This is a genomic window from Streptomyces sp. I05A-00742, from assembly GCF_013055795.1.
In the GTDB taxonomy this organism is placed as follows: domain Bacteria; phylum Actinomycetota; class Actinomycetes; order Streptomycetales; family Streptomycetaceae; genus Streptomyces.
This window is the reverse complement of record NZ_JABETO010000026.1, coordinates 1-57,069: the sequence shown is the minus strand read 5'-3', so window position 1 is coordinate 57,069 and position 57,069 is coordinate 1. Positions and strand designations below refer to the sequence as shown.

Annotated in this window: 49 protein-coding genes and 3 pseudogenes (1 of these 52 only partly in view); 22 read left to right on the top strand and 30 right to left on the bottom strand. The window is 73.2% G+C overall.

Features of this window, described 5'->3' with window-relative positions; all coding sequences use genetic code 11:
• Window positions 1-329, bottom strand: the 5' portion of a protein-coding gene (locus HN013_RS22630; RefSeq protein WP_171169097.1) for a superoxide dismutase family protein. 232 nt of this gene lie to the left of the window's left edge; only the first 329 of its 561 coding nucleotides appear in the window; the start codon lies at window positions 327-329; its stop codon lies beyond the left edge, outside the window.
• A gap of 431 nt (window positions 330-760) precedes the next feature.
• Here HN013_RS22630 and HN013_RS22625 point away from each other — a divergent pair, with 431 nt between their 5' ends.
• On the top strand, window positions 761-1,201 hold the full coding sequence (locus HN013_RS22625; RefSeq protein ID WP_171169095.1) for a hypothetical protein: 441 nt from the start codon (window positions 761-763) through the stop codon (window positions 1,199-1,201).
• Between the two features lie 178 nt (window positions 1,202-1,379).
• On the opposite strand, the gene HN013_RS22620 is transcribed toward HN013_RS22625, so the two are convergent.
• Both HN013_RS22620 and HN013_RS22615 read right to left on the bottom strand, forming a co-directional pair.
• Entirely contained in the window at window positions 1,380-1,661 is a 282-nt protein-coding gene (locus HN013_RS22620; protein WP_171169093.1) for a hypothetical protein, read from the bottom strand.
• 270 nt (window positions 1,662-1,931) lie between these two features.
• A complete protein-coding gene (locus HN013_RS22615) occupies window positions 1,932-3,278 on the bottom strand; it encodes an FAD-binding oxidoreductase (RefSeq protein WP_171169091.1) in 1,347 nt (448 codons plus the stop codon).
• A gap of 186 nt (window positions 3,279-3,464) precedes the next feature.
• Between HN013_RS22615 and HN013_RS22610 the strand changes: the two genes are divergently transcribed.
• The 5 genes and pseudogenes from HN013_RS22610 (at window position 3,465) to HN013_RS22585 (ending at window position 9,649) form a co-directional block, all read left to right on the top strand.
• On the top strand, window positions 3,465-4,484 hold the full coding sequence (locus HN013_RS22610; RefSeq protein WP_171169090.1) for a LacI family DNA-binding transcriptional regulator: 1,020 nt from the start codon (window positions 3,465-3,467) through the stop codon (window positions 4,482-4,484).
• A gap of 48 nt (window positions 4,485-4,532) precedes the next feature.
• Entirely contained in the window at window positions 4,533-6,143 is a 1,611-nt protein-coding gene (locus HN013_RS22605) for a sugar ABC transporter ATP-binding protein (protein WP_171169088.1), read from the top strand.
• A pseudogene (locus tag HN013_RS33190) lies at window positions 6,133-8,024 on the top strand (substrate-binding domain-containing protein). Before HN013_RS22605 ends, HN013_RS33190 begins: the two are co-directional and overlap by 11 nt.
• 133 nt (window positions 8,025-8,157) lie before the next feature.
• Window positions 8,158-9,099, top strand: coding sequence for a ribokinase (locus tag HN013_RS22590; protein ID WP_398980521.1), 942 nt, complete (start codon window positions 8,158-8,160; stop codon window positions 9,097-9,099).
• A 181-nt stretch (window positions 9,100-9,280) separates the two neighbouring features.
• Window positions 9,281-9,649: a Tn3 family transposase gene (locus tag HN013_RS22585; protein WP_312018686.1), complete on the top strand. Its 369-nt coding sequence runs from the start codon at window positions 9,281-9,283 to the stop codon at window positions 9,647-9,649.
• Window positions 9,650-9,856: 207 nt separating this feature from the next.
• Here HN013_RS22585 and HN013_RS22580 read toward each other — a convergent pair whose 3' ends face one another.
• From HN013_RS22580 to HN013_RS33990, 3 genes are all read right to left on the bottom strand, one after another.
• Complete coding sequence (locus HN013_RS22580) at window positions 9,857-10,906, bottom strand: RNA ligase family protein (protein ID WP_212764680.1); 1,050 nt, start codon at window positions 10,904-10,906, stop codon at window positions 9,857-9,859.
• A gap of 454 nt (window positions 10,907-11,360) precedes the next feature.
• Window positions 11,361-11,537, bottom strand: a complete 177-nt coding sequence (locus HN013_RS34210) for a tetratricopeptide repeat protein (protein WP_398980518.1) — start codon at window positions 11,535-11,537, stop codon at window positions 11,361-11,363.
• A 35-nt stretch (window positions 11,538-11,572) separates the two neighbouring features.
• On the bottom strand, window positions 11,573-13,879 hold the full coding sequence (locus HN013_RS33990; protein WP_171169072.1) for a tetratricopeptide repeat protein: 2,307 nt from the start codon (window positions 13,877-13,879) through the stop codon (window positions 11,573-11,575).
• Between the two features lie 298 nt (window positions 13,880-14,177).
• Here HN013_RS33990 and HN013_RS34205 point away from each other — a divergent pair.
• Window positions 14,178-14,387 (top strand): annotated as a pseudogene (locus HN013_RS34205) (DUF6188 family protein); the annotation flags it as partial.
• Window positions 14,388-14,395: 8 nt separating this feature from the next.
• Here the strand turns inward: HN013_RS34205 and HN013_RS22565 are convergent.
• Window positions 14,396-14,998 carry an IS5 family transposase gene (locus HN013_RS22565; RefSeq protein WP_283247660.1) on the bottom strand — a complete coding sequence of 201 codons (603 nt, stop codon included), beginning with the start codon at window positions 14,996-14,998 and terminating at the stop codon, window positions 14,396-14,398.
• Window positions 14,999-15,272: 274 nt separating this feature from the next.
• On the opposite strand from HN013_RS22565, the gene HN013_RS22560 reads away from it, so the two are divergent.
• Together HN013_RS22560 and HN013_RS22555 are read left to right on the top strand one after the other, a co-directional pair.
• Window positions 15,273-16,082 (top strand): GH25 family lysozyme, encoded by an 810-nt coding sequence (locus HN013_RS22560; protein WP_171169070.1) that lies wholly within the window; start codon window positions 15,273-15,275, stop codon window positions 16,080-16,082.
• 596 nt (window positions 16,083-16,678) lie between these two features.
• Complete coding sequence (locus tag HN013_RS22555; RefSeq protein WP_312018685.1) at window positions 16,679-18,193, top strand: amidase; 1,515 nt, start codon at window positions 16,679-16,681, stop codon at window positions 18,191-18,193.
• A 7-nt stretch (window positions 18,194-18,200) separates the two neighbouring features.
• Here the strand turns inward: HN013_RS22555 and HN013_RS22550 are convergent, their stop codons facing one another.
• Complete coding sequence (locus HN013_RS22550; protein ID WP_171169134.1) at window positions 18,201-18,929, bottom strand: SDR family oxidoreductase; 729 nt, start codon at window positions 18,927-18,929, stop codon at window positions 18,201-18,203.
• 178 nt (window positions 18,930-19,107) lie between these two features.
• Window positions 19,108-19,815, bottom strand: coding sequence for an RraA family protein (locus HN013_RS22545; RefSeq protein ID WP_171169068.1), 708 nt, complete (start codon window positions 19,813-19,815; stop codon window positions 19,108-19,110).
• 88 nt (window positions 19,816-19,903) lie between these two features.
• Here HN013_RS22545 and HN013_RS22540 point away from each other — a divergent pair, with 88 nt between their 5' ends.
• Window positions 19,904-20,470 carry an XRE family transcriptional regulator gene (locus HN013_RS22540; RefSeq protein ID WP_312018684.1) on the top strand — a complete coding sequence of 189 codons (567 nt, stop codon included), beginning with the start codon at window positions 19,904-19,906 and terminating at the stop codon, window positions 20,468-20,470.
• A 73-nt stretch (window positions 20,471-20,543) separates the two neighbouring features.
• Window positions 20,544-21,236, top strand: a complete 693-nt coding sequence (locus HN013_RS22535; protein WP_312018683.1) for a flavin reductase family protein — start codon at window positions 20,544-20,546, stop codon at window positions 21,234-21,236.
• A gap of 34 nt (window positions 21,237-21,270) precedes the next feature.
• Here the strand turns inward: HN013_RS22535 and HN013_RS22530 are convergent, their stop codons facing one another.
• On the bottom strand, window positions 21,271-21,714 hold the full coding sequence (locus tag HN013_RS22530; protein ID WP_171169062.1) for an ester cyclase: 444 nt from the start codon (window positions 21,712-21,714) through the stop codon (window positions 21,271-21,273).
• 125 nt (window positions 21,715-21,839) lie between these two features.
• Here HN013_RS22530 and HN013_RS22525 point away from each other — a divergent pair, with 125 nt between their 5' ends.
• Entirely contained in the window at window positions 21,840-22,511 is a 672-nt protein-coding gene (locus HN013_RS22525) for a TetR/AcrR family transcriptional regulator C-terminal domain-containing protein (RefSeq protein ID WP_171169060.1), read from the top strand.
• Window positions 22,512-22,569: 58 nt separating this feature from the next.
• On the opposite strand, the gene HN013_RS22520 is transcribed toward HN013_RS22525, so the two are convergent.
• Window positions 22,570-22,932, bottom strand: coding sequence for a MerR family transcriptional regulator (locus HN013_RS22520; RefSeq protein ID WP_171169058.1), 363 nt, complete (start codon window positions 22,930-22,932; stop codon window positions 22,570-22,572).
• A gap of 81 nt (window positions 22,933-23,013) precedes the next feature.
• Here HN013_RS22520 and HN013_RS22515 point away from each other — a divergent pair, with 81 nt between their 5' ends.
• Entirely contained in the window at window positions 23,014-24,117 is a 1,104-nt protein-coding gene (locus tag HN013_RS22515) for an alkene reductase (RefSeq protein WP_171169057.1), read from the top strand.
• A 66-nt stretch (window positions 24,118-24,183) separates the two neighbouring features.
• Window positions 24,184-24,948 carry a helix-turn-helix transcriptional regulator gene (locus tag HN013_RS22510; RefSeq protein ID WP_171169055.1) on the top strand — a complete coding sequence of 255 codons (765 nt, stop codon included), beginning with the start codon at window positions 24,184-24,186 and terminating at the stop codon, window positions 24,946-24,948.
• 15 nt (window positions 24,949-24,963) lie between these two features.
• Here HN013_RS22510 and HN013_RS22505 read toward each other — a convergent pair whose 3' ends face one another.
• From HN013_RS22505 to HN013_RS22480, 6 genes are all read right to left on the bottom strand, one after another.
• Window positions 24,964-25,404, bottom strand: a complete 441-nt coding sequence (locus tag HN013_RS22505; protein WP_171169053.1) for an RICIN domain-containing protein — start codon at window positions 25,402-25,404, stop codon at window positions 24,964-24,966.
• A 134-nt stretch (window positions 25,405-25,538) separates the two neighbouring features.
• The gene (locus tag HN013_RS22500; RefSeq protein WP_171169051.1) at window positions 25,539-25,913 is read right to left on the bottom strand and encodes a hypothetical protein; all 375 of its coding nucleotides are present in this window, start codon (window positions 25,911-25,913) and stop codon (window positions 25,539-25,541) included.
• Between the two features lie 343 nt (window positions 25,914-26,256).
• On the bottom strand, window positions 26,257-26,796 hold the full coding sequence (locus HN013_RS22495; RefSeq protein WP_171169049.1) for a GNAT family N-acetyltransferase: 540 nt from the start codon (window positions 26,794-26,796) through the stop codon (window positions 26,257-26,259).
• A 92-nt stretch (window positions 26,797-26,888) separates the two neighbouring features.
• Entirely contained in the window at window positions 26,889-27,704 is an 816-nt protein-coding gene (locus HN013_RS22490) for a M15 family metallopeptidase (protein ID WP_171169047.1), read from the bottom strand.
• A gap of 264 nt (window positions 27,705-27,968) precedes the next feature.
• Window positions 27,969-28,829 (bottom strand): cyclopropane-fatty-acyl-phospholipid synthase family protein, encoded by an 861-nt coding sequence (locus tag HN013_RS22485; RefSeq protein ID WP_171169046.1) that lies wholly within the window; start codon window positions 28,827-28,829, stop codon window positions 27,969-27,971.
• A gap of 180 nt (window positions 28,830-29,009) precedes the next feature.
• The gene (locus HN013_RS22480) at window positions 29,010-29,273 is read right to left on the bottom strand and encodes a hypothetical protein (protein ID WP_171169044.1); all 264 of its coding nucleotides are present in this window, start codon (window positions 29,271-29,273) and stop codon (window positions 29,010-29,012) included.
• A 440-nt stretch (window positions 29,274-29,713) separates the two neighbouring features.
• On the opposite strand from HN013_RS22480, the gene HN013_RS22475 reads away from it, so the two are divergent.
• Together HN013_RS22475 and HN013_RS22470 are read left to right on the top strand one after the other, a co-directional pair.
• Window positions 29,714-30,175, top strand: coding sequence for a hypothetical protein (locus tag HN013_RS22475; protein WP_171169042.1), 462 nt, complete (start codon window positions 29,714-29,716; stop codon window positions 30,173-30,175).
• Between the two features lie 8 nt (window positions 30,176-30,183).
• Window positions 30,184-30,318: pseudogene (locus HN013_RS22470) on the top strand (zinc-binding dehydrogenase); the annotation flags it as partial.
• A 99-nt stretch (window positions 30,319-30,417) separates the two neighbouring features.
• On the opposite strand, the gene HN013_RS22465 reads toward HN013_RS22470, so the two are convergent.
• Window positions 30,418-30,765 carry a hypothetical protein gene (locus tag HN013_RS22465; protein ID WP_171169040.1) on the bottom strand — a complete coding sequence of 116 codons (348 nt, stop codon included), beginning with the start codon at window positions 30,763-30,765 and terminating at the stop codon, window positions 30,418-30,420.
• Between the two features lie 108 nt (window positions 30,766-30,873).
• Window positions 30,874-32,172, bottom strand: a complete 1,299-nt coding sequence (locus tag HN013_RS22460; RefSeq protein WP_171169038.1) for a serine hydrolase — start codon at window positions 32,170-32,172, stop codon at window positions 30,874-30,876.
• Window positions 32,173-32,430: 258 nt separating this feature from the next.
• Here HN013_RS22460 and HN013_RS22455 point away from each other — a divergent pair, with 258 nt between their 5' ends.
• Window positions 32,431-33,051 (top strand): DsbA family protein, encoded by a 621-nt coding sequence (locus tag HN013_RS22455; RefSeq protein ID WP_171169035.1) that lies wholly within the window; start codon window positions 32,431-32,433, stop codon window positions 33,049-33,051.
• Window positions 33,052-33,384: 333 nt separating this feature from the next.
• Entirely contained in the window at window positions 33,385-33,666 is a 282-nt protein-coding gene (locus tag HN013_RS33180; RefSeq protein ID WP_249375255.1) for a hypothetical protein, read from the top strand.
• 44 nt (window positions 33,667-33,710) lie between these two features.
• Here the strand turns inward: HN013_RS33180 and HN013_RS33175 are convergent, their stop codons facing one another.
• Both HN013_RS33175 and HN013_RS33985 read right to left on the bottom strand, forming a co-directional pair.
• The gene (locus tag HN013_RS33175) at window positions 33,711-33,863 is read right to left on the bottom strand and encodes a hypothetical protein (protein WP_249375253.1); all 153 of its coding nucleotides are present in this window, start codon (window positions 33,861-33,863) and stop codon (window positions 33,711-33,713) included.
• A 110-nt stretch (window positions 33,864-33,973) separates the two neighbouring features.
• Window positions 33,974-36,379 (bottom strand): lantibiotic dehydratase, encoded by a 2,406-nt coding sequence (locus HN013_RS33985; protein ID WP_171169028.1) that lies wholly within the window; start codon window positions 36,377-36,379, stop codon window positions 33,974-33,976.
• A 236-nt stretch (window positions 36,380-36,615) separates the two neighbouring features.
• Here HN013_RS33985 and HN013_RS22440 point away from each other — a divergent pair, with 236 nt between their 5' ends.
• Window positions 36,616-37,707, top strand: a complete 1,092-nt coding sequence (locus tag HN013_RS22440; RefSeq protein WP_171169019.1) for a lipopolysaccharide assembly protein LapB — start codon at window positions 36,616-36,618, stop codon at window positions 37,705-37,707.
• Between the two features lie 459 nt (window positions 37,708-38,166).
• Here the strand turns inward: HN013_RS22440 and HN013_RS22435 are convergent, their stop codons facing one another.
• The 3 genes from HN013_RS22435 to HN013_RS22425 are packed head-to-tail and all read right to left on the bottom strand — an operon-like array spanning window position 38,167 to window position 40,692.
• The gene (locus HN013_RS22435; RefSeq protein ID WP_171169017.1) at window positions 38,167-38,985 is read right to left on the bottom strand and encodes a class I SAM-dependent methyltransferase; all 819 of its coding nucleotides are present in this window, start codon (window positions 38,983-38,985) and stop codon (window positions 38,167-38,169) included.
• A 13-nt stretch (window positions 38,986-38,998) separates the two neighbouring features.
• Window positions 38,999-39,274, bottom strand: coding sequence for a 2Fe-2S iron-sulfur cluster-binding protein (locus tag HN013_RS22430; RefSeq protein ID WP_171169015.1), 276 nt, complete (start codon window positions 39,272-39,274; stop codon window positions 38,999-39,001).
• On the bottom strand, window positions 39,271-40,692 hold the full coding sequence (locus HN013_RS22425; protein ID WP_171169014.1) for a hypothetical protein: 1,422 nt from the start codon (window positions 40,690-40,692) through the stop codon (window positions 39,271-39,273). Before HN013_RS22425 ends, HN013_RS22430 begins: the two co-directional genes overlap by 4 nt.
• 223 nt (window positions 40,693-40,915) lie before the next feature.
• Here HN013_RS22425 and HN013_RS22420 point away from each other — a divergent pair, with 223 nt between their 5' ends.
• Window positions 40,916-41,482, top strand: coding sequence for a hypothetical protein (locus HN013_RS22420; RefSeq protein ID WP_171169012.1), 567 nt, complete (start codon window positions 40,916-40,918; stop codon window positions 41,480-41,482).
• A gap of 61 nt (window positions 41,483-41,543) precedes the next feature.
• On the opposite strand, the gene HN013_RS22415 is transcribed toward HN013_RS22420, so the two are convergent.
• The 6 genes from HN013_RS22415 to HN013_RS22390 form a co-directional block, all read right to left on the bottom strand.
• Window positions 41,544-43,940 (bottom strand): hypothetical protein, encoded by a 2,397-nt coding sequence (locus HN013_RS22415; protein WP_171169010.1) that lies wholly within the window; start codon window positions 43,938-43,940, stop codon window positions 41,544-41,546.
• Between the two features lie 506 nt (window positions 43,941-44,446).
• Window positions 44,447-45,754 (bottom strand): TldD/PmbA family protein, encoded by a 1,308-nt coding sequence (locus HN013_RS22410; protein ID WP_171169008.1) that lies wholly within the window; start codon window positions 45,752-45,754, stop codon window positions 44,447-44,449.
• A complete protein-coding gene (locus HN013_RS22405) occupies window positions 45,751-47,130 on the bottom strand; it encodes a TldD/PmbA family protein (protein WP_171169006.1) in 1,380 nt (459 codons plus the stop codon). The genes HN013_RS22410 and HN013_RS22405 overlap by 4 nt, the downstream gene beginning before the upstream one ends.
• Window positions 47,127-50,021, bottom strand: coding sequence for a lantibiotic dehydratase (locus tag HN013_RS22400; protein WP_171169004.1), 2,895 nt, complete (start codon window positions 50,019-50,021; stop codon window positions 47,127-47,129). The genes HN013_RS22405 and HN013_RS22400 overlap by 4 nt, the downstream gene beginning before the upstream one ends.
• Window positions 50,018-51,304: an FAD-binding oxidoreductase gene (locus tag HN013_RS22395; RefSeq protein WP_171168998.1), complete on the bottom strand. Its 1,287-nt coding sequence runs from the start codon at window positions 51,302-51,304 to the stop codon at window positions 50,018-50,020. The genes HN013_RS22400 and HN013_RS22395 overlap by 4 nt, the downstream gene beginning before the upstream one ends.
• Complete coding sequence (locus HN013_RS22390; RefSeq protein ID WP_171168995.1) at window positions 51,301-52,836, bottom strand: hypothetical protein; 1,536 nt, start codon at window positions 52,834-52,836, stop codon at window positions 51,301-51,303. The genes HN013_RS22395 and HN013_RS22390 overlap by 4 nt, the downstream gene beginning before the upstream one ends.
• Before the next feature lie 1,375 nt (window positions 52,837-54,211).
• On the opposite strand from HN013_RS22390, the gene HN013_RS22385 reads away from it, so the two are divergent.
• The gene (locus HN013_RS22385; protein ID WP_398980533.1) at window positions 54,212-54,469 is read left to right on the top strand and encodes an ammosamide/lymphostin RiPP family protein; all 258 of its coding nucleotides are present in this window, start codon (window positions 54,212-54,214) and stop codon (window positions 54,467-54,469) included.
• A gap of 2,271 nt (window positions 54,470-56,740) precedes the next feature.
• The coding region (locus HN013_RS22375; protein ID WP_212764676.1) for a hypothetical protein at window positions 56,741-57,069 on the top strand (329 nt) is incomplete at its 3' end.

Genomic DNA, 57,069 nt, shown 5'->3' with positions numbered 1-57,069 from the left:
TGCACCGGATCCTTGACGTGCTGGTAGTGCGGCCCCGCGTCCTCGGGCTCGGAGCCGCACGCCTCCCTGTGCACATGGGCCCCGAACGTACGGTTGCCCGGAAGGCCGCGGAGGCGCAGTTCGAACCGCGTGCCCCCACCGCTCGTCTCACGCTCCACCACCTGGACGCGCGCGCCCTCCGGCACCGCGTCCGGGTCATAGGTGACGGCACCGTCTCGCACATCTGCACGAAAGGCCTTGGTCACGGTCACCGGATCGTCCTGCGGAACGAGGACCACGGTCGGCACCACCGCCACGACGGCGGCGGCCACTACGGATACATAGGTCATATCCGGACCTCTTCCCCGGCCGGGCACCGGCCTCACCGAAGCGCGCCACACATTTGCCGCATTTCACCGGCATCCGCCGAACGGCCGTACCGGCTCACCCCGCCAGGCGCCGGCCCTCACCGACCGGGCCGCTTCCCCGCACCGCACCCCCGTACCACGCCCCCGCGCGGGGCGTCGGCACCATGAGGCAGCCGACGGCACTGGGGCTCTGGTACCAGCGATGCCACCAACTCCCTTGAGACGTAAGTAAATTTGAGGTTCTCGTGAGACTCCAGCGCACGGAATACCGGGAGGATCGACCCGGCCGAGGCAGGAGCAGGTGACCTTCGCAGCACCCGTAGTCGCGGTCAGCAGGACTCTGTGCAGCACCCCGCGCCTGCCGGTACCACCAGCACCGACCAGTTTCGACAAGCACCGATCTTGGAGGAGACATGGCGAGGATGCTCGAACCGTCGCGCCGTCGCGGGCGCATCGCTGCCGTCACGGCGGCCGTCGCCGCCCTCAGCGGCATCGGCCTGACCGTGCCCGCCTCAGCGGCCGCACCGGGGGCCGACCTGGCCTCGTGCAGGCTGGAAGCCGGCCGGCCGTACGTCCAGAACGGAAAGGTCTACGGCCACGCGACCGCCAACACATGCGGTGGCAAGTGGGACCGCGCCACGATCTTCCTCCTGGCGGGGAATCCCGCGCCGGGCGGGGTCCGGTGGGCCGTCCAGGACTCGAACCCCAGCGGCCGCCTCAGCCAGTACGACATGACGTGGACGACTGCCGCCAAGTGCGTCAAGCCCATCATCTGGCGCACCCAGGTTCTCGCCTACAAGGGCAAGCATTTCGTCAAAGAGGTCAACCAAACCCTCTCCGTCACCCGCTGTTGACCCCCTCGCTGTTGGTCGGATCCGGCCCGGCGGTAGGGCGGACCACACCTCTTGAGCGGTTCCGCCTCGCCGTATGAACGGCGAGGCGGACGGGTCCATGAGCCGTTGCCCTCCGGGCACCGGACGGGGCCCGCCCGCCGTGCCGTACGTGCGGCGAGCGGGCCCCGGGCGTCCGTGACTACCGCGGGAACGGCTTCGACGCGTCGTTGTCCCCCTTGATGCAGGCGTTGAGCTTCTTCTGGATCGCGTCGGCCTGGGCCAGGGCCCGCCTGGCGGCCGCGTACTCGCCCTCGTGCTTCAGCCGCTGGGCCTTGGCCTTGAGGTTGGCGACCTGCTGGCGCATCTGCGACGTGTCGCAGGTGATGGCCTTGGCGCTGGCGGTCTGGGCGGGCAGGGTCATGGCGACCGTGCCTCCGGCCATGAGCGCGCTCACGGCGAGTGCGACGATGCGTCGGCGCATGTGGTTCTCCAACTTCCGGTCCGGGCCCCTTCGTGGGGGATCCGTGGCCTTTGAGGGACAGGAATATCGACCCTCTTGGTCACCCAAGGTGGTCGACGACGCGGAGCGTAACCGAGATCGGTAACACAGGAAGCAGGCAAAGCCGGGCAGAGGACACGAAGCCGGAACATATGATTCCAGTGTTGTGGATCACTGCGTTCCGCACCACCGACGCCCTGTTCCTCCGCGATCGCCCGGGGCGTTCGGGATTCCACTCTCGCCGGCACGCCGTCAGGAACGGTCCCCTTCCGGCGGGATGTTGAAGTTGATCCGGAACATGTTGCCGGGATCGTAGTGGGACTTGAGGTTCCTCAGCCGCTCGTAGTCGGCCGGCGCGTAGGCGGCGCGGACGCGGTCCGGGGTGGCGTCCTCCACGCCCGCGAAATTGAGGTTCATCCCACCGGTGCTCCACGGACGCAGGCCGGCCAGCAGTGCGTCCCGCTGCCGGGGCGGCCCGCTCGCCGGATCGGCGCCCGTGAAGAGCGAGAAGGCCGCGTCGCGCCCGCCGACGCAGTTGGGGACCTCCGGCGGCCGCGCGTAGGCGCCGCCGAAGTGCCGGAGCTCGGTGACGAACGGTGGCCGCGCGTCCGGCCCGGCCAGGTCGACGAGGGTGTCGACGGCGTCGTGGGTCAGATCGCTCAGGAGCAGGTTGCGGTCGTGGACGACGTACGGCAGGGAGGTGGGCTCGTGGTGGATCGTGCCGACCTCGGCGTAGGGCATCTCCCGTACGGTGTCCAGGAGGACCGGCCCGAGCGCGCGCAGCGGCTTCACCAGGAGCTCGCCGTCCGCCGGGTCCCCGCTGTGGGCGAAGCGGAGGTGGGTGACGAACCGGCCGCGCAGCGGCTGCGGGATGCCGGGCAGATCGGGGTTCCGGACCAGCAGCACGGAGGTCGCCGTCTCCTCGGGCAGGTGCCGGACCAAGTCCGCGTAGGCGTGCAGCACCTCGGCGGTGGCCTCGCCGGGGAAGTAGAGGCCGCCGCCGTACAGCCGTGCCACCGGGAACAGGTCGATCTCCGCGCCCACGACCAGGCCGAAGTTGTCCTTGCCGCCGCGGACCGCCCAGAACAGGTCGGGGTCGGACGCCGCGGTCACGTCGCGCAGCCGGCCGTCGGCCGTGACCAGCCGCAGCCGCCGCACGTGATCGGCGGCGAAGCCGAAGCGCCGGCCCAGCAGCCCGGCGCCACCGCCCGTCAGGTAGCCGATCGCTCCTACGTCGGGACTCGACCCGTTCAGCGGGGCCAGTCCGTACGGGGCGGTGCGTTCCAGCACCTGACGCCAGCGGGTGCCCGCTTCGACCCAGGCCGTCGCACGGGCCGGGTCGACCCGGACGCCGTCCATCCGGCGCGTGTTCACCAGTACGGCGCCGTCGGCCGGCACCGCGGGCCCGTGCCCGGTGGCCAGCACCCCGACGGGCCGCCCGGACTCGGCCGCCGTACGCACCGCGGCCACCACGTCCTGCTCCCCGGCCGCCCCGACCACCCGCACCGGCCGCGAGGCGACCGCCCTGTTCAGCCCCAGCCGCTCGTCGTCGTATCCCTGATGGCCCGGCAGGAAGACCGGGCCCGTGTTCGCGCTCATGCGGGGGAACGTAGCCAGGGAAGGCGGGCCGGGTCTTGCACGAATCGGACGTGCGCCGAGACGCGTCGGATGTCCCGCGACGCGGCTGATGTGACGTGGGCCACTGCGGCCATCCCTTGACGCCACCGCCGTGTAATCGATTACCTGTCCTCGCGAAAACGATTACACACCCACGGAGGGCGGCCCATGGCGACCATCAAGGACGTGGCCGACCGGGCCGGAGTCTCCGTCGCCACGGTGTCGCGGGTGCTGAACGGCCGCTCGCCCGTGGCCGAGACCCGCGACCGCGTCCTGGCCGCCGTCGCCGAGCTCGGCTACCGGCCCAACGTCGTGGCGCGGGCGCTGCGCACGGCGCGCACCAGGACGCTGGGCCTGGTCATCAGCGACCTGCGGAACACGTTCTTCACCGAACTGGCCGACGCCGTCGAGCAGGAGGCCCGGCGGCTCGGCTACAGCCTGATCATCGGCAACGCCGGGGAGAGCCCGGCCCAGCAGGACGACCACCTCCGCACCCTGCTGGACCGCCGTATCGACGGCCTGATGGTCAGCTCGGCCGGTACCGGCTCGGAGGTGCTGCGCGAGATCGTCGCCTCCGACACCCCGCTGGTCCTGCTGGACCGGTCGGTGCCCGGGGTGGCGGCCCCGTGCGTCCGGGCCGAGGGGCGCACGGCGCTGACCGAACTCGCCGCGCACTTGGCGGCGTTGGGGCGGCGCCGGCCGGCCGTGATCATCGCTCCGGCCGGCACCCCGGTGGGGGACGAGCGGCTGGAGTGCTTCCGCGAGGCGCTCGCCGCGCACGGCATCGCGCTGCCGCCGGAGCGGGCCAGGGCCTCGCCGGACCTGACGCCCGACGGGGGCCGCCGGGTGATGCGGGACCTGCTCGGCCTGCCGGACCCGCCGGACGCCGTGCTGGCCGCCGACAACCTGATGGCCCTCGGCGCGCTGGACGAGATCAGGGCGCGGGGGCTGCGCGTCCCGGACGACGTGGCGCTGGTCGCGTACGACGACGTCGCCTGGTTCGCGCACACCGACCCGCCGCTCACCGCGGTGGCCCAGCCGACGCGGGAGCTGGGCAGGGCGGCGGTGCACACCCTGCTGGAGCGCGTCGAGGGGCGGCCCGCCGATTCCGTCCTGTTGTCGGCGCGGCTGGTGGTGCGCCGCTCGTGCGGCGAACCGGCGCCCTTACGGCGCCCGTTGGAGGGGTGACGGAGCAACGGCACGGCCGGCCGACGGCCACGGAACGAGGAGAGGCGTATGACCGGCGTCAACGGCGACGTGCGGGACGGCCGCGAGGATCCGCCCGAGCGCGCGGAACTGCTGCGCGTGGAGGGCGTGACCAAGTCCTTCCCCGGGGTGAAGGCCCTGGACGGCGTGGACCTGCGCCTGACGGCGGGTGAGGTGCACGTCCTGCTCGGCGAGAACGGGGCCGGCAAGAGCACCCTCATCAAGATGCTCGCCGGCGCCCACCGCCCCGACACGGGCCGCATCCTGGTGGCCGGCGAGGAGGTGGCCGTCCGCTCCGCGCAGGACGCGGAGCGGCTCGGGATCGCCACCATCCACCAGGAGTTCAACCTGGTCCCGGGGCTGACGGTCGCCGAGAACGTCTTCCTCGGCCGGCAGCCGCGCACCCGCCTCGGACTGGTGGACCGGCGGAAAATGAACGCCCGTGCGGCGCGGCTGCTCGACCGCGTCCGCCTCCGCGTGCCCCCGACGGCGCCGGTGGCCGGGCTGGGCATCGCCCAGCTTCAGATGGTGGAGATCGCCAAGGCGCTGAGCCTGGACGCCCGCGTGCTCGTCATGGACGAGCCGACGGCGGTCCTCACCTCCGGGGAGGTCGCGACGCTCTTCGGCATCGTCCGCGAACTGCGCGACAGCGGCGTCGGGATCGTCTTCATCACCCACCACCTGGAGGAGATAGCGGCGCTCGGCGACCGGGTGACCGTCCTCCGGGATGGCCGCAGCGTGGCCGAGGTGCCCGCGTCCACGCCGGAGGACGAGCTGATCCGGCTGATGGTGGGCCGTGACATCACCGAGCAGTACCCGCGCCGCCGCACCGAACCCGGTGCGCCACTGCTGAGGGTTCGGGCGCTCACCCGGCGGGGCGCGGACGGCGCCCCGGGCTTCGAGGACGTGGGTTTCGAGGTGCGCGCCGGGGAGGTCGTGGGCCTGGCCGGGCTGGTGGGCGCGGGCCGCACCGAGGTGGCGCGGGCCGTGTTCGGCGTGGACCGGTACACGGCCGGGACGGTCGAGGTGGACGGCCGGGCGCTGCGCCCGGGTGACGTCCGGGCCGCCATGCGGGCCGGCGTCGGCCTGGTCCCCGAGGACCGCAAGGCCCAGGGACTGCTGCTGGACGCGCCGTTGGACGACAACCTGACGCTGGCGCGGCTCGACCGGGACACCCGTGCGGGGTTCGTCGACCGGCGGGCTCAGCGCCGGGAGGCGGCGGCGATGGCCGACCGGCTGAAGGTGCGGATGAGCGGTCTCGAACAGTCGGCGCGGACGCTGTCCGGCGGCAACCAGCAGAAGATCGTCATCGGCAAGTGGCTGCTGGCCGGGGTCCGGCTGCTGATCCTGGACGAGCCGACGCGCGGCGTCGACGTCGGCGCCAAGGTGGAGATCTACCGGCTCGTCAACGAGCTGACGGCGGCGGGCTGCGGGGTGCTGATGATCTCCAGCGACCTGCCGGAGGTACTGGGAATGAGCGACCGGGTGCTGGTGATGGCGCAGGGCCGCGTCGTGGGCGAGGTGCCGGGCGGCGATCAGAGTCCCGCCGCCCAGGACGCCGTGATGGAGCTGGCCGTCCGGAACGCGGGCGGTGCGGTGACGGGGAACGAGAGCGCGATGGAGGGCTCCGATGTCGGCTGAGGTGATGCGGGTGCCGGGGACCGGCCCGGCACAGTGGTTCACGCGGGCGGTGCTGCGCAACGGCCCGTTGGGCGGTCTGATCGCGCTGGTCGTGGTGATGGCGGCGCTGTCGAAGGATTTCCTGCACGGGCAGAACCTGCTGAACGTCGGGGTCCAGGCGTCGGTCACGGCGATCCTCGCGTTCGGCGTGACGTTCGTGATCGTGTCGGCGGGCATCGACCTGTCGGTGGGTTCGGTGGCGGCGCTCTCCGCCACCGTGGTCGCCTGGGCAGCCACCTCGCAGGGGCTTCCCGTGGTGGTGGCGGTCCTGCTGGGACTGGCCGTCGGCGCGGTGGCGGGGCTGGTCTCCGGTGCGCTGGTGGCGTACGGGAGGCTGCCGGCGTTCATCGCCACCCTGGCCATGCTGTCGGTGGGCCGCGGGCTCGCCCTGGTCATATCGGGGGGCTCCCCGATCGCCTTCCCGTCCTCCGTGAGCCGGCTCGGCGACACGCTGGGCGGCTGGCTGCCGGTGCCGGTGCTGGTCATGGCGGCGATGGGGCTGCTGGCGGCGCTGGTGCTGGGCCGTACGTACACGGGCCGGGCCATGTTCGCGATCGGCGGCAACGAGGAGGCGGCGCGGCTGTCGGGCATCGACGTCAAGCGCCGCAAGCTGGTCGTCTACGCGCTCTCCGGGCTGTTCGCCGCGGTCGCCGGGATCGTCCTGGCCGCCCGGCTGACCTCCGCCCAGCCCCAGGCGGCGACGGGGTACGAGCTGGACGCGATCGCCGCCGTCGTCATCGGCGGGGCCAGCCTGTCCGGCGGGTCCGGCAAGGCGTCCGGCACGCTGATCGGCGCCCTGATCCTCGCGGTGCTGCGCAACGGCCTCAATCTGCTGAGCGTGTCGGCCTTCTGGCAGCAGGTGGCCACGGGCCTGGTCATCGCGGTGGCCGTGCTGCTGGACACGCTGCGCCGCCGGAGCGCGCGATGAGGGGGCGGGGTGTGGCGGCCGCTCTGCTGCTGCTCGGGCTGGGGCTGAGCACCACCGGGTGCGACCGCGGCGGGAACACCGATCTCGGTCTGGCCCTGTCGACCATGAACAACCCGTTCTTCGTGGGCATCAAGAAGGGCGCGCAGGCCGAGGCGAAGGCCCGCGGGCTGAAGATCAACATCACGGACGCGCAGAACGACCCGTCCCAGCAGATCAACCAGATGGAGACGTTCACCAGCCAGAACGTGAAGGCCGCCATCATCAACCCGGTCGACTCCGACGCCGCCGTCCCCGCGGTGGGCGTGGCCAACCGCGCGGACGTCCCGGTGATCTCCATCAACCGCGGGGTCAACGGCGGCACGGTGGGCACGACGATCGCCTCCGACAACGTCGAGGGCGGGCGGCTGGCCGCCAGGACACTCGCCGGGTCCCTGGGCGGCCGGGGGAAGGTCGTCGTCCTGGAGGGGCAGCCCGGTACGTCCGCCGCCCGCGAACGGGGCAAGGGGTTCGAGGACGGGATCAGGGCGTTCCCCGGCATCGAGGTGGTCGCCCGCCAGCCCGCCGACTTCGACCGCACCAAGGGCATGGACGTGATGACCAACCTCCTCCAGGCGCACCGCGGTCTGACCGGGGTCTTCGCCGCCAACGACGAGATGGCGCTCGGCGCGGCCAAGGCCCTGGGCTCCGCGTCGGGCCGGACGGTGAAGGTCGTGGGCTTCGACGGCACGCCCGACGGAATCGCCGCCGTGCGCGACGGCGCCCTGACGGCGACCGTCGCCCAGCAGCCCGAGCTGCTGGGCCGGCAGGCGGTGGACCGGGCGGTCCGGGCCGCGAAGGGCGAGCGGCTGCCGAAGACGGTGAAGGTGCCGGTGGTGCTGGTGACGCGGAAGAACGCGGCGGGGTTCGACGAGTGAGGGTGGGCGGCGTACGCGGGGCGGCTGGCGCGGGGCGGCTCACACGGGGCGGCTGACGCAAGATGGCTCACGCCGGACGGCCCCGGCGGACGACCGGGAACGAGATGAACAAGAAGGACCAGGAACCGGAGACATGATGACGAGCGACAGCGACGGGAACCGGGCGTACGACGTGCTGGTGATCGGTTCGGCCAACGCGGACCTGACGGTCCGGGTGGACCGGCGCCCCGGGCCGGGCGAGACCGTGCTGGGCACGGACCTCGTGGAGTCGTCCGGCGGCAAGGGCGCCAACCAGGCCGCGGCGGCCGCCCGCCTCGGCGCCCGGACCGCCTTGCTGGCGGGCGTGGGTGACGACGCGTACGGCGGGCTGCTGCTGGACGCGCAGCGGGCGGCCGGGGTCGACACCGGTCATGTGCGCGTCGTCGCGGGCGCCAGGACCGGCACGGCGATGATCGTCGTCGGTCCGGACGGCGACAACACGATCGTCGTCTCGCCCGGTGCCAACGCCCTCCTCTCCCCGGAGGACGTGGCGGCGGCCCGGCCGGTCGTCGCCGCCTCGGCCGTGGTCTCCCTGCAGTTGGAGATCCCGCCGGCGACCGTCCGGGCGGCCGCCGCGCTCGCGGTCGACACCGGGACGCGGGTGGTCGTCAACCCCTCCCCCGTGCCCCCCGAGCTCGATCCGTCGCTGCTCGCGGCGGCCGACCCGCTCGTCGTCAACGAGCACGAGGCGCGGCTGCTGTCCGGCGCCGGGGACGGCGACCCGGCCGCCTGGGCACGGGCCCTCCGGGAGCGCGGCGCCCGTTCGGTCGTGGTCACCCTGGGCGCCGCCGGCGCCCTGGTCCTGGACGCCACAGCCGCGGACCCCGTGGCCGTTCCCGGCATCGAGGTGCGCGCGGTCGACACCACGGGGGCGGGCGACGCCTTCACCGGCGCCCTGGCCGCCCGCCTGGCCCGGGGCACCACGCTCGCGGACGCGGCCCGGTTCGCCGTACGGGTGGCCGCCGCCTCGGTGACGAAGCCGGGCGCGCAGCCGTCCTACCCGACGACGGACGAGCTGCCGGAGGCGGGACGGTAGGGCCGGGCAGGGGGGCCGGCAGGGGGTCCAGCCAAGGCGAGCCGAGAAGGGGCAGTGGGATGATCTTGAAGGCGTGAGACCACGTTCCGGACTCATCACCGAAGCTGCGGCGCCTACACGGCCTTCCGTGAGGTCGGCAAGGTGATCCGCACCGTCCAGCTGCTGTGTTACCTCTCGAACCGTGCCGCTCAGGTCCCGGGTGATGGCGGCGACCAACGAGGTCGAGGCGTTCAACGGCTTCTCGGACCGGGTGCGCTTCGGCCAGCACAGCACGGTGACGGCGGACGACCCGGTTGAGCAGGAAAAGGACGTGAAGTTCACCTCCCAGCCGGCCAACTTGCTGAGTTTCCACAACACCCTGGACATCGCCGACGTGATTCGCGAGCTGCTGGCCGAGGGCCGCCCCGTCGATCCGCTCGACCTCCTGCAGGGTCTCCCCCTATCTGACCGAGCACGCCAAGCGATTCGGCGAGTATTCCACCCACGAACTCGGCATCACACCCGGCGACTATGCCGCCCACCTGGATATCGACTTCAGTGCGCTCGGTGACGGGGTGGCAGCGTGATAGAGAGACGATGGGCAGGCCGGGTCGGTGGTGTTACGGAGTTCGCCGCCCAGAACCTACCTGGCCCAAATACTCCCGAGGACGCCAGCGCCTGGAGTAGAAGGCGGGCACGTCATCCAACCAGATCCGACCAGCTGCACCTACTGATGGCCTTTTCTCACGGTGTCTTTCCCAAGGCGACTGTGCTGTCGTCACCGTGCGCCTCCCTTCCGTGTCCGGGAGGGAAAGCGGTCTTCGGCATCGAACACCGCCAGGGAGCGTGCTCCAGGTAGCAGCACTCGTTGCAGATGGCCTTGAAGTGCATCATCCAGGCCTCCCAGCGCTTCGGCGAGATCTTCCGATACATCGCGGGTAATCTCCTCGGCCACGGTATCCAACGGAGTGCGGGGGCCCAGCTTGCTGACCACTGCGGCCGCGCGAGCGGGCGTGAGGAGTGCCGACGCATGGGCCAGGAGCCAGGAGGGAACTCCGGCCGCTCCCTGCGGTGGTGGCAGGTAAGGACGTGCACCGTCGAACCGCTCGTCCTCCGCGAAAGACTTTTGTTTCACCTTGACCACCGGACGCATGCCCGAGTCTGCGAAATCCGCCTCCAGCCACTCGCCGGCCGGTTTGAGAACGTAGCCTTCGGCCAGGTTGTCCACCAATTCGGGCAGCACGAAGAGGGCTGGAACTCTTGTGGGGAAAGCACACGGTAGTTCCTGGAGCTTGTTCAGCGCGCCGCGCCCGAGCACGGGAGGGCAGATGAGCCCTGCGGCCGCCGCGGCCCCGCGCAGAGCACGGTCAGAGATCCAGCAGCGTCCCTCAGCCGTCTCGACCGATGCGTCGAACGGCAGCCAGTGCAGGCCCGGTGCGTACCACACGCCCGTCTGCACCGGCTCGGCCCCGGCAACAGCAGGAACATTCGGGTGCGGGTAACTTCCACCGGCCAGCTCACCGTAGATCGTCACCACCGCAGCGTCACCCCACGCACTGCGCAGTGCGGAGGCGAAACGGGCCACCGCCACCGACAGCACCGGCCAGATTCTGCTCACGCCGAAGAAGCCGTCCAGCGCCTCGTCGCCCAGCAGCTCACGGCGCTTGGCCGGATGAACCCCCGTGCTGTCACATACCACTGCAAAGTGTGCTCCGTGCACCTTCTCCGCTGCGACCCACTCCCGGACCCCGAACACGCCAAGCCCTCCCCTCGCGGAGATCTTGGGATAAGGCCGTAGCGCGGAACTCGCCGTCGCAGCGTCAAACATGAGGAGAATCATGGCTCTCCGTGAAGGCGCAGGCAACCAAGATTCACCATGACGACCCCGAAGGATCAACACTTGCGAGACAGCCACAGAAGCCCGTTCAACGAAGCGGGTGTCCCGGAATTTCAGTGACCGTCAATTATGCTTCGTTTGTTGGAGATTGCCGGACTGGCACCCCGAAGCCCGTGAATCCTTCGAAAACCTCGCGGTTCAACAAGCCCAGATCATGGTCTTCTGACAGATTTTGAGGGTTAGGACGTCACTTGAACCCGCCGCGTTCGATCTCCCGGTCGTCTGAGCCCGCATGCCTGACCGAGACCCTCATCGGACACCTGCAGGAGCTGCGGGCTGGCCGCGGTGCCCGGCCCAGATCGACGGGGAGGGATCCGGTGCCCCCCGGACCTCACCGGCTCAAGGGTGACGCCGACGAGCACGGCCTGCCTGGACCGGGCGGCTCCTAGCGTCGCGAGGGGCGCAACCAGGTCTGTCGCCGTCGTGCAGCACGCCAGGCAGCCGATGCTGTCTCCAGTTCGTCGCGGGTGCGCACGGTGTGCGGGTGCTCAGGGCCCAGCACACGGACGCGGTCAGCGAGGGTCTGTCGCAGCAGGCGTACCGCCTCTTCTTGCTCGCCCATCCCGGCCAGTGCGCCGGCGAGGTTGTGGCGGCTGGTCAGGGTATCGGGGTGGTTGANAGGGTCTGTCGCAGCAGGCGTACCGCCTCTTCTTGCTCGCCCATCCCGGCCAGTGCGCCGGCGAGGTTGTGGCGGCTGGTCAGGGTATCGGGGTGGTTGAGGCCCAGCACACGGATGCGGTCGTCAACGGTCTGCCGGTGCAGGCGGACCGCCTCCGCATGTTCGCCCATCCCGTCCAGGGCGAGACCGAGGCTGTCACGGCTGGCCAGGGTGTGCGGATGCAAGACTCCCAGCACACGGGCGTGGTCATCAAGAACCTCTCTCAGTAGCCGTTCCGCTTCCGCATGCTCGCCCTGCCTGGCCAGTGCGCTGGCGAGGTTGTGGCGGCTGAGCAAGGTGAGGTGATGTTCGGGGCCCAGCACACGGATGCGGTCGTCAACGGTCTGCCGGTGCAGGCGGACCGCCTCCGCATGTTCGCCCATCCCGTCCAGGGCGAGACCGAGGCTGTCACGGCTGGCCAGGGTGCGCGGATGCAAGACTCCCAGCACACGGGCACGGTCGGCGAGGGTGTGCCGCAGCAAAGACACCGCTTCTGCGTGCTGCCCCGTCCCGTCCAGGGCACAGGCGAGGTCATGACGGCTGGTCAGAGTGTCAGGGTGCGCGGGGCCCAGGACACGGCTACGGTCCTCCAGGGTCTGCCGGAGCAGCAGTATCGCCTCAACTGGCTCGCCCATTCCGAACAAAGCGTTGGCCAGGTGGTTGCGGCTGGTCAAGGTGTCGGGGTGCTGGGGGCCCAGGGTGCGGCTCTCGAAGTCGAGGAGGCGTTCGTGGAGCAGACGGGCTGCACTGAAGGCGCCAGCGTGCTCCAGTACTTGCGCGAGCGTGCCGAGAGCGGTGCGGTGATGTGTGGAGAAGCCAGGGTCCGGGAGGTCGAGCAGCATGGGCAGGTGAGGGGCGAGGAGTACGGCGGCAGGCCAACCGGCGCGCCCCTGCTCGTCCACCTCGTGTACGGCCGCGGTCAACCGCTCGGCAAGGGCTCGGTGCCACGTGGCGAGAGGGGATGCCCCGGCCGCCAGAGCGACGGCATTGATCTCTCGGATCAATGGGTGCAGCACCACCTGCGCCGGGTCGCTGATAACCGATGCCTGCCCGGCGTTGCCGGGAGAGTAAGGAAGGCCAAGCAGGCCATACCGGTGCAGACCTGCAAACGCAGCCTCCAACGCTGGGACGGTGACGTCGTCTCCCGTGACGGCGGACAGCAGGTCCGGGGTGATGAGGGACAGCGGGACGGGAGCTTCGGCCAGTACGGCTAGTAGTCGCAACACGGGGCGGGCCAAGGCGTTGCCTTCTCGGGCGAGCTGGTCCAGGGACACCTCCCAGGTGTGCCGCACCACAGTGCGGGCGACTCGCGGATGAGAGGCGTCCGGGTGTTCGGCTCCCAGCAGGAGGGGCAGTTCATGCTCCAGGGCCTGACGGTAGGCGGTGAAGGTGCGGTAGCGGCTGGTAGGCCCGGCCAGGTAAGTACCGGCCGCGTGCAGCGCCAGCGGAAGCCCGCCCAGCCGCATGGCCAGGTCCCTTGCCTGCTCGGCTGTGCCGGCTGCGGGAGCAGCGTCGACCAGGATCTGGCCTGCAGGCTGTGCGGGCAGCGGCTTCAAGGGCAGTAGCCGGGCACGCGGCCCCCATGTCTGCGGGCTGCAATCTCGGCTGGTCATCACCAGCAGGCCTCGGCCGTGTGGGCGGATCCAACCGCGGTAATCGGCCAACGGTTCCCCTGCCGGGCCGATCTCTTGCGGCTCGTCGGCGTTGTCCAACACCAGCAGCCACCGCCGGGCCCGGCCCAGCTGCCGCCACACTACATCGGGCAGACTCGCCCGCCCGGCCCGCGCGGACTCCAACTCTGCCTCGGGCAGCCCACAAACCAGTGCCGTCTGCACCATCTGCTGCGCCAGCTCGGCGGAATCGCGCCAGCGCACCCAAAACACTCGCCAGCCCGCCGCGTTGGCCCGTGAGGCGAGCTGCGCGGCTACCGTTGTCTTGCCCATTCCGCCAGCCGCGCACAACACCGCGAACCGTCCTCGTGGCCGCCGCAGCATGCCTGCCAGCTCGGCCAGCTCGGTTTCGCGTCCGCGCACGCACTCCACATGTGGGGGCCGCAAGGAATCCTGCTGGCCCCTGGCCGGTCGGCCCACCGGCCCCAGCCGCGCCGGCGGTCTTGCCGCAACATCCAGCCGTCGATTCCACAACATCAGCGCGATGCTCGCCACCACCAGCACGGCGAACAGCGGCCAGATCACCCACGCGTGAGCCGCCCATCCTGGCACGACGGCACTGGCGTAGTTGGTCACCAGCCCCAGCCCCGCCGCCACGACTGCAGCAGTCCCCGTCACGGCCGACCCAGCCCACGCACCCTGCCTACGCCGTATCGTCGCCACCCCCTGTCCACCGTCATCAGCATGCCCAAACCGAGACCACCTGCGCAGGAGGTTGAAAGACTGGTGGTCAAGCTGGTGAGGCGCCCCTCTCTCACGACCAGCACCCCCGTTTCGAAAGAGCCGGCAATCAGGTAGCCCCGGTGCCGGGTGGTATCGAACTTGCCGGGTACGTAGCCGCGTACCGGGCTGGGTACTTTCACGCGAACGCCGGCACCGACTGCCGCAGTTGCTCGATCAGGTGGCCGCGGAGGTTCATGCGGCTGATTCAGGCAGACTGCGAGTGCGCTTCGCCCACGGTTGGCGTCTGGACGTGCCCGTTTCTTCCAGCGCCTTCGGCTGGATCATCGGTCTGCGGGGCAGCTACTTCATCAGTTCACTACCTGGTGGCGGCGTGAGGATGCCCGACCGGCCACAGGCTTGAGCGCCGGCTCAAGAGGGCAGCGACTTCTTGAGCCTCCTCCAGCAGATGAGCGAGCACCCGACCGAGACGAAGGCGTCATGCAGCTCCAGACGGCGTTCCCACCGAACGGCGAGACGCTTGAACTGGTGGAGGAGAGCGAAGGTCTGCTCCACGACGTAGCGGAGCTTGCCCAGGCCCCGCATGTCGGGTTGGCCCTTGCGGGAGATGACCGGCAGGATGCCGCGTCGACGCAGCTCATGGCGGTTGGGTTTGCTGTCGTAGCCCTTGTCGCCGAGTAGCGCGTCGGGGCGTTTGCGGGGGTGGCCGATCCGGCCCGCGACCGGTGGGATGCCGTCGACCGGGGTGAGGGTCTGGGTGACGTCGTGGACGTTGGCCGCAGTGGTGATGACGTTGAGCGGGATGCCGCCACCGTCGGTGATCAGGTGGTGCTTGCTGCCGGTCTTGCGACGGTCGACCGGCGACGGGCCCGTCGTGGCACCCCCCCTTTTCGCGCGCACATGGGCGGCGTCCACGCACGCGCGGCTCCAGTCCGGTTCGCCGGCCGCGTTCAGCTCCGCGAGCAGTAGCCGGTGCATCTGGTCGAAGACCCTGGCTTCCTGCCATCGCTCCAGGCGTCTAGCAGGTTTGCCCGGAGCCGAAGCCCAGCCCGGTTACGGCTGACCTGCACCCGGCCGCAAGATCGTGTTACGAGCTCTTAGGGGACCGAAACCCCCTCCGACCACCCTCACGCGCCGCGGCAGTTGACCCCCGGCTCTCCCGGCACACGCACAGGTCCAGGGCGTGTTCGCATCGGTAGCATCCCGGGGTGTCCGGCCCGCAGCCACGAGCCGTCGCGGCAGTCGCGGAGGCGGGCGCGGGGAGCGGGAGTCCCCTGGGAGTCTGCCGATGAAACCACTGATCAGGACCCTCGTGCCGGCGCGGCGGCGGAACGGCCCGGCCGCCGTCGTCGCCGCCGTTGCAGCCGTTGCCGTCTTCGCGTTCCTCGTCCAGCCCGCGGCGGCCCGGGCGGAGGGCAATCACTACACCGGCCACAGAATCGTTCCTCTCCCGCGGGAGCGGGCCGCGGTCCGGGGCCTCGATGTCAGTTCGTACCAGGGTGCCGTGGACTGGCCGGCCGTCGCCGCGGCCGGAGCCGCCTTCGCCTACGTCAAGGCGACCGAGGGGCTCACCTACCGGAACGAGTTCTTCCAGCAGCAGTACGAGGGCTCGGCGGACGCCGGACTGGTGCGCGGCGCCTACCACTTCGCCCGGCCCGACAGCTCGGGCGGCGCCGCCCAGGCCGACGCCTTCCTCGACGGGGGCGGCGGCTGGACGGCCGACGGCCGGACGCTGCCGGGGGCACTCGACATCGAGGGCGTCGCGGCCTCCGACGCCCCGGCCTGCTACGGGCTGGACCAGGAGGGCATGGTCGACTGGATCCGCGCCTTCGCCGAGCGGTACCGGCAGCGCACCGGCCGCCACCCGGTGCTCTACACCAACGTCACCTGGTGGTCACAGTGCACCGGCGGCTCCCGGGCGTTCGCGACGACGCTGCCGCTGTGGGTCGCCAACCACAACGGCACGGCCCACCCCCTGCCCTCCGGCTGGACGACGTACGCCGTCTGGCAGACCGCGGACCACGGCCCCTTCCCCGGGGACCAGGACGTCTTCAACGGATCGCTCCGGGACCTGCGCGCCTTCGCCGAGGGCAGCTGAGCCCCGCCGCCGATCGCAGGCACCACCGCCCAGGGCACGGAATTCGGCAGCCCGGAAGCCCGGAAGCCCGGGAGCCCGGGAGCCCGCTCAAGCGGCGAGCAGGGGACGGGGCCGACGTACGCCCAGGCCCTCAGGAGCGTGGGAGTCGTGGTGGTCACCTCACGGGGCTGCTCCGGCACGGGATCGCGCGTTCCCACGACCATGCCGACGATGCCGCCCTCCACGGTCCCGGGCGGCGGACCGGCCGAACCGAGGGTGGCACGCACCTCGCCGCCGGTGACGGACCGGAGGCGGACCGGGCGTCCCCGTACCTCGGCGAGGACCTCCGCCACCTGGGTGAACGTCAGGTCTTCGCCACATCTCCGGCACGGGCGGCGTCGACCAGGGGGCGGCGGTGCGCCGTGACGTCCCGCATCGCGACGATTCCAGCACCTCGAAGGGACCCCGGTGGCGGCCGCCGCGCCACGCCTGTCTAGCGTTCTCGCCAGGAGTGCCAAGGCTGTACGGCGGAAGAGCGGAGGAACCGGTGCGTCGATCTGTCAGAACATCGTTGCGCCCCCGGGCGGTTGCCCCGACCCGGCCCCTGGGCGGTCACCGTGGCTGACGCGACCGGCGGAACGGACCTCGACCGCGTCACGATCGTCGATCTGCAACGGTCCATGGGAGCGGGTCGGTTGACGTCCGAGGAGCTGACGCGGCACTGCCTGGAGCGGATCGATCGGCTGAACCCCCGCCTCTGTGCGGTGGTCACCGTCAACCCGGACGCGACGGCCCTCGCGCGCCGGAGCGACGACACGCGCCGCTCCCGCGGGGCGCGCGGGCCCTTGGAGGGCATCCCGGTTCTGATCAAGGACAACATCGACACCGCGGACCGGCAGCCGACCACGGCCGGTTCCACGGCCCTGCTGGGGGCCCGGCCGGCGGGGGACGCGTTCCTGGTCGGGCGGCTGCGCGCGGCCGGAGCCGTGCTTCTCGGGAAGACGAACATGACGGAGTGGGCCAACTTCCGTTCGCCCGAGGCCGTCTCGGGCTGGAGCGCCACCGGCGGTCAGACCCGTAACGCCTACGTGCTCGACCGCAGCCCCTCCGGGTCGTCCAGCGGTTCGGCGGTGGCGGCGGCCGCCGGGCTGGCGGTGGTGACGATCGGCACGGAGACCGACGGTTCGATCATCATCCCGGCGGCGCTGAACTCGACGGTGGGGTTCAAGCCCACGCTGGGGATGGTGAGCCGGAACGGCATCGTGCCCATCAGCGCACGTCAGGACACCGCCGGGCCCCTCGCCCGGACCGTGACCGACGCCGCGCTGACCCTGTGGGCGATCCACGGACCCGACCCCGCCGATCCGGAGACCGCGTCGGCAGCCATCACCCTGCCCGCCGACTGGCGCACGGTGCTCGACCGCGACGCACTGCGCGGCGCCCGCATCGGGGTGTGGCGTCAGGGACACACCGGCATCGACGCCGACATGGACCGGGTCTTCGACTGCGCCGTCCGGCGGCTCGAGGACCTGGGCGCCACCGTGGTCGAGGGGGCGGAGGTGCCCAACACGGAAGAGGTGGAGCAACAGCACCTTCTGCCCGCCCTGTTGACGGAGTTCAAGCACGACCTGAACGCGTATCTCGCCGCCACACCGGGCGCGCATCCGGGGGACCTGGCCGGTCTGATCGCGTACAACCTCCGGCATGCCGACACCGAATTGGCCCGTTTCGGCCAGGAGTTCTTCGAGTGGGCGGAGAGGACCGACGGCGACCCGGGCGATCCGGCGTACCGGCGTCACCGGGAGGCCGCGACCCGGCACGCCCGGGAAGCCATCGACGGGACCCTCGCGGCGCACCGGCTCGACGCCATCGTCACCCCCACCGCCCCGCCCGCTCCGCCCATCGGCCACGAGAGGGGTGGCGACTCCTTCGCCAGCTCGACCCTGAACTCCGCGGTGGCCGGATATCCGCACGTCACCGTGCCCGCCGGGTACGCGCGGGGAGCACTGCCGCTGGGCCTGTCGTTCGTGGGGGCGCGCTGCTCCGACGCCCGCCTGCTCGGCTACGCGTACGCCTTCGAGCAGGCCACCCGAGTCCGCACGGCGCCCCGCTGTCTCCCCTCGCTCTCCTGATACTCCGTCACATGTCCTCGAAGTGGAACGCGTTGATGAAGCAGTCCCTCTGCTGCCGCACCGCGAAGACGACGCAGTCGACGAGCGACTGCGCGGTGAGCGGGGAGTGGGCGTCGCGCGGGGTGGTCTCCCACTCCGGGGACAGCGGGTCGACGTTGGTGAAGTCGGGCGGGAACAGGGAGATGACGCGGATGCCCTCCGCGCGCAGCCGCTTGGACAGGATGCCGGTGAACGCCCCCTGGCCGGCCTTCGCCCCGTAGTAGGCGCTGTGGGCGCCGGACGCGGAGTAGTTGGCCGTACCGCATGCCGAGACCATGGTCACGATGTCCGGCCGCGCGGATGCCCGCAGGAGGGGCAGGAAGTGCTTGGTCACCAGGGCGGTGCCCGTCACCGCCGACGACGCCGTCGCCACGATCGCGTCGTCGTCCGCGGAGAGCAGATCCTCGCCCTCCAGCCAGGCGGCGCCGTTGTTGACGAGGATGTCGACGGCGTCGGTCCGTTCGCGGACGGCGGCGGTGAAGGCGCGGACCGACGCGGGGTCACCGATGTCGCAGGCGAAGGCGTGCACGCGCTCGTGGCCCAGCCCCCGGATCTCGTCACGGGTCCTCTCGGCGCCCTCCAGGGAGCGCGCCGAGAGGAAGACCTCGGCGCCGAGCCGGGCGAAGCTGATCGCGAGGGTGCGGCCGAAGTCCCGGGCGGCGCCGGTGATGACGACGCGTCGGTTGTCCAAGGTCACGGGCGGCGTCATGGGGGGGTGTCCTGTCTCTCCCGGTCCGTCTCTCGTCCGTCTCCAATGACTGCCGTCCGTCTCCTACGGCTGCCCGGGTCCGTAGTCGTGCGGGCCACGGTCGCCGCGGCACCGCTGCGCGCACGTCGCCGCCCGCCCCGCCCCGGGGGGGGCGGAGCGGCGTCCGTCACTCCTCGATGGCCCCGCCCACCGTGCGCAGGTGCTCGCGGAAGGTCAGGTCGGGCTCGGTCCGGCGGCGGGCGAGGAAGGTGTCGAAGTGCACCTGTTCGCGCAGCGAGACACCCGCCCGCATCCGTTCGGCCTGGTCCCGTTCGGTGTCGCGGATCGTCGCGGCGAGGGTGAGGAGTTCGTCGGCGCGTGCGGCGGGGATGAAGAGGACACCGTCGTCGTCGCCCAGGACCAGGTCGGTGCGGTCCACCGTCCACTCCCCCACCACGGCGGAGTCCAGCGCGTCCGGCGGCCGGGCGTCGAGGCGCCGGGGGCCGGGCGGGGTCGCGCCCAGGCTGAACACCGGCAGGCCGATCGTCCGCAGGTCGGCCGTGTCTCGGTGCAGACCCCAGATCACGACACCGCTCAGGCCCGCCTGCCGGGCCTCCAGCACCGCGAGGTCGCCGACGCACGCCTCGTCGAGCCGTCCCTCGTTGTCGACGACGAGCACGTCGCCGGGCGCCGCCGTCGCGTACGCCTCCAGGAAGACGTCCACGCTCCCGACGTGCCGGGCCGGACACGCCCGGCCCGCCACGCGGCTGCCCGCGGCGAGCGGACGGAGGTCCGGCGGCGCGCAGCGCACGGGGACGTCGGCGCGCACGCACGCGTCGGCGACGTGGGCTGTCGTCAGCGCGGAGAAGCGCTGCCAAAGTTCGTCATGGTCCATGAGTGATCCCTCCCGTGCCGTGCCCACGCTGTCACGTCCCTCCTGCTCAGCGGGAGGGCTATCCCTGATCCGGGATATTCTCCCGGATGTGAGAGGTGAGGACGAGGCGCACCTCCGCCTGGCCCGCCGGCTGGCGGAGCTGCGGACGGAACGCGACTGGCCGCTCGACGAGCTCGCGCGGCGGACGGGCGTCAGCCGCTCGACGCTGTCCCGGCTGGAGCGGGCGGAGGTCAGCCCGACGGCCGTCCTGCTGGGCAGGCTGTGCGCGGCGTACGGGCGGACGGTGTCCCAGCTGCTGGCCGAGGTCGAAGGCGAACCGCCGCAACTGGTGCGGGCGGGACGGCAGTCGGTGTGGCGGGACGAGAAGGCCGGTTCCGTGCGGCGGTCCGTCTCGCCGCCCCGCCCCGGGCTGCGCGGCGAGATCGTCGAGTGCGTCCTGCGGCCGGGGGCGGACGTCTCCTACGAGGAGCCGCCGGCTCCGGGGCTGGAGCAGCACATCTGGATTCTCGAGGGGGCGCTGGAGGTCACCGCGGCCGGCGGCGTGCACGATCTGCGGGCCGGGGACTGTCTGCGGTTCCGGCTCCGGGGCGTCTCGCGGTTCCGCTGTCCGGGCCCGGGTCCGGTCCGCTACGCCCTGCTAATCGTCATGCCGTGAACCGTCCGGGCCGGCGAGCACGATGTCCGATGACCGCCGGTCGGCGGCGCGGGGCCGGACGAGACTGGCAGCCGTGACCACGATCAGTACGACGCACACGCGCATCGAACCGAACATCCTGTACTTCGGCACCCCCGTGGTGCTGCTCTCGACGGAGAACGAGGACGGGACGCCCAATCTGGCCCCCATGTCCTCGGTCTTCTGGCTCGGCTGGCGGGCCGTGCTCGGGCTCTCCGCACGGGCGCAGACCAGCCGGAACCTGCTCCGCACCCGGGAGTGCGTCCTCAACCTGCCGTCGGACGCCCTCGCCTCCCACGTCGACCGGCTCGCGCTGACCACGGGGGCTCATCCGGTGCCGCAGCGCAAGGCGGACCGCGGGTACCGGTACGTGCCGGACAAGTTCGGGCGGGCTGGCCTCACTCCGGTGGCGTCCGAGACGGTGGCCCCGCCGCGGGTGGCCGAGTGCCCCGTCGCCATGGAGGCCGTGCTCGAAGCGGTGCACCCGATCGGGGAGGACGACGAGCGGCAGCGCGGCTCCATCGTGGCCTTCGAGGTGCGGGTGCAACGGGTGTACGTGCACGACGACATCCGGATGCCGGGCACGGACGACCACATCGACCCCGACGCCTGGCGGCCGCTGGTCATGAGCTTCCAGAAGCTGTACGGGCTCGGGCCGCAGGTCCACGGCTCGACCCTCGCCGACATCCCGGAGCGGTGGTACCGCAGCCCGGATGTCGACCGCGCCCAGGACGTACCGGCGCGCTGAGGCCCGGGCCGGCCGGGTCCCGGCGCCGCACGGCTCAGTCCGCCTCGGGCCAGTCCCAGCCGAGCTGGAGGAACATCCCCAGCCGGTCGCTGACGGCGCGGATCTCCGTGATCCTCCCGTCAGCACCGTCGGCGACGGTGAAGACCCAGATCTGCTCCACCTCGAAGGAGCGTCCGGTCGGGCGGGGCATCCGGGGGTGCTCACCGGTGTGCTTCCCGCTGACGGTCAGCCGGGCCACGACCGTCCCGCCCTCGGCGACGAGCCCGTCCACCCGGATCCCGAGCTCGCCGAAGGCGGCGAGCTGTTGGCGGATCCCTTCGAAGGCCGCGCCCGGCTCATCCGGCTCCCCGAAGATCATCTTGTTGTGGTCCACCACGTCCCGCGCCAGGTAGCGCGGGAGGTCGTCCAGTCTGCGTTCGGAGATCGCCCGAAGGCAGTCCGTGACGAGCTGCTTGCCGGGGTGGGATGCCGTGTCCATGGGGTCCGCTCCTTGATTCTTGCCTTGATTCTTGGATTCCTGGATTCTTACAACGTAAGTTCCGCGGGCTCCATTAGGCTGCTCTTACGACGTAAGAAAGTCAAGGCCGGGAGATGGGAGCACGCATGGCGGCCAAGCGGGCGCAGGGCGAGCGGGCCGGGCTCACCCGAGAGGTGATCCTGGCCACGGCGGTGGAGCTGGTGGACCGCGAAGGGGTGAAGGGGCTGACGATGCGCCGGCTGGGCGCGGCGCTCGACGTGGAGGCCATGACGCTCTACCACCACGTGCCGAACAAGGAAGCGCTGCTGGACGGCCTGGTGGAGCGGGTCTTCGCCGGCGCCCTCCCGGTCGAAGGCGGTGACGTCGGCGGCGGCGACGTCGGTACGTCCGACTGGCAGTCCTGGCTGCGGACCTACGCGGCCGCCCTGCGCACCACCCTGCTGAGCCACCCGGGCGTCCTGCCCCTCGTCGCGGCGCGGCCGGCGACGACCCCCGCGACGCTGGACGCGGTCGAGCACGGGCTGCGGGTGCTGACCTCGGCCGGCTTCCCGCTGGGCCGCGCGGTCCACGCGCTCAACTCACTGTCCCTGCTGGTCGTCAGCCATGCCGTGGCGGAGCACGCCATCGGGTCCGCCGACGGACCCGGCTCGGCCGCGTGGCTCGCCGGGCTGAGCCCGGACCGGTATCCGCTGGGCGGCGAGGCGGCGCGGACGGGCGCCGGGACGGACGACGCCGAGCGGTTCGCCCTCGCCGTGGAGGCGCTGGTCTCCGGGTTCGGCGGGTGGGTGGACGAGTGACGGGTCCGCCTTCGGCTCCGGCTCCGGCTCCGGGCTCCGCGGAGGGCCGGCGTCGCGGTCAGCCCGCCCGGGCGTCCCGCACCTCGCGGATCACGCCGTCCAGGACCTCCTGCGAGCGCCGCAGGTCATTGATCGCCCGGTCGAGGCGGTCCCGCTCGCCCAGAAGGTTCTCCACCAGTTCGGCGGAGGGCCGGGCGTACCCGCCGTGCCCCGGCAGACAGGGCAGCACCTGAGCGATCTTGCTGCTGCACAGGCCCGCCGCAAACAGCTCCTGGATGCAGACCACCCGGTCGACCGCGGCGTCACCGAACTCACGGTGACCGCCCGACGTACGCTCCGCGGTCAGCAGGCCCTGCTGCTCGTAGTAACGCAGCGCCCGCACACTGACGTTGGTCCTGCGGGACAACTCCCCGATCCGCACAGCCTCTCCCCCTGGGCCCGAACACTGCTCCGGTGTCCCGGACTTGCATCTGACGCTCATGTCAGATCTTACGGTCCCCCCATGACACACGAAACGGCATCCTCGCTGCTCACTCCCTACACCTCCGGCCCCCTGCGCCTCGCGAACCGCATCGTCATGGCGCCCATGACCCGGCTCCGGGCCGACGAGAACGGCGTCCCGCTGCCCATCGTGGCCGACTACTACGCCCAGCGGGCGGGCGCCGGGCTGATCGTGACCGAGGGCATCTGGCCGGGCTTCACCGGGCAGAGCCTGTGGCGGCAGCCGGGGCTCGTCACCGAAGAGCAGGTGGCGGCCTGGCGACGCGTCACGGAGGCGGTGCACACGGCGGGCGGGGTGATCTTCGCGCAGCTGATGCACGGCGGCCGGGCCGCCCACCCGCTGACCCGCGTCGACGGCGGGTGGCCCCTGGCCCCCTCGGCGGTCCCGCTGCCCGGCCCCCAGCACACCCGCGAGGGAATGCGCGAGCCGGTGGTCCCGAAGGCCATGACCGGCCGGGACATCGCGGAGACGGTCGAGGACTTCGCCCGCGCCGCCCGCAACGCCGTCCGGGCCGGGTTCGACGGCGTCGAACTGCACGGCGCCAACAGCTACCTGATCCACCAGTTCCTGGCGGACAACACCAACCTGCGCACCGACGCGTACGGCGGGGACGTACCGGGCCGGATCCGATTCGCGCGGGAGGCCGTGGAGGCCGTCGCCGACGCCGTCGGCCCGCACCGCACGGCGGTGCGCCTCTCCCCCGGCAACCCGCAGTCCGGCATCGTCGAGGCCGACCCCGGTCCGGTCTACCGGACGCTGGCCGCCGCCCTGGCGCCGCTGGGCCTGGCCTACGCGCACCTCACCGAGTCGTCGGACTACCCGGCCCTCGCGGACCTCCGGCCGCTCCTCGGCGGCACCGTGATCGCGAACGTCGGCGAGAACCACGACCCGACCGACCGCGCGGCCGGGGAGGCGGTCCTGCGCCGGGGCGTGGCCGACCTCGTCTCGTACGGGCGCGCGTTCCTGGCCAATCCGGACCTGCCCCGGCGGTTCGCCACCGGTGCCCCGACGACCCGGCCGGACACCGCGCTCCTCTACACCCACGGCCCCGAGGGCTACACCGACCACCCGGCCGCGCTCCCCGCTCCGACCCTGGCCCGCTGACGGTGCTCACCGGCGGACCGGGCACCCCGTGGCGGGACCGGGCAGGTGGTGACGCATCATCGGGGGATGACACAGCCTCCCGCTCCGGCGCTCGCCACCGGTCCCGGCCTGGCCGCCTTCGCCGCCCTGCTGGCCGACGACACCCGCGCCGCCTTCTGCCTGGCCCTGCTGGACGGCCGCGCGTGGACCGCCGGGGAACTGGCCCGGCACGCCGGCGTCGCCCCTTCGACGGCCAGTGCCCACCTGACCCGTCTCGTCGAGGGCGGGCTGCTCACCGAGGTGCGGCAGGGCCGCCACCGGTATGTGTGCCTCGCCGGGCCGGCCGTCGCCCAGGTCGTCGAGGACATGGCGGCGCACGCCGTCCCGGCCGCTCCGGCACGGACCTTGCGGGCGGCGTCGGCGGAGGCCGCGATGGCACGGGCCCGCACCTGTTACGACCACCTGGCGGGCCGGCTGGGTGTCCTGGTCACCGAGGCGATGACCCGGCTGGGCCTGCTGGAACAGACCTCGGGGTTCGCGCTCACCCGGGAGGGGACGGAGTGGTACGCGGCGCTGGGCATCGACCTCGCCGCACCGCGCGGCGGGAACAGGCCCGTGGCGCGGCCCTGCCTGGACTTCACCGAGCGCCGCCCGCACCTGGCGGGCACCGCGGGGGCGGCCCTGTGCCGGCACGCCCTCGCCGCCGAGTGGTGCGTACGCATCGGCAGCCGACGTGCGCTCAAGGTCACCGACGCGGGCCGTCAGGCGTTCTCCGAGCTCTTCGCCCTGACGCCGGAGGACCTGGACGCGGTCGCCCCCCGGCCCGCCGTCGGCGCGGCGGCCGCCGGGTGAGCACCCGGCCCGCCCTCACCCGGCGGGTTCCAGGCGCCACCACTGGGAGGGGCTGTCCGTGTCCTCCCACTGCCGGACGTTGGCACCGTCCTCGGTCGCCGCGTCGGCGACCTCCAGCAGCAGACCGCTGATGTGGGCCACGAGGGTGACCGTTCCCGGGTCCTCCACCAGCTCCTCGATCAGCCACTCCTGGGCGCCGAAGCCGTTGGCCTTCCACTGCTGGACATTGGCGCCGTTCTCGACCGACGCGTTGGCGACGTCCAGCCGTTTGCCACTGCCGGCGTTCACCACGTGGTGCAGTCCGCTGCCCTCGTGCACCGGCGACACCCGCCAGAGCTGGGCGGGCGTGCCGCTGTCCTTGCCCTGCTGCACGTTGGCGCCGCTGCCCGTGCGGCCGCCGGCGACCTCCAGCAGCAAGCCGCTGTGGACATTGCGGATGCGGTACGTGCCGTCCATGACGCCTGTTTCCCCCGTGGGTCCGCCGGTGAGGACCTTGATCGTAACGGGTGGCGGCGTCCGCGACGGAGGGCGGCCGGGGCCCTCCGTCCGACAGTGGCCGGCCGACGCGTGGCCGGTCAGCCGGCGATCGTTCAGCAGGTGGCCGCCGGGGTCTCGAAGGTCTGCTGGCCCTCGACCTTGATCAGGCCCACGTACTTCCGGCCGGCGCACGGGTAGGACATGTTCCAGGTGCTGTTGGCGCGCTCCCCCTTGCTGATGGTCTTCAGACCGCCCCAGTTGGTGGCGGTGGAGCGGAAGCCGAGGTGCGCCTTGATGGTGGCGCCGTCCTTCTTGGTGTAGAAGACCTCGATGCGGGACGGGCTGGTGTTCAGCGAGATGCAGAGCTGCCCGTTGCTCATGCTGGTGCACTTCACACGGTCACTCCCGGAGGCGTGCGCGGGAGTGGCGAGCAGCGTGGTGCCAGCGGTGATACAGGCGGCGAGAGTGAGAGCGGCGCGACGACGCATGATGGGTTCCCCCTGACGGATTGTCATGATCAACGCCGGGGACAGTAGCAGGAGTGGAATCACATCTGCCAGATCTTGAGCGCATTCCTTTGCACCGCTGACGGGGCACTGCGCATCGCCGTGCGGACTGTGGGAGAAGAACGATCGAGTCCGTGGTCATGAGCCGAGACGCCTTCGAGGGCGTTCCGGTCCACGCCCGTGTCCCACGGCCTCCGGCCCGGCGCCGCAGTGGTCCTCGGCACGGATGTGATCGCGTTCGCCGACGGGATCGACCAGCTGGAATTCGTCCTTCAGGTCCTCCGGACGCAGGAGGACAGACTCGCGGCGCATGCCGTGGTGAACGTCAGCTCCTCGCCGCACGGGCGATGCGGTACAGCACGTTCGGACGCAGTGGTCCAGCGGGCGCGAAGGGGTCGTCGAAGTCGTCGGCCGGGTTCCGGGTCATGCCGATTCGGCGCATCACCGCCTGTGAACGGAGGTTGGTGGCCGTGGTCACAGCAAGGATCTCGGGAAGTCCCAGGGTGTCGAAGCCGTGATCGAGGACTGCCGACGCGGCCTCGGTGGCGTAGCCGTGGCCCCAGGCCGGGCGGGCGAGCCGCCAGCCGATCTCCACTCCCGTGAACGGCATGCCGTCATCCACCTGGTCCAGGCCCGCGAAGCCGATGAACTCCCCCGTGGCCCGCACCTCGACTGCCCACCACCCGTAGCCACGCCGGTCGAACTCAGCCTGGAAGCGGGCCACGGAGGCGTCGCTCTGTTCGCGGGTGAGCAGGTCGCCCAAGTGCTCCCGAACCTCGGGATCGGCGTTCATGGCCGCCCATGGTTCGAGGTCGGAGTCACGCCATCGCCGGAGGGTGAGGCGATCGGTACGCAATTCAGTCATGCTGCCCAGCCAACGTGAGTTCGGGCCTCAAGGCAATCTGTTTCCCCGAGGCCATTGATCCAGGTCGCGGGCTACCGCGTGGCGAGTGGCGATCACTTGCCGGGCAGAACCCGGTCGGTCACCGGGAGCGATCGTCGGGCGACCGGGAAGTCGAAGTACGTGTCCGGGAACGTCTCCGGCTTGTACGTGTAATGCCACCACTCTTCCGGAAGGTTCTTGAAACCGGCCTGTTCCAGGCCGTTCTTGAGCAGGAGGCGGTTGTGACGCTGTGCGCCGACGACGCGCGGGTCGAGTGTGTGGGACAGCGTGTCGAAGCAGTCGAAACCGGTGCCCATGTCCAGGGAGTTGTCCGGGAAACGGTCCCGCTTCGGGCCGTAGCACGGAGTGAGCGGCTCGCCGGGCAGGTACGGACGGGTGGGCCATGCGGGCAGCCGGACCAGGGTCAGGTCCACCGTACTCCCCCTGCTGTGACCGGACTTGGCCGCGATGTAGCCGTCGTCGAACAGCCGCGTCTTGTCCACGCGTGGGTAGAACTCCGCCTTCATCCGCTGGTCGTCGAGGTCCTTGGCCCACCGCACGAAGTGGTCGACGGCGCGCTGCGGCCGATAGCAGTCGTAGACCTTGAGGGAGTAGCCCTTCCTGAGGAAGGAACGCTGTGCCCGGCGCAGCGCGGCGGCCGCGTCGCGCGTCAGGATGCACATCGGCTGCCGGTAGCCGTCGATCCGGTCACCGGTGAAGTTGTGGCGGGTGATGTAGCGCGTCTCCTGCAGGATGGTGGGGTCGACGTCCCGCAGGGCGACGAACTCCGATGGCGCCTTGGACTCCGGGCGCGCCTGTGCCGTGGTGGCGGGCACGGCCGACAGGACGGCGGCCACACCGGCGACCAGGCCGCGGAGAACTCTTCGCATCGGCTCGAACCCCTTCGCTTCCGTTGAGTGATGCGGTGGCGCATCCCTCGCAGGCGGCATCCTGGCGGAGCCGGGCCGGAGCCGTCCAGCGGATCGGACGGGGGGAATCGGCCATGCCGCCGGAGGCACCGCACCACCGAGCCGGGGCGCGCCCGAGGCCGCCCCTGCCCGGCAGCACCTGTACGTCGGTGCCCGGCGCGGCAGTTGGCACCGCGCGCGGTGGCGCCGCCCGCGGTGGCGCGGCCTCGGGCCGGCTGGATCGCGTCAGGTCGTGGTCGTCGCCGCCCCCACCGCTCCTGTCGACCGCCGTGCGTGGAAGATCCCCCAGCGCAGCCGCCCCTGTCGGGCCGCGTCCACCCACAGGGGCAGGTTGACGAGGAGCTGCTGGAGATACTCGGGGCTGATGAGGTCGCGGAGCGCGTCCTTCCGGGCCTCGGTCTCCTCGGTCAGCCGTACGTAGTGGCGCACCAGTTGCTCGCTGCGGTCGTCGAACCCGACGTCGTCCAGGCCGAGCCCCGTCAGCTGCTCCCGGTAGAAGGACGGCGTGGCCAGCGCGTCCACCCCGAGCCGGGCGACGACCGGTCGCAGCGCGTCGGCGGGCGTGCCCTCGGCCGCCATGATGTCGGTGAACGCCAGCGCCCCGCCCGGCGCCAGCACCCGAGCCGCCTCGGTCAGTGCCCGGGCGCGGTCGTCGCTGTGACAGAGCGCCTCCAGCGAGCAGACCGCGTCGAACTCCCCGTCGCCGTACGGCACGTCGTGGAACGACCCGGTGAGGACCTCGACGAGCCCGTCCAGTCCCCGCTCGGCGTTGGTCTTGCGGTGCCGCTCGTTCTGGGTCTCGCTCAGGTTGAGCGCGACGACGCGGCACCCGAACCGTCCGGCCAGGTACCGGGCGGTGCCCCCGTACCCGGACCCCAGGTCCAGCACCCGCCGCCCCGGCCCGAGCCGCTCGGCCAGATGCTCCGCCAGCCGCTCCACCGTCCGCCGTGACGCCTCGGCGACCGGCTCTCCCTCCCGGTCGTAGATGCCGGTGTGGATGTCCTCACCGCCCCAGACCGTGTCGTAGAAAGCATCCACGTCACCGGTCTCGTAGTACCGCCGCGTCGCCTCGTCGTGTCGATGCACTCTTCTCACCTCACCGTGGGCCCCGATCGTTCCGAGCGTCCAATCTGCCGTCGCCGCCCCGCTGTGAACAGGGGGCGTGGCCGACACGCCGGTGCGGACGCCGTGACCACCCACGGAACCGGGCGCGCCACCGAGCCCTTCGCGGCCGCCCGGGACGACACGGGCGAGGCCGGAACGGGCTCAGCGACCGGAGGCGGGGACGCCGAAGAGCTTGGCCAGCCGTGCGATCTCCTTCCTGGCCTGCTCGATCGTCATCTTCCCCAGCCGTTCCTCCACGCCCAGGAGGCCGTTGCCGCCAGAGGGGGAAGCGTCGGACGGGTACGACCGCGCCTGGCGGGCGGCCTCCGGCGTCCCCGCGGCGTCGGCGGTGGCCGGGACGGTGGTCAGGCAGAGCGCGCAGACGGCAGTGGTGAGGAGGGTTCCGGCGCGGTGTTGTGCATTCATCAGATGCTCCTAGCGACAGAGAGTGTTACCGGAATGAGGAGATCAGCCCGGTACATCCGCAATCTAAAGCATAAGATCTGCTTTTTTGAGCGATGCCCGCATATGTCGCAGATCCCTCTTGGGGCTTCCGTATCTGCGCGAGGCCGATCTGGGGTCGGGCACGCCGGCAGCCCTCGCGTGCCGCATCCTCCGTCCGGCGGAAGGTGCCGCATGAACGGGGCCGTGCTCATCACGCAGCGTTCTGCCCTTCTCCTGCCGAGCTTCGCGGCAATGGAGTTCGCGTTGTGGTTCCCATGGCTCATCCGAACCGGGAACGAGCTCGGGCGGCCTGGAGCCTGGCCGGTCGTTCGACGAGCAGTTCAAGGAAACGGCGCTTCTCTGCACTTCACTCGATCGGGCGATGATGTTCTGGCGGGTGGGGATCGTCACGAAGGGACAGCATGGCGGCGTCACGGGCGGCTTTGGGACGGGACGACCTGAGGACCAAGGTGGCGGTCCAGCGGGTGCGGCTGGGCGCCGAGGAGTACCGGGTGATCCGTCCGGCGCGGGGGCTCAAGAACGCCGCCTTGTACGCCGTGCACAACGACGGTCAGTACCAGCTGTGCGTGGATCGGGGCGACGGGCGGCAACTGGGCACCCTGCTCATGCTCGCGGCCCGTTCGCCGCGGTCGCTGGTCTACCTGCCGCTGCGGTCGAGTCCCGACGTGCCAGGCGTCGGCCGGCCGGAGGAGCGGCCGCTCGATCTCGACGAGATGCTGGAGGTGATCGTTGAACGTCATGGTCGGCGGGGTCCTGTCGGCCGGGGTCATGAGTCCCACTGGTCGCAGTACTCGATGTGGATCTCGCGCGCGTCGCCGCGAATGCCGTCGTCGGAGTGGAGCTCGGTGCAGAAGTGCGGGTAGCTCGGATGGACGGGATCGTGCACCTGCCCGTCACGGCCGAGTTCCCGCTCGCGGAGGCGGCGGAGGCACACCGCCTGATGGAGACGCAGAGCAGCACGGGCAAGCTGCTGTTGCGGGTGGGCGATGGGGCAGAAAGCGAGTAGTCGTCATGCGACGCCGAGGAGATCCGCGGGCGGCCAAGGCCGGCGGGAGGGAGTTCCCACGCCAACCCCGCCCCCTTCTCTCCCCCCGGCGCGCGAACGCTACGGCAGATAGGTGCAGTTGACGTAGCGGTAGCCGTGCTGGTCCGGCTTGGCCGTCGAGCGCCAGGTCCAGAAGAACGAGACGATGCTGCCCTTGGGCAGCGTGTACTTCTTGTTGTTGTCCTTCCAGACGAAGGAGCGGGGAAGCTCCCCGTGGAAGTTGTAATTCCACTTCTGCTTCTGCGCCTTGATGCCGGCCATCTCGTGGCCGTCCCCGAAGATCTGCGTCTTGAAGTTCACGACGCCCATGCCGGCGTTGCGCTTGGACAGCGCCACCTTCCACGAGATGCCCTTGCCCGTCTCACGGAACGTGGCGTCGGCTATCGACTTGTTCGATTCGGCATGCACGGTACCCGACGGAAGGGATCATTCCGGCACCTCGTTTCCGCCTGTTCATGGAGGTCAGGGCTCCGTTTGCCCAACACGGGGGCCCCCGGTTCACAGACGTGCCGGCGGTCAGACGCGGGTGTCCTCCACGACCGGTACCGCCCGTCGTGGCGCCGGGCCGGCCGTGCCGTCGGCCTTCCCGGGTCCGCAGAAGGCGGGTTCGAGGGTGTTCATGAGTCCTTGCGTCACCGCGCTGTTGTTGGAGGCGTTGGCGAAGACGACGACGGTCCGCCGGCCGTCGCGGGTGGCGTAGGACTGGGTCTGGTAGCCCTGGACGATGCCGCCGTGCCCGTAGACCGTGCCGCAGGACAGCGTGATCGCGCGGAGGCCCAGGCCGTAGCCGGTCCTGGCCGTGGGGGTGGGCAGCGCGCTCGTCATCTGCCGCACCGACGCGTCGGAGACCAGTCCGCCGGAGCTGCCGGCGAGAACGGTGGTCAGGAAGCGGTCCATGTCGTCGGCCGAGGAGATGACCGCTCCCGCGCTCCAGACCCACGAGCCGTTCTGCTCGGTCGAGTCCAGCAGCGGCCGGGAGCGGTCGTCGTTGGTCAGGTAGCCGGTGACGTGCGGCCCCTTGATACGCCGGTCGGGGACCACGAACGAGGTCCGGCGCAGCCGCAGCGGCTCGATGACCTCCTCGCGCAGTACCTCGGCGTACGGGCGGCCGGTGACGTGCTCGACGGCCATGCCCAACAGCACGAAGCCGGTGTTGGTGTACGCGTACCGGGTCCCCGGCGTGTACTGCACACCGTGCTTGACCGACATCGCCACGAGCTCGGCGGGCGGGTAGACGGTGGTGCGGATCCGCTTCTCGAACGCGCTTGTGGTCTCCTCACCCGGCTGTTCGAGCAGGTCCTCGGTGTGGTCGTAGATGCCGGCACGGTGCTGCATGGCCTGCCGGACGGTCATGTTCCAGCCCTCCGGCAGCGTTCCGGGCGGCAGGTACTCGCGCAGCCGCCCGTCCAGATCGATGCGGCCCTGTTCGACCAGGCGCATCACCAGGACGGAGGTGAACGTCTTGGTGTTGCTGCCGACCCGGACGCGCCATTTCGCGTTCATCGGTGTGCCGTCGAGGTTCGCCTTGCCGACCGCGACGGACCGGTCGTGACCGGAATCGCCGTGATCGCGGATGACCGCGAACGCGCCGGGCGCGCCCGCGCCTACGGTGCGTTCCAGCGCGGCGCGCACTCCCGCGGGATCCGGCCCGCCGGCCGACGACGGTTCGGCCGCCGCACCGGTCACACCCATGGCCGCCAGCACCGCGGCGCTCACGGCCACCGCCGCGGCACGCAGCAGGCCGACGCGTGCCGGTCCCGTTCCGGTCGCTTCGGTTCTCGTCTCTTCGGTCCTCGTCACGTCGGTTCTCGTCATGCGGAAACCCCCTCGCTGCGCCTGCGCCGCGGAGCGGCCAGGATCCGGACGGACGGTGCGTTCGCGTGATCGTAGCCACAGTGGCGAGCGGCACACACCGGTGCCAGGGGGGCATGAACCCGGTCATTCGACAGATGTGACCCAGGTCGGGCCGGCCGTAGGTTCGTGTCCGTACCAAGGAGTGCGGCGCCGGCGACGGAGTCCGAGTGACCGCCGTCGTCCTCCGCCTCAGATCGTCACCGCAAGGAGTTCGTCGCCATGAAGGTCCGTATCGTGCTGGACATCGCGTGCGCCTGGTCGTTCCTGGGATTCACCCACTACCTGCGGGCCGCGGAGCGGTTCCGTGCCGAGGGCGGCGTGCTGGAGACCGAGTTCCTGCCCTTCCAGCTCGCACCGGACGCCCCCACGGACGGAGAGCCCCTCCGCGAGGTCCACCGGCGGGTCTTCGGGCCGTCGGCCGAGGAGAGGACCGCCCACCTCACCGAGGTGGCCGCGCGCAGCGGTCTGGAGATCCGCTACGACCGCGCGGTCTTCGCCAACACCCTCGCGGCCCACGGTCTGATCGCCCAGGCGACCGCCCAGGGAGCGGGAGAGCAGACCGTGGCCCGGCTGTTCGGCGCCTACTTCACCGAGGGCCTCAACGTCGCCGACCTCACCGTCCTGCGGAACATCGCGGCACGGAACGGGGTGGACTGGCACCCGGACGGCGGCACGGACGCCACGGCCGCCGGCTTCCGGACGGTCGCCGGGCTCCGCGTGCGCAGTGTGCCGCTGTTCCTCTTCGACGACGGGAGCACAGTGAACGGTGCGCAGTCGCCCGAGGCCTTTCTCGCCGCTCTCCGCACGGCGGCCGCGGCGCAGGCGGGCACCGCGGCCTGACGGAACGGGCGGCGCCGACGGGCGCCGCCCGCGGTCGGCGTGATCGCTTACCATGTCCGCCACCGCTCGCGCGATTGTTCACGGAGTGTGATGCGCTTCTCACATCGATGTCGAGTCTGATGACTTTTCCCTCGCCCTCCGGTGTCCTTACCGCCGACAGCAGCCCTGAAATGGGCATGACGAGGGGATCGGTGTGAATTGAACAGTCAATTCCGTTCATGGTGGGGTCTTCGCCGACTCGACGCGGGTCGACTCGACGCGAAGAGAACGGGAACCACAAGGGCGACGGTCCGCGGAAGACTCGCCGCGGCCGTCGGGGCGGTCGCGTTACTCGTGGCCGGATTCACCGGGGCGACCACGGGCGAGGCGGCGGCCGTCAAGGCGGGCGGATGGTCCTGCTCGGGGGCTCCCGTCCCGGACGGGTACGTGATCACCGCGTACAACCGCAACGGCTGCAACGGCGCGGGGTCCTGGTACCAGCAGCCCGTGCGGGACGGCATCTGGACCTGTTCCGGTTCGCCGATCGTGCCCGGCTACGTCATCACCAACTACGACCGCAACGGTTGCAGCGGCATCGGCGCCTGGTACCACCAGCTCGCCCGCGACGGCCGCTAGACCTGCGCGGGCTCGCCCATTCCGGCCGGCTACGTCACCACGAACTACGCCCGCACCGGCTGCAACGGCATCGGCGCCTGGTACCACCAACTCGTCCGCAACGGCATCTGGACCTGCTCCGGCTCCCCCATCCCGCCGGGGTACCGCAGCACCAACTTCTCGGCGAGCGGTTGCGGTGGCGTGGGGGCCTGGTACACGGTGCGTGCCTGACCCTCGCACCGGAACACAGATCCCTTGAGGACACGGTTCCGCGCCCTCGATGAACAGCGGCCGGTCCGCCCGGAAAGGGGCGGGCCGGCCCGTCGCGCTACCCGAACCCCACCAGGCACGCCAGCCGGAGCTCGGCGCAGTGGGCGCGCCGGCCGTCGGGGCGCCACCACAGACGGTCGGGGCCCGGCAGCATCTCCGAGACGGTCACCCGGCCCGGGGCCAGCCGGGCCAGGTCGGCCACGGCGAGGGGGTCGGCGAAGTCGGTGTGGAGGGGTTTGCGCTCCTCCGGGGCGCGGACGAACACCCGGCGCGGGAGGCCGAGCCGGCAGCGGATGCGGTGCAGGGCCCGCCACCCGGGATAGCCCGTCGGGAGCTCGGGCAGGTCCACCTCCCACCGGGCGCGCTGGAGGACCGTCGGGCCGACGAGGACGCGGGGGGTGCGGGTGCCGAGGGTGACGGGGACCGGGACCAGGCACGGCACACTGAGCGCGCGGTGCTGGACGGACGGGATGTCGCCGCTGTACAGCCGCAGCCTGCGGCCGCGGGCGAGGACGGCGGTGCCGTCGGCGTCGACGGTGATCTCGCTGATCGGCACGGTGTCGGAGCGCGGCTTGCCCGACATGCCGCTGAGCTCGACGGAGAGTCCCGGCATCTCGGGGACGAGGAACATGTTGCGGCGGCGGGAGACGACGGCCGCCATGCCGGCGGGGTCCAGGACCCGGGCCACCCGGCCGAGCAGGTCGGCGCGGAGGGCGGGTCCATCAGGGTGCAGTCTGCTCACGCCGCCCGCCAAGTAGCTTCCGTCGTCGTGGAGTTCGCCGAGGAGCCACGGCGCGCTCGTCGGGTCGCCGAGGGCCATGACGTCCGGGCCGCAGAGGGCGGCGAGGTGGTCCCGCGGGTCCATGGCCGGGCAGAAGCGGCCGGCGAGCGCGGTGATGTCCTCCCGGGTCAGGGCGGCCCGGCCGTCCCGGGTGCGGGACGCCACCAGGGCGGTCAGCCCGGCGGTGAAGGCGTCGGTGCGGGTGCGCACCTCGGGGATGTCGGCGCGGAGCAGGTCGAGCAGGGGGACGCGGGTACCGCCGGTCGCGGCCCGTACGGACTCCCGGGCGTCCTCGCGGCGGACGAGGGCGGCGAGGTAGCTCAGCGGCAGGACGTCGGCGAGGGCGGACGTGAGGCCGCGGACGGCGGGCGCGCCGAGCGTGGTGCGCCCGCTGAGCGGATGGGTGCGTTCCTCGTGGAACACGTAACGGTCCGCGTAGTGTTCGCCCTTGCCGCGCCGGACCTCCGCCGCGGGGCCGAGGACGTCCGCCGCCCGCCGTTCGGCGCGGGCGAAGACCTCCCGGCGGGCCGGCCAGGGGGCGGTGGCGAACTCCCGGCGGAGCCGTTCGAGGTCCGCGGCGGGTCCGGCCTCCGGGCTGCGGGCCAGGACCGTGTCCCAGGCGTCGAGGGCGTGGGCCGGCACGTCGGCCAACGGCACGAGGGTGCCCGTGAGTTCGCGCAGCAGGCCCGGTACCTCGGCCGGTCCGAGTCCGGCCGCCGCCGCGGCCTCGGCGGAGGTGCGGTCCCCGTCGAGGGCGCGCCACAGGGCGAGCGCGGCCGGTCCGACGGGGAACACGGCACCGTCCGTGCCCCTGACGAGCCCGCCGGCGCCCTCGGTGACCAGCGGATGCCGGCGCGGGCGGCGCAGGGCGGGCGGGATCGCGCGGTGGGCCGTGCGGTTGAGGCGGTCGAGCAGCCAGGTGCTCGGCTCGACGAGGACGTGCTCGGGGGCCGGGGCGTCCAGGCGCAGGCCGTCGGGTTCGGCCGGGTCGAGGCGGACGAAGTGCACGGGCCCGAAGAACGACGTCAGTTCGCAGCGGACGGTGAGCCGGCGCAGGTAGCGGGCGGCCGTGGCGTACGCCTGGCGGGACTTGCTGTGGGTGCCGGTGCCGTCGCCGCGCAGGACGTGGTGGGTGAAGGCGTTGTCGTGGAAGTCCGGGCTGGAGAGGAACACGGCGTGCGCCACGTCCGGTTCGGCGCAGCGGGCGGTGAGGTGGGCGCGGGCGCGTCCGAGCGCCGCGGCGTGCAGCCGTTCGGCTCGCCCGTCGGCCGCGACGTGTGCGGCGACGGCGGCCTGCCAGCGGTGGGCGAGGGCGGCGTCGCCGCGGGCGTTCCAGGCCGCGAGCTGGGTGTCGGTGAGGGGCTCGGCGCGGTGGACGGTGCGCAGGGCGCGGGAGAGCCGGGTGGCCTCGGCGTGACTGCGGGACGCGGCGCGGGCGGCGGGCAGCGCGCGGGCGAACTCCTCGGTCAGGGCGTCGAGCCGGGTGGTGTCGACGGCCTGTTCCACGGCGTGCAGGGCTTCCTGGTCCGCCAGGGGTTCGAGGGTGTCGGCGGGCAGGCCGGGGGTGCGCAGCAGCACCCAGGGGAAGACGGAGAACCACAGGTGCCCGCCGGCGAACGGCACCGATCCGCCGGGCTGTTCGGGTACGCCGGGTCCATCCGGAGCGTCGGGGGCTCCGGTCACGTCGGGTGCCGGTCCGTGTGTCCGCTGTGCGTCGTCCCCCATGCGAGGCCCCCGTCCGGCCGTCGGCCCGGGACCCGGACAGGCCCCACTTCGACTGATATGGTAATGGGTATCTGGTGTATATCGCGTCAATTCGGTGCCGAATCAGCGGAGTTCACGACGGACTGGCGGGGCGGTCGAGGGCACCACCGGGCCGGGAGTCGGCCGCGGGGGCACCGGGGACCACGGGGGGTGTCATGGCGGCGCACAGTGCGGGGAAGACCGGTGACGACGGCGTCAGGGTGGCGGTGCTGGCCCAGGTCGCCGCCGAGGCGCAGTGCCTGGCCACGACGGTGCCGATGTTGCGGGAGATCGGAGAGGTGACCGTCTTCTCCGCCGACGCCGGGCCTGAAGTGACGGAGTGCGCCGTTGAGTTGGGCGCTCCGGTGGTACCGATGCCCTGGCGCCACCACTACGGCGATCTGCTGACCACCGTGGCCGGGCGGCTCGGCGGGGGGCCGTGGATCATGGCCTACGCCGACGAGACGCCGGCCGCCCGCGGGGCGCGGGACTGGAGCGCGCGGCCGGGCCCCGCCGCGGTCGGGGTGCGGCACCGCACGGGCGAACGCGACACGTACACCGAGGAGAACGAGGCCCGCGGCTGCGGTCCGGGCACGCCACCGCCCCGGTTCACGGGTCTGGTGTACGCCCACGTGGTGCGCGAGGGCACCGTCGTCGACCCGGACGCGCTGCCGCACACCGGCATCGTCCTGGAGCACTGGCCCGCCCGCTGGCCGGGCCTGACGGAGCAGCGCATCGCGCGGACCGCGGAGGCGTACCGGGTGGCGCTCGCGAACGCGCCCGGCGATCCGGAGCTGCTCTACGGACTGTTCCACTGCCACTACTCCGCCCACCAGTGGCCCGAGGTGCGCGAACTGGCCGCCGTCTGGCGCGGTGCGGCGGGCCCGGACGACGAGCGGCGTCCGCTCGTCGACTACTACGAGGCGTGCGCGGCCGTGGCGCTGCGGTCGACGGAGGACGCGCTGCGGCTCGCCGAGGAGGCGGTGCGGCGGGCTCCCCGCTTCGCCGACGGCTGGTACCTGACGGGCGAACTGCACGCCGCGTCCGGCCGGTTCCGCGCGGCGGAGGAGGCGTTCCGTACCGCCCACGGGCTGGGGCGGGACGCGGCCCCGGTCGCGGTCGAGGACCACAGCCTGGCGACCTGGCGTCCGCTCGCGGCCCTGGCCGCGCTCGCCGGCCGGGACGGCCGGGCGGAGGAGGCGGCCCGGCTGAAGGCCGAGGCGCGGGCCGCCCGGGCCCGGCTGCGGGCCGGGGAAGTGGTGTCCTGACGGGGGCGGGCGGACGCGCCGGTCGGCCGCGGGGGACGGTCGCCGTTCCCCGGAACCCGCCGTAGGCCGGTGGTTGGCGCGGTGTGTGAGGTGTTCGGACCGCCTGCGGGCGGTCACGCCGTGCACCGCGCCTCCGTGACCGCGGCGCGCGTGAAGGGCCCGGCCCGGCCCATCCTGCGCCGGCGCTCCGGCAGCGACGGGCGACGGACGACGGACGACGGACGACGGACGACGGACGACGGACGACGGACGACGGACGACGGACGACGGACGACGGACGACGGGAAGAACGATCCGTGCGGACCTCGGGGATCGCAAGGTCCTGGTCGCCGGCCCGCGTGGTCGACGCCCTGCCCTCCCGGTGCCCGTCGCGCATCGTGGTGCGGGTCTCGTGCCCTCCCGGCGCGGCATCGCCGGGGGCGGTGGCCTCGGCCTCGCCGCAACGTCATCGAGCGGGGATCAGCCGGGCAAACGGGCCCACACACCCACCAGTTCGGCCAGGTAGACCGCGCACGGGGTGTCCCGCAGTTCCTCGCGGAGCCGGTCGATCAGCGTGTCCGGGTCGAAGTCGCCCGGCGCGACCACCCCGGACTCCTCGGCGAACGGGAGCGCGGTGAGCAGTGTCTGTCCCAGCATGACCACGGCCGATTCCTTGTCCTCCGGCGTGGGCACCACCACGGCGAGCCCGGGACCCGCCAGCCCGGCCGCCAGGAACAGGGAGTACAACCGCTCGCCGGTGTCCAGGGTGCGGCCCGCGGCGCGCAGGCAGTCGTTGACCACCGCGACGCACCTCGTCAGCTGCGGCATGGCGGGCACCGAGCGGATCCTGGTGGTGTTGAAGTCCTGGAAAGTGATCACGCCACCCGGGCGAACCAGCGTGGACAGTGCCCTGATCGTGCCGGCCGGATCGGGCAGGTGCATCAGGATCAGCCGCCCGACGACGGCGTCGACGGGCCGGTCGAGGGTGACGTCCGGGAGGGTGGCCTGCCGGAAGGTGACGTTGCCGAGGCCCAGTTCGGCCACACGCCGCCGGGCCGAGCCGAGCACGCCCGCGTCGGCGTCCACACCCACCACCGAACCGGCCGGCCCGACGATGCGCGCGAGCTGGATCGACACATCGCCCGCGCCGCACCCGACGTCGAGGACGTTCATCCCCTCGGTGATCCCGGCTGTCTCCAGGAGCCGGTCGGTGTGCTCGGCGTAGAAAGCGGCCTGGGTCGCCAGACGGCGGGTCTCGTGGTCCGAGTGCCGCAGGACGTAGGCCGGCCGGCTGGTCATGGAATTGTGCTCCCTAGTCCGCGACTTCGATGGCGACCGTGCCGAACACGGTGGTCTGGCAGGCGAGGCGGCAGTCGGGCGACAACGCGAGCACGTCCAGCACCGCGCGCTCGTCCGGACCGGCCGGGCTGAGGTTGTCCGCACCGGATATCACCCTGATCATGCAGGTGCCGCACCGGGCCGCCCGGCAGCCGAACGTGACGGGGGTGTCGTGCTCGTCGAAGATGCGCTGCATGGTCGTGCCCGTCGCGACCTCGATCGTCCGGCCCGCGATGCTGACGGTGATCACGTGCCCGCCCCTCGGCTGGCCGCCGCGGGCGGACTGTCCGGTGCCGCCGGGTGGGACACGTCGCCCGCCGCCGCGGTGTCGTCGACCAGACCGGCCATCTCGGACATGAACTGCTCGTAGTTCGCCGCGGCGCTGTCGAACACCCGGCCGGTCGTGGTGCCGCCCTTGAGTACCTGTCCGCCGAGGTGGCGGTGCATGTTCCGGAACAGGGTGAAGAGGTCCGTGCAGGACCGGTACGCCTCGGCGAGCGGGCCGTCGCCGGACTCGTGGACCCACGTCCTGAGCGCGGGCCGCACGTCATAGATCATCCGGAAGAACGCCTTCCAGTCCGCCGGTACGAACCGCAGGTTGTTCGCCCGCGCGGCGATGACGCCGGGATGGCTGTAGTTCACATGGAACAGCGAGTCGAGCATCAGCATGAACGGGAGCTGGTACCCCGAGGCGACGCCCGTCACCTCGTCACCGACCCAGCCGCACGTGACCTGGATCCGCCGGAACTCGTCGGCATCGATCCGGGGCATCAGCCGCTTGGTGATCATGTAGACATGCCGGATCACCGCCTGCACCATGCGCAGCGCCCGCGCACCCCCGGCCCGGTCGTCGGCGGCAGCGCACTCCAGCGCGTGGCAGCCCCAGCCGTAGAGCGGGACGCCGAACGCCTCCACCGCGTAGAAGGCCCGGTACAGCTCCAGTTCGCTCCGGTCGCCCTCGTTCAGCCAGAACGCCGGGCGCATGCGCTCCACGGCGGCGACGTCCCGGTGGGACAGCTCCGCGCCACCGGGTACCCCGTCCAGCTCGAAGGCCAGCATCGTCATCACGATCTGGTTGAACCGGGGGATCATCCCGACCGCCCCCGCCACGGAGCCGAGCAGGCTGTCCAGCGGTTCCGGCATACGGCTCGGCCCGGTCGCCGCATCAGCGTTCGGAGAGCCCTGCCGCCACATGTGGTTCAGGTAGATCAGCGGCACCATCAGCCGTTCCGCCCCGGACGCGGGCAGCGACCCGGCGTACCGCACAAGGCCCTGGTCCAGGCTCGCCGCCCGGCCGTCGAACCACTCGCGGAACCTGACCGCATCCCCTTGGACGTACTGCGCGGCAGCCGCCCGGCAGAGGTCCGCGACCGGGCCCCGGAAGTCGGGGGCGTGCTCCAGCAGGAACCCGGTCCGGGTGGAGGCGAGCGTGCCGAGCGCACGCAACGGCCCCATCGCCCGGAAGTGAGCCGCGTCGTCGTGGCCGGGCAGGGGCCGCGCGAACAGCGTCTCCCGCCGCTCACCGCTCAGCACCACCAGCGGAACCTCAATCGGGCGCACCCCGCACACCGGCTCGCCGACCGGCCGTAAATCGGGCTCCAACTCGGATATCGGCACCGCAGCGGGCGCCGTGAGCGGATGCGTCAGGGCCATGGTTGTACGTGGCATGATCCCCCCGGAGTCACGACTGCACGATTCAGCGGGATACGGACGACCCACCCGCACACCCGTCGTCACAGCGATGCTAGCCGCGCCGAACACTCCGAAACAGCGGTTCGCGTCCCGGCGATCCGGGACGGTCGGCCCCGGGCGTCCGCGGCCTGCGTCGCCGCCCGGGCCCTGGGTAGGCGAAAGGGGGCACGCAGGGGAGCGTGCGGGAGGGGAGGCCGTCATGACCGCGGAGAAACACATTCCCGGAACGCGCGGGGCCAAGGGCGCTGAAGCCGACCGGAGGAAGGCCGAGGGCGCGGCCGCCGGTCATCTGGAAGCGGAGCGCCTGGCCGGGAAGGAGCCGGACGACCACTTCGCCAACCCCGGGACGACCCGGGCGACGCTCTCCCTGACCGGCGCGGACCATGGCGTCGTCACGCTCACCGCGAGCGGGGGCAACGGAATACCGAAGGGCATCCGCGTCGTCGACGAGTCCGGCAGGCTCATCGCCGCCTACATCGGATTCGGTCTGGACGATGTGAGCGTGGCCAAGTCGGCCCGCTCCTCCGTCGCCGGCGCGCTCGCGCTCTCCCTCGACAGCACCGACGAGGAGGACGAGGCCAAGGCGGAATCGCCCTCGGGCGTCATCGTCGGCCAGGCCGGCGAGGACGTCACGGTGCGGCTGACGCCCGAGGAGTTCCGGAGCCGTGCCGTCACTCTCTTCGCCGGTGAACTCATCGACCTGTCACGCGAATTGCGCGGGTCGGTGCTGCGTGAGGGAGAAGGGACGGCGGACGGGGCCTCCTGAGGCGCGCGTCGGGCACACTTCCGCGTGTGCCGCGCGCCGCTGCCACCGTCACCGCCCGTGTCTACTCGGCGGGTCGGGCCGGCCTGGTGGCCAGGATGCGCAACTCGCAGGTCAGGCGGGCTCCTTCGGCGCCCAGCCACAGGCCGTCGGGGCCCGGCAGCATCTCGCTGACCCCTACGGAGACCGGTCCGGGCACACGGTCAGCCGCCGTTCGCAGCAGCCCGGTGAAGGCGTCCACCGACAGGGGGTTCCCGAGGTCGACGAGGGTGGGTTTCGGCTCGCCGGGGACGCGGACGAACACCAGCTCCGGGAGCCCGTACCGGCGCATCCAGGCGCGCGCGGCACGCATCCTGGCGGCATCACGCGTCCGGGGCAGCTCTTCGGGTGCGGGGCATTCACGGCCGGCGCGCTGGACGATCGTACGCCCGACGCGGACGCGGGGCCGTACGGCGCCCAGCCCCCACGGGATGCTCTCCACGGCGGGCAGGCAGAGCGCCGCGAAGGGGTCGGCCCCCTCGGCCGGGCGCACGGGCGGGAGCAGCACCAACGGGCCTTCCTGGTCGAGGAGTTCGACTCCTTCGGCCGTCCGGCGCACCCGGAGGTCGGCGGCGGGTACGGCGGATGCGGGGTCGAGGTGGGGGCGCAGCTGCACGGCGACCGCGGGGGCGGGCAGCGGGTACGGGAAGATTTTGGTGGTGCGCCCGCCGACGAGGCGGCCGATCCGACGTCCGCCGGCGGCGAGTGTCTCGATCAGGGCCCGGTCGCGCCGGAGGGCCGCTTCCGGGTCGGCGAGCCGGGCGAAGTGGTCGGTGGGGAACACCGAGAGCAGATGACCTGCGTGGGCCTCGCCGAGGACGAGGCGGCCCTCGGCGAGCCGGTCGGGCGCGCTCGCGTCGATCAGGACGTCGACCGAGCTGAACACGGGCCCCGTGATCGCGCCGGCGAGCGCGGCCGGCTCCCGGGGATCGAGGACGACCTCACCGGGCTCCTCCCCCACCCGGGCGTGCGCCCACTGCTCGGCCGGGGTCGGCGCGAGGGTGAGGGGCCGGGGTGCCCGGGCGAGGCCGACGAGGTAGGTGAGCAGCGGGACATCGGTCCGTCCGGGCCACAGGGCATCGAACGCCTCGGCCGCGTACCGCTGTTGGGCCGCGTGCCGCTGGCAGGCCGCCGCCGCCCAGTAGGTGAGCGCGGGGGCCAGCCCCTCGGTGAGCGCGTCGGCGAGGGCACCGCCGAACCGGAGGGACACGGTGCTCTCGCGCTCCTCGAAGAGCACACTGCGGTCGGCGTACATCCGCCCTCCGCCGCGCTGCGGCGGTTCGCCGGTCAGCCGCCCGTACTCGCGCTCCAGGTCGTCGAGGGCCACGGCCCGCGCGTCGCCGCCGGTGCGGGCGAACTCCTCGATGCCGGCTTCGAACCGGGCGACGCACTCCCGCCAGCGGCGGACGGCGGGTTCGTCGGGCAGCGGGAGGAGAGCGTGCGCGAGCGACGCGAGGGGTTCGGCGCACCACGGGTCGACGGCCGGCGCGGCGAGCAGGACGCCCGCGTCGAGCAGGCGCCGGAGCGGTTCCTCGTCGTGGTCGCGGGCCGCGACGCGTCCGTCGGACCGCTCCCAGGTGCGGAGTTCGCCGTCGGACAGGGTCAGCTTCCGGCCCGTGAAGGCGTGTTGGAGCCGGTTGCCGCCGGCGGACCGGTAGGCGGGTGAGCGGCGTGGCGGGAGGACGGGTCCGAGGCCGGGGTCGGCGGCCATCGCCCGGGCCAGCCCCTCCGCCACCCGCGGGCTGCTGAACACCCGGGGCGGTCCTGCGCCCGGCGTCCCCACCACTTGGACGGCCTCGGGCTCCCCCGGCGCCAGCACTGCGTGTCCCACGGGTCCGAAGAAGCTGTGCGTCTCGTTCTTGGCGGCCAGCCGCTGGAGGTAGAGCGTGATCCGCTGTTCCAGGGCCCGGGTGCGGCGGTCGGGCCGAGGGGCGAAGGGGGCGCGCGCGTACGCGGTGAGGGCCGCGCGGAAGGACGGGCTGAGCAGCAGTGCCGCCTCGTGCAGCGCCTCGTCCGCGGCGGCCCTGTGCAGGCGGCGGCGTACGGACGCGCGGACGTGTTCCCACCGGCGGTCCAGCCGGTCCTGGGCCTGTTGGGCGGCGGCCAGGGCGTCGTTCCAGTGGGTGAGGCGGGTATGGAGCTCGGTCGCGGGTTCGTCGGCGGGGGGCGGGGCGGCGGTGTGCGCGGGGCGGTGCCTGCCGACGGCGGAGCGGGCCCTGCTCAGCAGCTTGCGGAGGGAGGGATCGGGGATGTGGGCGAGTGCGGCGGGGAAGGCTCGGGTGAGCAGGTCGTGTCGGATCTCCTCGGCCTGTTCCCAGGCGGTGTCCACGGCGGCCAGGTCCACGCGTGCCTCCGCGGGGACGAGGTCGTGGACGGTGGCGAACGGGAATCCGGCTGCGCGGAGGGCGGCACGTGGGTGCAACTCCCATTCGGGTGCGCTTAGTTCGGCCCGCTGTGCGGGGCCACAGTCCTCCTCCGTCCGGTGGCCCGCACCCGGGGGCCGTGCAGCGCCATCGCGACGGTCCGCGCCCACCGGGCCCACTGGTCCGGGCTCGCTCCGAACCCTGCCGCCACGCCCGTCGGCACCTACCGACCCAGGCCCACTCCGGGCGGCGGCGCCATGACCGCTGGTGCCCGCCGACCCCGGCTCGCTCCAGGCCATCTCGGCACCCACCGGGCCCACAGATCCGAGCTCGCTCCGAGCCGCGCCACCATGGCCGCCGGCACCTACCGGCCCGGGCCCGCTCCAGACAGCGGCGCCATGACCTCCGGCAACTACCGATCCTGGACCGGTCCAAACAGCGTTGCCATGGACGCCGGTGCCCGCCGACCCCGGCTCGCCCCAGGCCACCTCTGCCCCCACCGGTCCCGTCCCACCCCCCGCCGAGCCGTCGTCGTGCATCGCGTTCTCCGTCCGTCGATTCACGCTCATCCCGTCACCCGCGCCTCGGACAACAGGACGGCGGGGGCGGCGAGTCCGGGGAACAGGGCCGAGTGCAGGAGTTCGTCCCCGCAGCCGGCGACCTGCTTCAGCCAGCCGAAGAGGCCGACCTCGACGCGCAGGGGCCCCACGGGCCGCTGCCTGGTCCCGTCCGCGACCAGCCATCCGTACGCGTCGAGGCGGATGCGGCGTCCGCCGTCGCCCCGGACGGCGGGGTGGAGGGCCGCCACGGTTTCGATGCCGTTCCCCATCGCGCGCCGGAGTCCGTCCGCCGTCGTGGGGCCGGGGAGCAGGCGCAGGCCGCGCGGGCCGGGGCGGACGGGGCCGCCGGGGAGGGTGCGTACGGCGCAGCCGTTGGGGCGGTGGCCGCAGGCGGTGGCGGTGGCGCGGGAGTGCAGGAAGCCGTGGAGGACGCCGTCGGTGATGAGCGGGGTGCGGCCGGTCGGGGTGCACTCGTCGTCGACCGGTGCGCCGTACGGGCCGTGTCCGGCCCGGCCGTCGTCGACGACGGTGACGGCCGGTGCGGCGATGCGGCGGCCGGTGCGGTCGAGGAGGCCGCGGAGCCCTTGGGCGGCGTTGCGTCCGTTGAGGGTGCTGGCGAGGAGGCCGAGCAGGTGCAGGGTGACGGCGGGGGCGAGCAGGACGGGAACGGTTCCGTCGGGCGGGGCGGTGGCCCCGGTGCGGGCGGCGGCCAGTTCCTCGCGGCAGGTGCGGGGGACGGCCGGGTCGGGTGCCCGGTCGCCCCAGGTGACGCTGCCTTCGAGGTGGTTGCCGCCGGGTCCGGCGGTCCAGTGCCAGAGCCGGTGGCGGACCCCGTCCCAGGACGCCGGGGCGGCGCCGGTCGCGGCGCAGGCGGCCCGGACGGCCACCCCCTGGTACTCCGCGCCGAGGACGGCCTCGGCGGCGGGGCCGGAGGACAGGGCTCGGAACAGGGCGTCGCGCTCGGCGCGGGGTGGCATCGGGTGGGGCGCCGACGCCTCGGGCTGCGGGAACGGGCGTCCGGCCCCGGGGTCGTCCGGAGGTTCGTCCGCACGGCCGGTGGCGCTGCGGGCCGCCCACCCGGCGGTGGCCAGGAGGTCGGGCGCGTCGCCCTCGGCCACGGCGGTGGCCCGGCGGTCCCCGGCCCGGGCGGAGACGGTCACGACGCGGTGCCGTCCGTGCCGCTCGGTGCGGCTGCCGTCGTGGGCCCTGCGGTCCTCCGCGCGCGTCTCGTCCTCGATGCGCACCAGGGCCTCGTCGCATCCCGACTTCTCTATGTGACGGACGAGTTCGGAGGCGCATTCGGCGGGCGTCACCGGTCCCCCACGGCCAGGGCGGCCACCCGGACGGTCGGCTGTCCGACGGACACGGTGAGCGGGTACTGCGCCAGCTTGCCGCACTGGAATCCGTAGGCGAAGAAGTCCAGGTCGTCGCAGACGACGTCGATGTCGCGCAGGACGTGGGTGCCCGTGCCGCGCAGGGTCGCGGCCCGGACGGGAGCGGTGAGACGGCCGTTCTCAATGAGGTGGCTCTCGGTCACCGAGGCGGTGAAACCGCCGCCGCTCATGTCGGTCTCGCCCGCGACGATCGACCGGACGTAGAGGCCCCGGCGCACGCCGTCCAGCGCGGCTTCCGGCGGGGAGTCCCCGGCGGCGAGGTAGGTGCAGGCCATGCGCGGGAGCGCCGGGTGGGTGTGGTCGAGGCGGCGGCCGTGACCGGTGGCGGGGCGGCCGGTCCTGCGGGCGGTGGTGGCGTCGGTGAGGTGCTGTACGAGGACGCCGCGTTCGACGAGCACGGCGGGGCCGGCGGGGTGGCCTTCGTCGTCCGTGCGGTACAGCGGTGCCCGGTCGGGGGCGGTGGGGTCGTCGACGAGGGTGACCAGGGGCGAGGCGACCCTCGTGCCCGGCGGCACGCCGTACGCGGCTCCCGGCGCCGTCGCCACGTCGGCCTCCAGGCCGTGCCCGCACACCTCGTGCAGCAGCGCGCCGGGGCAGCCGGGGCCCAGGACGACGGGCAGGGTTCCCTGCGGCGGGTCCCAGGCCTCGGCCCGTTCCGCGGCGGCGCGGGCCGCCTCCTCCGCCGCCCGCAGGTGCCGGCCGCCCTCGGTGAGCAGCGCCGGTTCCCGGCCGGAGACCACGCGCAGGGACTGGGCCTGCCGGTGGTCCATGAGCCGGGCGCCGACCCGGAGTTCGAGGCGGAGGCGGTCGTCGTGCGCGGCGGTGCCGTCGGCCCGGACGACGCTCACCCGTTCGCGGGTGGCGTCGGCGACGAGCCGCGGCTCCAGGCCGGGGGCCGGGCAGCGCAGCATGCGGTCGGCGACCTCCCGCAGCAGGGCGGGCAGCGTGGTGAGGATGTCGGCGGGCAGGCCGTCGTCGTCGGGGTCCGGTGCAATGACCTGTTCTGACGTTGCGTCAGATGCGTTGATCAGGGCGGCCAGTGCCTCGGCCGTGGGTGGTGCGGTGAAGAGGTGGCGGCGTCCGTCCCCGTCGCTCAGCTCCGCGCAGGCGCCCGCGCTGCCTCGGCGCAGCGTGGTCAGTTCGCCGTCGCGCAGATGGACGGTCAGGGTGTCGGCCCGGCGGAACAGGGCCAGCGTGTGCGGACCGTGGCGGCGCAGGGCCAGGGCCAGGGCGTCCGCGTCGGGAGCGGGGAGCAGGTGCCCGGGAGCGGGCGGCGGCGACAGCGGGGAGGTCATCGGCTCGTCCCTTCCTCGCCGCGGTCCAGGACCGCGGTCGTGCGCAGTTCGGCGCAGTGCCTGCCGGTGGGCCCGGCGAGCCACAGTTCGTCCGGCCCGGGGAGGAGTTCGGTCAGGACGACGCGGTCGGCGGCGCGGGCGAGGTGAGCGCCGAGGTCGAGGAGGGCGGGGGCGTCGAGGTCGAGGAGGACGGGTTTGCGTTCGCCGGGGACCTTGAGGAAGGTGCGGCGCGGGAGGCCGTGGCGGCGGGCGGCGTGCCGGGCCGCGCGCAGGGCGGTGTACGGGTCGGGGGGCGCGTCCTTTGTGCCAGGGGGGAAGAACTCGGTGGTGGGCAGGGTCCAGCGGGCGCGCTGGACGACCACGTCGCCGAGGACGATCCGGGGCAGCCGCACGCCCTCGCCGAACACCACGGGGTTGACCTTCGGCGGGGCGAGGACGTTGTGCACCGGCGAGTCGAGCTCGCCGTGGTGCAGCAGGAACACGCCGCCCGTGCCCGGCGCGGCGCAGACCAGCCGTCCTCCGTCGAGGCGCACCACGACAGCCCCCACGGGGATCCGCCGGTCGTCGGGGACCGGCCCGGAGCCGACGTCCACCAGCGGCCCCGGGAAGTCGAAGGGCACGATCTTGGCGCGGCGCGAACCGAGGACGCCGGCAAGCACGCGCCCTCCGGCCGCCCGGCGCAGGAGCTCCGCGCCGCGCGCCCGTACCCCGTCGGCGTCCGGGTGGAACTGGAGCGCCCAGCCCCACAGCAGGAGCGTGTCGTGGCACTCGGCGAGGACGAACAGCGCGTCGCCCGCCCTGACGCGCCCGATGTCCCCGGTGGGGATCATCACGTCGGGTGAGGCGATCAACGGATCGTCTCCCAGGTCGAGTTCAGGGAGCAGACGAGGGTCCACGACGAGCGGCCGGTCGGGTGGCGCGGCGGCGACGAGCGCTTCGAGGGCGGCGCCCGCCGGGGTGCGGGTGCGGGGTACGGCGAGAGGTTCCGCGCGGGCGTCGGCGCGGAGGAGCCGCAGCAGCGGGACCTCACGGCCGTCGGCCAGCTCCGGGTGCCGGGCCAGGAAGGCGGCGGTCAGCGCCCGGTGGCGGGCGACGGCCTCGGCGGCCAGCAGCGAGAGCGCGGGGGCGAGCCGTTCGGCGAGGGCACCGTGCAGGCGTCCGCCCAGCGGCAGCGGGCTGCACGGGCCCAGGCACTCCTCGTGCAGGACGGTCCGGTCGGCGTACCACTGGCCGCCGCCGCGCCGCAGCGGCCCGGTGGTGATCCGGCCCAGCTCCGCCTCGATCCCCTCCAGCAGCTCCCGCCGACGCTCCAGCCCCGCCCGGTTGAACGCGGCGACGGCCTCGTGCAGTCCGTCGGCGCGCCGCCGCCACTCGTCCCGCGCCGGGCAGGCGGCGGGCAGCGCGGCGATGTCCTCGCGGAGCCGGCCGAGGGCGTCGACAGCGGTGATGGGCGGGTGACAGTCGAGGCGCAGGAGGCCGCGCCGTACGGCTTCCTCGACGGCGGGCGGGACGAGGGCGGGGGCGGCGCGGGTGAGGTCCGCGGGCGGGTGCGAGGTGGTGATGCCGTCGGAGCCGTCCATCGGCGTGGGCCCGGGCGCGTCCACCGCTTGCCTGCGGGCAGTCGTCTCCCGGCCGACGCCGGGCACTCCCACGCATGCAGGCGACGTATCCACGCTCCCGGACCGTCCCGGTGCCCTCTCCGCCGGGAAGCCGGCCTCGCCGGCCCCGGTCGTCTCCTCCCCCGCCGTCTCGCGGGCGGCCGTCTCCCGGCTGACGGCCTGCACTTCCGCGCGGCCGGCCACGTCGCCGCCGACGCTCCTTCCTCCCGCCGGTCCGGCCGACCCCTCCGTCGGCGAACCGGCCTCCGTCGCCCCTTCCCCCGCCGTTCCGGAACCGGGCGGACCGGCGCGACGGGCTGTTGCCGCTTCCGTCTCCGAATGCCCCCGCTCCGTGGGGCAGGGCACTGCGCGGTCGGCCCCCGGGGACTCGGCGCGTGCACGCGCCGCCGCGGCGAGTTCCGCGCACGTCGTCCGTCCGTCGGCCGCGTCGAGCACGGCGGTCAGGCCGGCGTCGAGGTCGAGAGGGCGGCCCGCGATCCGCCATGTGCCGTCGGCCGTACGGGCGAGCCGGGCGTCGCGTCGGGGGCGCAGGAAGGGGCGTACGCGGGGGTCCGCCGCCATGGCGTCGGCCAGGAGGAGGACGGCCCAGTGGGCGAGGTGGGTGCGGCGGGCGGCGGGTGGGCCGGTCGTGGGTGGGGGGTGGTCCGCGGGGGGTTCGGTGAAGTCGGCGTAGGTGATGGGGCCGAAGAAGGAGGTCGTCTCGTTCTTGGCGGCCAGTCGCTGGACGTAGCCGCCGAACTGGCGGCGCAGCCTGCGGGCCCGGCCGGTCGCGGGGCGGTGGGCGAGGCCGGCGAGTTCGGCGAGGCCGCGGTCGTGCATGGTGGGGCTCGACAGCCACAGTGCCTCGCGCACGGCAGGGTCGCCGGCGAGTTCGACCAGGGCCGCGTGGCGGGCGGCCGTCTCGGTCTCCAGGGTGTGCCGCGCGGTGGCCTCGGCCGACCGTGCGGCCTCGTGCGCCCACCCGTACCGGGCGAGCGCGGCGCGCAGCCCGGGCGGGTCCGGTGCGGGCAGGTCGGCGGGGAGGGGCGCGCGGCGGCTGAGTGCGGTGCGCAGGCGGCGCGAGTCGCGGGGCGCGAGGGCGTGAGGGTGGCGGCGGCCGGCGTCCACGACGGCGGTGACGGCGTCGGCGAGGGTGTCCTCCGCCCGCTCGACGTCCCGGACGCGGGCGACGGTGAGCGGGTGTTCGAGCACGTCGAGGAGGTTCCAGGGGAAGCCGGTGCTGCGGATGACGGCGTGGTCGTGGAAGAGCCACCGGGGGTGCGGCGCGGTCATGCGGACGCTCCGAGTCCAGGGCGTGAGGGGGAGAAGGGCGCCGTCTCCGGTACGTCCTCCCGCCCCTCCGCGAGGAGGCGGGCGACGAGGCGCCCGGTGTGCCCGCCGGTGAGGATGCCCTGCCCGCCGTGGCCGGACGCGACGACGAGCCGCCGGCGGCCGGGCGGCGTTCCGATGAGCGGCCTGCCGTCCGGGGTGACGGCGCGGAAGCCGGACCAGACGGCGGCCAGCCGGGCGGCGCGCAGCCGGGGCCACGACCTGGCGGCGTGGGCCAGCAGCAGGAGGGCGCCCTCGGCCGTGGGCCCCTCCGTGAAACCGGTGTCCTCCTCCGTCGCCCCGACCAGCACACCGCCCCCGCCGGGCGCGGGAGCCGTATAGAGAGGGCCGGAGACGATGTGGCGCGGTCCGGCCGGGGGCCCGTCGCCCTCCGGGCCGGGATCGAGCCGCAGCATCTGGCCGCGCACCGGCCGGACGGGCAGCGGCGGTCCGCCGGGCAGGGCACCCGCCCACGCGCCGCAGGCCAGAACTGCCCTTCCGGCGTAGACCGTTCGGCCGTCGGCGAGGGCGAGCCGTACGCCGCCCGGTCCGTCCTCCAGGCCGGTGAGCCCGGTGCCGAGGGCGGTGTCCGCTCCGGCCGCGACGGCCTCGGCGACCAGTGCGTCGACGTAGCCCGCCGCGTCCACCACGAGCGCACCGGGGTCGTGGAAGGCGCCGTGCGCGGTCCCGCGCCACGCGGGCTCGCGCTCGCGCAGCGCCTCGCGGGGCACCCAGGTGCCCAGGAACTCCTCCTGCCCGGAGGCGAGTCGGAGCAGCCGCTCGGCTTCCTTCCCGTCCGGCACCGGGCGCAGGACACCGCAACGGACGGCCAGGGGACGGCCGGTGAGCGCCGTCAGCCGGGTCACGTCCTCCTCCAGGGCCCGGCGGCCGGCCAGGGCGAAGGCGAGCAGCGCCGGGTCGGACAGCAGCCGGACGGAGGGGACGCCGACCCCGGCGGCCGCGCGGGACCCCGCCCCCGCCGGGCTCGAACGGTCCAGCAGCAGGACGCGGGCCCCGGCCGCCGCGAGTTCACGGGCCGTGGAGGCGCCCACCACGCCCGCGCCGATGACGGCGACGTCGTACGTCCCGGACGGAGGTTCCGCCGCGGTCGCCGCCCGGTCCGTGCCGGGCCCGGGCGGCACGGAACGGTCACCTGACCCCGCCGCGGACCCGCTCCTCCGGCCCTCCTCCGCCGACGTCCCGGTCCGCACGGCGCCACCCCCGTCCCCTGTCACGTCGTCGCTCACGACCCCGTCACCTTCCCTCCCGTTCCGTCGCGTCCGTCCCCGGGCCGCCAGTCGAAGGTCAGGCGCCACTCGCAGCCGACCCGCCGGCCCCCCGGACGCAGCCACCACTGTCCGGGGCGCGGGAGCATCTCCGTCAGCCGGGCCGCCCGGGCCGTCCGCAGGTGGTGGGCGAGATGGCCGAGGCTGGTGGGGCAGCGCAGGTCGGCGAAGACGGGCTTGCGGGCGTGGTCGGCGCGGACGAAGACGAGGTCGGGCAGGGCGAGCCGGGTGACGAGCGCGTCGGCGGAGCGCACCAGGGCCGCCGGTCCGGTGGGCCGGCGCAGGGCGTCCAGCGCGGCGGTGTCCAGCGTCCAGCGGCGGCGCCAGGCGACGACGTCGCCGATCACCACCCGGGGCGCGCGCGGGGCAGCGCGCAGCACGTCCGGGGTGATCAGCGGGGGCGGGCCGAAGAGCCAGTTGCCCGCGCTGCGCGGATGGCGCGGGCGCAGGCGCAGGGCGCGCCCGTCCGGGGCGCGCAGCCCGAGCCGGCCGTCACCGTCCGCCACGACGGTGAGGTCCTCGGCCCGCCACACGTCGTCGTGCGGGAGGGCGGGCCGGGTGCGGAACGTCACGACGGGGCCGGGCACTTCGCGTTCGAACGCCTTGCCCTGCGTCCGGCGGTGCAGGACGGAGGCGATGCCGGGGTCGTGGGCGCGCAGGGCGTACGCGACGTCGCGCGCGGTGCGGTCGGGGTCGGGGTCCAGGGCGCTCAGGTGGGTCCAGACCTGGGCGCCGTGGTGGATCTCGCCGACGATCAGCGGGAGTTCGGCCAGTGAGGTGCCCGGGACGGTCGGGTCGGCGCCGAGGAGCAGGTCCGGTGAGGCCAGCAGGCCGTCGGGGAGGTCGCACCGCAGGGCGTCGAGGTCATCGGGGGCCGGGGTGCTGACGCCGGCGCGCTCGGCCCGGAGGACGGCGGCGTCCAGCCGGTCGAGCCAGCCGGCCACGTCGGGCTCGTCCTGGACCCGGTCCGGGCTCACGGTCCGGTCGAGGGCGGCGACCAGCCGGAGGTACGGGACCGCTCCGCCGCCCAGGCCGCGGTGCACCTCGGCGGCGTGCCGCTCCACGGCCCGCTGGACCCGTACCGTGAAGGACCCGCACAGCGTCAGCAGCGGGTCGAGCCGGGAGGCCAGCGCGCGGGTGCCGTCCTCGGGGACCACGCACCGGCGGACCGCGCCCCGGCAGTCCTCGCCGACCACCAGCCGGTCGGCGTAGTGCTCCCCCGCGCCCCGCCGCGCGGGAACGCCCGTCGTGCGGGTGAACTCCTGCTCCAGGGCGCGGAGTCGGGGCTCCCGCGCCGCGTGGCCGGTGGCGGCGAGCGCGTCGGCGGCGGAGGTCAGCCGCTCCAGGAACTCACGGTGACGTCCGACGCCCGTCGCCCCGGCCTTCTCCAGTTCCCGGAACCGCCGGGCCAGCCACTGGGCCGGGTGGTCCAGGGCGGCGGGCACGAGCAGCGGGGAGACGAGGGTGCCGCGCGCCAACAGCTCGTCCGCCAAACCTTGCTGACGTTGCGTCAGCTCGATCCATGCCGTGTCCCCCCGGTGTGCGAGAGCGTCCAGCAACGCGGCGTGGTNCGGGCACGAGCAGCGGGGAGACGAGGGTGCCGCGCGCCAACAGCTCGTCCGCCAAACCTTGCTGACGTTGCGTCAGCTCGATCCATGCCGTGTCCCCCCGGTGTGCGAGAGCGTCCAGCAACGCGGCGTGGTCCGGAGCGAGCACGGCACGTCGTCCGGTCATGGCGGAGACGAGGTGTCCCGGAGCCTCCAGGCGGCAGCCGTCGCGCAGTGCGAGGGGCAGGTACGGGCGGACGGCCGGGTCGGCGGCGGCGCGGGTGGCGAGCTCCTGGACCACCCAGTGGGACAGGCGCAGCAGACACGCCTGGACGGGATCCGGCGTGTACTCCAGGGCCGTCGCCGGGTCGCCGGGCAGCCGTGCGGCCGACTCCGTGCCGTCGGCGCGGCGGAGTTCCGCGTAGTCGACGGGACCGAAAAAGGCAGTCGTCTCGTTCTTGGTGGCCAGCCGTTGTGCGTAGGCGTACAGGAGCCGTTCGTCCTGCCGGGTGGCCGAACGCGTACCGTCCGGGTCGACCGTCAGGGTACGGAGGATGCGCGCGAGCGCGTCGGGGCCGGAGGCGGCGAGGGCCGCGCGGAACCGGGTGTCGTCCGGCAGTTCACGTAGCTTCCGCCGGCCGGCCCGTACGGCCTCGCCGATCTGTTCGTCCAGGTCGCGCTCGGCCGTTCCGACGTCCAGGACGGCCTGCTCCCAGCACCGCGCCCAGGCGAGAGCCGCCGCGTTCCCCTCCAGTACGGCCGGTCCGGCGGCGCCCGCCGGCCACCGCCCCCGGTCGACGTCCCTGCGGAGGCGGTAGAGGTCCTTGAAGCGACTCCGGTCCGCCCCTTCCGCCTCCAACTGCCGTACTGCGGCCGGGAAATGGACAGCGGACCATTCCCCGAGCAACCGGGCGAGGCGGTCCCCCGCGGCACGCCGGACCGCGAGTGCGGCGACGAGCGGAGGATGGCGCAGGTCGGTGGTGGCGAAGCCGAAACCGGCGCTGCGGATCAGGAAGCGCGGTACGGGATGCCACCCTCGGCCCCCGTCGGCTCCGGCCACGGCGGAGCCCTGCCGCGGCGCAGCCTGCATCACGTCCCCCGATCCAGCGCCCCGCCGGTTCCGCCGTGGAACCGTGCGGCGAGCGCTCACGTCGTGCCGTGCGCCTGTCGCGAACGGACTGTAGCCCGGCCGCCCTTGCACCGGCCAGTGCGCCAGGTCTACCGTTCGTCGCGGCACACAAAGCTCCACTTACGATCATTTTCCTTACACTTCACACAGGCTGACCATGAGCTGACAAATCACCCTCAGTTCGTGGAGCCGATGTCATGGGGGAACGACATGTCCGTCACCGAACAGACCAGCGCCGCCCGCCCGGAGGAAGAGCCCGAGGCCGCGGTGACGCCGGCGGCCGGAGCACAGCCGGAAGCGCGCGCCGTCGCGCCAGGAGCGGTCGAGGAGACCGGACGCCAGGAAGGTGAGCACCAGGATCCGTCGGCGGAGGACGAGTTCGACGACGACCTCGACGACATGGACTTCATGCTCGACGAGATCGAGAACCGCATCGCGCCACTGGCCTGACCTGAGCTGCCGCGTGTCCCATCCACCGGCACTGTCACGGGCGTTGGCCGCCTGCCGGCTCTCCCCTGAGCGCGGCGGGCCCCGTGCGCCCGGGCCCGCGTGCTCAGGAAGCACGGCCATCACGGGACGCACCACACCCCGGCGGGTCACCGCACGGGGACCGACGGGGGAAATCGCTGTGCACGATCCCACCACCTCTCCGACACGCCCGTCCGCACTCCTGTTCGCCGCCGGTCCACCCGAGGACGAGGCCGTCGGCGCCCTGGTGGTGGACCCCGGGCCGGGGCGCCACCGCGGTCTCGACGGTCTGCGGTCCCTGCTCACCGCGGTGGCCGCACGGCGCCCGGACGCCGTGCGGGCGGTCGCCGCCCGCCGGCGTCCCGAGTGGAACGTGCTGTTCCCCGGTACGTATCCGGACGCGGCCCCGCTGACCGTGATCGCCGCCACCTGCTCGGAGCGCCGCCTGCACGCGGAGAGCGAGCAGATGTTCCGCGTGATCACGGCGGCGGCCGAGGCCGTGGTGGCGGCGGTGTCGGACCACCCGCTGACCGTCGTCGTCCGGCACACCGGAGCCCTCGACCTGCCGACGCTGCGGTCCTTCCCGCACCTGGTCGAACGCGCGGCTCTGGCGGGCTCCCGACTCCGCCTGGTGCTCGCCGACTTGGACCGCACGCCCGACGAGGCGGACGAGGCCGCCCGGGAAGCCCTCGCCCTGCGGCACAGGATCCTCGACGCCCTGGTCGCACGGCTCGAAGGCATAGTGCTCCCGGGCACGCCCGGCGCCCCCTCGAAACCGGCCGCCACCACCGGTGCCGACAGCCCCGGTACGTCCGCCGCCCGACGTGGGCGGATCCCCGAGGCCGCCTGGTACGAACGGCTGTGCCAGGCAAGCACTCCCGAGCAGGCGGTGGCCGCCGCCCTCGGCGTGATGCGCGCCGCGTTCTTCAGCACCAACCACGACGAAGGCGTGCGCGCCGCACACCGGTTGCTCGCCGAGACGGTGAGGGCTCCCGGGCTCGATCCGGAACGCGTCCGCGCGCTGCTCACCCCGGACGTGCTCGGGGNCGGCGTGATGCGCGCCGCGTTCTTCAGCACCAACCACGACGAAGGCGTGCGCGCCGCACACCGGTTGCTCGCCGAGACGGTGAGGGCTCCCGGGCTCGATCCGGAACGCGTCCGCGCGCTGCTCACCCCGGACGTGCTCGGGGACGACCCCGGCTCACTCGGCGTCGACGCGACGGCGGTCGTGGACGTCGCCGCGCTGCGCGGCCTGGCCCACCGCTACCTGGGCATGACCCACGTCTTCCTGCTCGACTACCGGTCCGCCCTCGCCCACTTCGCGGCCGCGGTGGACCTCGGCCCCGCCCCGGTGCGGGCCCGCGCCCGGCTGCTGCGCGCCCTGTTGCTCATCAAACGCGTCGGCGACGTCCCGGCGGGCTTCCGCGACGTCGCCGAAGGGCTCGCCGCGCTGGAGGGCGACGACAGTCCGGTGGCGGCGGTCGAGGCGGCCTGGCTGTACAACGTCAAGGCCCTCGGCCACGTCCAACTCCGCGAGGCGGCCGAGGCGTTGGCCGCGGAACGTACGGCCGTCCGCCTGGTCGGCCGGCTATCCACCACGGACGCCACCCACCTCAAGGTCAATCTGATCTCCAACATCAGTGTGCTGCGCGAGTACGGCGGGCAACCGGACGCGTCGCTGAAGGTGTGGCGGCAGTTCTCCGAGCGGAGCCTCGGCTGGGGCGACACATTCTTCAAGCACCACGCCTACCGGGAGGGCGGGTTGCTGGTGCGGGCGGGCCGGCCCGAGGAGGCGGCGGACCGGTTGCGCGCGGCCTGCAAACTGGCCGAGGACAGCGGTGACGACTTCTACCCGGCCCATATCGCGCTGGAACTCGGGCGGCTCCTGCTGCCGGACCGCCCGGAGGAGGCCGCCGAGTGGTACGGGCGCGCCGCCCTGCACGCCCGCCGCACGGGCGATCCGCTGCTCGTCGCCCTCGCCGCCACCGGCACCGCGCTGGCCCGCGCCGGGGACGAGGACCCGTCGGCCGCCCTGCGCGAGGCCGGCCGGCCGCTGGCCGCCCTCACCTGTCCGCGCGACGGTTCCGACGCCCTGGCGGCCGCCCTCGCGCGGGGCTCGGCCGAGGACGCCCTCGCCTGTCTGCCGTCGCCCCGGACGAAGCTCAACCGGCCGTTCCACGCGGTGCGTTACGACCTCGCGGCGGTCCGATGAGCGACGGCCCGATGAACCGCGGTCCGATGAACCGCGGTCCGATGAGCGACGGCCCGGCGAGCGAGAGCACGACGGGATCCCCCGGCCGGCCGCAGGCCCCCTGGCGCGTCACCGACACCTTCCTGGTCCGGCGCGCCGGCTTTCCCTTCGCGCTGCTCGACGCCTTCGCGGCCCCCCGCACCGCCGAGGCGGCCCGGCGGTGCGCGGCGGCGCTGCGGCACGCGGACGAGCTCCGGGAGGCGCTGCTGCGGGAGGAGTTCCCGGCGGCGGTGGCCCGGGCGCGGGCGGACGGCGACCGTGCCGCGCTCCGCGCCCTGTCGAAGCTGCGCGGCCGGGTCGGCGCCCGGACGGCCGTTCCCACGCCGCCGGC

Coding starts and splice junctions, on each gene's coding strand:
- HN013_RS22625 (WP_171169095.1), top strand. CDS start 761: ATGGCGAGGATGCTCGAACCGTCGCGCCGTCGCGGGCGCATCGCTGCC.
- HN013_RS22620 (WP_171169093.1), bottom strand. CDS start 1,661: ATGCGCCGACGCATCGTCGCACTCGCCGTGAGCGCGCTCATGGCCGGA.
- HN013_RS22615 (WP_171169091.1), bottom strand. CDS start 3,278: ATGAGCGCGAACACGGGCCCGGTCTTCCTGCCGGGCCATCAGGGATAC.
- HN013_RS22610 (WP_171169090.1), top strand. CDS start 3,465: ATGGCGACCATCAAGGACGTGGCCGACCGGGCCGGAGTCTCCGTCGCC.
- HN013_RS22605 (WP_171169088.1), top strand. CDS start 4,533: ATGACCGGCGTCAACGGCGACGTGCGGGACGGCCGCGAGGATCCGCCC.
- HN013_RS22590 (WP_398980521.1), top strand. CDS start 8,158: ATGATGACGAGCGACAGCGACGGGAACCGGGCGTACGACGTGCTGGTG.
- HN013_RS22580 (WP_212764680.1), bottom strand. CDS start 10,906: ATGTTTGACGCTGCGACGGCGAGTTCCGCGCTACGGCCTTATCCCAAG.
- HN013_RS34210 (WP_398980518.1), bottom strand. CDS start 11,537: ATGGGCGAGCAAGAAGAGGCGGTACGCCTGCTGCGACAGACCCTCGCT.
- HN013_RS22560 (WP_171169070.1), top strand. CDS start 15,273: ATGAAACCACTGATCAGGACCCTCGTGCCGGCGCGGCGGCGGAACGGC.
- HN013_RS22545 (WP_171169068.1), bottom strand. CDS start 19,815: ATGGACCATGACGAACTTTGGCAGCGCTTCTCCGCGCTGACGACAGCC.
- HN013_RS22530 (WP_171169062.1), bottom strand. CDS start 21,714: ATGGACACGGCATCCCACCCCGGCAAGCAGCTCGTCACGGACTGCCTT.
- HN013_RS22525 (WP_171169060.1), top strand. CDS start 21,840: ATGGCGGCCAAGCGGGCGCAGGGCGAGCGGGCCGGGCTCACCCGAGAG.
- HN013_RS22515 (WP_171169057.1), top strand. CDS start 23,014: ATGACACACGAAACGGCATCCTCGCTGCTCACTCCCTACACCTCCGGC.
- HN013_RS22510 (WP_171169055.1), top strand. CDS start 24,184: ATGACACAGCCTCCCGCTCCGGCGCTCGCCACCGGTCCCGGCCTGGCC.
- HN013_RS22505 (WP_171169053.1), bottom strand. CDS start 25,404: ATGGACGGCACGTACCGCATCCGCAATGTCCACAGCGGCTTGCTGCTG.
- HN013_RS22500 (WP_171169051.1), bottom strand. CDS start 25,913: ATGCGTCGTCGCGCCGCTCTCACTCTCGCCGCCTGTATCACCGCTGGC.
- HN013_RS22495 (WP_171169049.1), bottom strand. CDS start 26,796: ATGACTGAATTGCGTACCGATCGCCTCACCCTCCGGCGATGGCGTGAC.
- HN013_RS22490 (WP_171169047.1), bottom strand. CDS start 27,704: ATGCGAAGAGTTCTCCGCGGCCTGGTCGCCGGTGTGGCCGCCGTCCTG.
- HN013_RS22480 (WP_171169044.1), bottom strand. CDS start 29,273: ATGAATGCACAACACCGCGCCGGAACCCTCCTCACCACTGCCGTCTGC.
- HN013_RS22475 (WP_171169042.1), top strand. CDS start 29,714: ATGGCGGCGTCACGGGCGGCTTTGGGACGGGACGACCTGAGGACCAAG.
- HN013_RS22460 (WP_171169038.1), bottom strand. CDS start 32,172: ATGACGAGAACCGACGTGACGAGGACCGAAGAGACGAGAACCGAAGCG.
- HN013_RS22455 (WP_171169035.1), top strand. CDS start 32,431: ATGAAGGTCCGTATCGTGCTGGACATCGCGTGCGCCTGGTCGTTCCTG.
- HN013_RS22440 (WP_171169019.1), top strand. CDS start 36,616: ATGGCGGCGCACAGTGCGGGGAAGACCGGTGACGACGGCGTCAGGGTG.
- HN013_RS22435 (WP_171169017.1), bottom strand. CDS start 38,985: ATGACCAGCCGGCCGGCCTACGTCCTGCGGCACTCGGACCACGAGACC.
- HN013_RS22425 (WP_171169014.1), bottom strand. CDS start 40,692: ATGCCACGTACAACCATGGCCCTGACGCATCCGCTCACGGCGCCCGCT.
- HN013_RS22420 (WP_171169012.1), top strand. CDS start 40,916: ATGACCGCGGAGAAACACATTCCCGGAACGCGCGGGGCCAAGGGCGCT.
- HN013_RS22405 (WP_171169006.1), bottom strand. CDS start 47,130: ATGACCTCCCCGCTGTCGCCGCCGCCCGCTCCCGGGCACCTGCTCCCC.
- HN013_RS22400 (WP_171169004.1), bottom strand. CDS start 50,021: ATGACCGCGCCGCACCCCCGGTGGCTCTTCCACGACCACGCCGTCATC.
- HN013_RS22385 (WP_398980533.1), top strand. CDS start 54,212: ATGTCATGGGGGAACGACATGTCCGTCACCGAACAGACCAGCGCCGCC.